The sequence below is a fragment of the Hahella sp. CCB-MM4 genome (assembly GCF_002260525.1).
Taxonomy (GTDB): Bacteria; Pseudomonadota; Gammaproteobacteria; order Pseudomonadales; family Oleiphilaceae; genus Hahella.
On sequence record NZ_MRYI01000007.1, the window covers coordinates 115,344 to 173,014 of the forward strand.

Genomic DNA, 57,671 nt, shown 5'->3' on the forward strand with positions numbered 1-57,671 from the left:
GAAGCCAAAGCTTCCTGATTACAGGGGGAGTCCGGGGATATGAGCAGTCCATATACGGAGACTGGAGCTGCTTTGAGAAGCGTGAAGTCACCCTGGCGGTCGAAGGGTGGTTGGAGAAGGGAGTGTCCGAATGGAATCGTCTATATGACGGTCAACCCAAACGTATTCCTGCACCGGTCTACCCGTTCGCCAGACAGAGTTATCTCCCGAAATCGCTGGTAGAGTCCTCCTACAATAAAGTCGGTTATTTCCTCGACAAGCTGGAAGATCATCGATATCAGATCCTGCTCACGACTCAATACGAGTACGTCCGGGATCATGTGGTGAACGGAGAGAGGATTCTCCCCTCTGCCGCCTATATTTCCTTTATGGAGGATATTGCTTACAGCCAGTTGGGTATCCGGGGAGCGTTATGCGTATCCAATATTGTCTGGTCCCAGCCTGTACGTTTCACTTCGCGTTTTCCCGTTGCGATTAACTTTGAGGTTGAAAGCCTGGATAACGGTGACTGGAACATTATCTGTTACACCTTCCAGGATGAGGCAAGAGTTGAGCATTGCGCCGCGCGGATTAAACGCCACTCTGGTGATCTATCATCAGAGAAGCTCTCCGACGGAACCCGGCAGTTCAAAGCCGCCCGGTCAGAAGACGAGATATACCGCCAGCTCGCTGATATCGGCCTGACGTTTGGAGACAGTTTAAAGACCGTTAAACAAATCTGGTACTCGGAACATGAAGCGCTAAGCCAGATCCGGGTCGAGGCCGATAAGACTGTGGGCCAATCGGAACCTGCGCTGAAAGTTGAGGCAGTGGATGCCATATTCCAAACCGCTATCCTGCACCAGTGTTGTACGTCCAATCAGGGGGAGTTGAGCATCCCATTCTCTGTTAACCGCCTGGTGATTCATGGACGTATGGAGGAGGACATGTATGTCCGCGCCATCAGCCAGAATCAAGGGACCGGGAACACACAGAAGAACAGCAATACACAAAAGTACGACCTGCTGGTATTCGATCCGGCTGGTGTCCTGTTGATGGAAATCAGGGGGTCTATAGGATTACCCACCCGTCCGGAAAAAGGAAGCAAGCGCAATACATCCTCATCGCAGGCAACTCGTTTCATTGAACGCTGGAGATCAGTCGATATACCGGCAACCGGCGAACCGGCATTTTCGGGCCATCTGTGTATCGGGTTTCATCCCGGTATTAAAGAGCAGCGCTTTGCTTCGATGCTGAACGCTGAGCTGATTGATGCCCAACAGCTGGATGCTGATAGCCGGGACGCCTCCGTGACGGTTCTGTCTGAACGTCTTTCTGACCTTCTATCCAGCCATCCGTCTGGATCAGGCGAGGCTGTTAAACCTGTACTTAACATTGTGGTGGATGCAGGAAGTCTTTCTTTTGAACAAGCACTTAGCTGGCACAGGAACGTTTATTTCTGGGTCCAGAAATGGATCAGGTCCCGGGTAACACCAGCGTTGTCCATGAACATTGTCGTGTTGCATGAAACTCCTAATGAAGTCTCCACTTTATTGTCAGCGATGGACGCGTTCGGGAAAGCGGTGACTCATGAGTTTCCCAGAATGCCGGTAAGGACTGTCATTATTCAGTCTGACGCGGAACATGACGCACCAGGAACCACCTATGACCTCCGGCGCGAGATGGAATTTATATCCCGTCAAGCGGCTGCGGGATCGTTCAGGATAACCACTGACAGCCGTCATCTGGAAACCCTGTACCTGGAGACCGTTGGGGACATCAGTGTGGAAAGCGGGGATTGGCAGGTCGACCCTTCCAAAATTTATCTGGTGACTGGAGGCATGGGGCGGGTAGGTCGCTTTGTCGCCTCTTATCTTTCTTCTCTGGGAGCCAAAGTACTGCTGATGGGGAGAAGCCCGATTGCGACATTGTCTGCTGATCATCAGCGTCTGCTCCGCGAGCAGGCAGGGAATTGGGAGTATCAGCAGGTTGATGTATCCGACAGGGATTCGATGATGCAGACAGTGGCTTATGCCAGAAATAAATATGGTGCCATCGGTGGCGTCATTCACTGCGCAGGATCTCCCCCCAATGCTTTGCTGATAAACAAAACCGAAAAGGACTATGAACGCATAACCCTGGGGAAAATTGCCGGTGCCTATTATCTGGATGAAGCGACCAGAACCGACGATCTGAGTGTGTTCCTTGTGTGTTCTTCTCTGGTTTCCATTACCGGTCACGTTGGTTGCACCGACTATGCGTTTGCAAACCGTGCATTGGAGCGCTTCACAGAATTCCGCACATCTCTCTTTAACCAGGGGCGACGTCATGGAAAAAGCGTCTGTGTGGCCTGGCCCGCCTGGAGAGGTGGTATGGATATCTCAGAAAAGGAGCTGGCATTTATCGGGCAGAAAGGCTTTATCCCGTTGGATGACAACCAGGCATTAAACACCATCAAGAGTGTTGTAAAGCATGCCGGTGTCACTAAGCAGGGGGATACCGGAATCAGTTTTATTGCCAGCGGGAATAAGCGCCTGTACGAGCCGTTCTTGCACTCACTATATCTGTCAGACCAAAACATAACATTAAAATCAATAGCTTAGGATAAGAGGGAAGCCCTAAACAATGAATATTTCAGACTTGGCTCGCAATCTGGTGAAGGACGCAATTGTTCGCGAAACCATGATGGACGCGGCTTCACTGCAGGAACAGACGCCCTTCGAGGAATACGGTATTGAATCGGTGATGAGCGTATCGATTATTCGTGTTCTGGAAGATAGCTTCGGCGAATTGAGCAAATCCCTGTTATTTGAGTTTCCGACTATCGGAGATCTGGTAGAACATCTGGTAGACGAACATCAAGCCACCCTCACTGAAAAACTGGCAGAGCAGGGGGCATCGACACCTGCAATCGTCGGCGACCGGGTATTCTCTGATCGCCAGCGTAAAGAACAGATCGGGATTGCTTCCGTCAACACCGATGAGCCGGTCAGGGAGAGCGTCATTCCTGCGCCGAACACGATGGCTGCTGAAGCGCAGAAACCGGTACAACAGTCTTTGCCTGCTGTGAGTCGAACTGAAGAATCGTTGGTACCGCCTGTCTTTGGCACCATGGATTCCTCCGCAGAATCCACAGGCGGTACAGCCGGAACGGCTACTCAATCTGCGAAGTTACAGGGCACAGCGTTGTCCCATCGGGAAGCTACCCATGACCAGCAGTACAGCGATAACGATGTGGCGATCATCGGGATTGCCGGTCGTTTTCCGCAGGCAGATGACATCGAGACCTTCTGGAATAATCTGGTCGATGGCAAGGACAGTATTACCACGATCCCCGAAAGGCTGTGGAAATGGCAGGATTTCTGGGATGAAAGCAAAGGTGTCGCGGGGAAATCCTATCTTAAATGGGGTGGATTCCTGAATGATCACCGCAACTTTGATCCACTGTTCTTCGGTATGAGCAAACTGGAAGCGGAATCAGTCGATCCTCAGGAAAGGGTCTTCCTTGAAACAGTACATCACACCTTTGAAGATGCCGGATATAACCGGAAAAAGATCAGCAATTACCGTGTTGGTTTATACGTGGGCATCATGTGGGGGCAATATCAGCTTTACGGAGCGATGGATGCCTCAGCGGGCTCCTCGTATGCTTCCATTGCCAACCGGGCTTCCTATTTCTTCGATCTGAGAGGACCCAGTATACCGCTGGACACTATGTGCTCCGGTTCCATGACAACGGTTCATCTGGCCTGTGAAAGTATTCGCTCAGGTGAATCGGATATGGCGATTGCCGGTGGCGTTAACCTGACCACCCATCCAAATAAATATTTTGTGTTAAGCAAAACGGGGTTTGCTTCCTCCCATGGTCGTTGTAAGAGTTTCAGCGCGGACGGCGACGGTTATGTGCCCTCGGAGGGTGTTGGTACAGTTCTTCTGAAATCAATGAAAAAGGCGCTGCAGGACGGCGACCGGATACACGGTGTGATCAGGGCAACCGCCATTAACCATGGTGGCAAGGTCAACGGCTTTACGGTTCCCAGTGCCCAGGCGCAGGAAGAGCTGGTGACCATGGCTCTTGAAAAGTCAAAGCTGGATCCTTCAACCATTACCTATGTGGAGGCACATGCACCGGGCACGGCTCTGGGTGATCCGATAGAGGTGAGAGGGCTGACGACCGCCTTCAGAAAGCACACGGACAATAAGCAGTTTTGTTCAATCGGCTCGGTGAAATCCAACATCGGCCACCTGGAGTCCGCCGCGTCGTTTGCCAGCATTGCCAAAGTGGTTAAGCAGCTTGAAGAAAAGACGCTGGTTCCTTCTATTCATCTGGAGAATGAAAACCCCAATATCCAGTTTGATAAGACACCGTTCTATCTGCAAAAAAGCCTGACGCCATGGAAGCTACCACTCAGGGAAAATAACGGACGTCTGGAAGCTTTGCCCAGAAGAGCCGCCATTAACTCCTTCGGTGCCGGAGGGGCGAATGCGCATATGATTGTTGAGGAGTATATCGCGCCGACCTTTGTAGGTAATGGCATGGTTGACGATGAGCAACTGTTTCTGCTGTCAGCACGTGATGACATCACTCTCAACAGCCTGATGAATAAATATATCTCCTATATCGACGAACTGCTTGATATGCGGGCGAAGATTGAAGAAAGCGACACCGTCAGTCGGGTGATGGAAGCGTTGAATCAGGCAACCTCTATCAGCTCATCCCTGCTGAGCAATGACGATCTGCTCATTAACCTGCTGACGGGGGCGGAGAGTTCCTCCAAAGTGATTCGTGCCATTGCGGAAACCTGCAACGTGCTGTTGAGCGAACAGGAGATCGACCATTGCCGTACAGTGTCGGACCTGAAAAGCACGATACTGGCAAAGGTCTGTAGCAAATATGTGGCCGAAGGAGAAGCAGAGCGTCGCCATCTGAGGTCCATGGCCTACACGATGCAGACCGGTAGGGAACATCTCTCCTGCAGGTTGGGCATTGTTGCCGGTAGCCTTGCCGGACTGAAATCCGTATTGCTGGATGTATTGTCTGAGAAACAAAGCGAGAAAATTGCCCGGGGCAAAGTAAAAAATGTGGCACTGCTTCCAAAGACCAGTGAGCAAGATCAGCAATTTATCGGCCGGCTGATGCAGCAACGGAATCTCACACGGATTGCCGAGCTCTGGTGCAAAGGCGTTGATATTGACTGGGAGGGTTTTTATGAGGCCCGGCCGGGTATCGTGTCTTTGCCTCAATACCCATTCGCCAAAATTATTTGTTGGGCTCCGACTGCAACGCTGACCGCATCCGGACAGGTGATTGCCTCCGGTGCTGATTCAGCCGCACAAAGCAGCGCAGCTGGTGGATCGGTTGACGGTTCCAAAGGCACGGCTGATGAATCCTATCTTTTGGGCAAGGCCTATCTCAAACAGGGTTTCCTGGCCGGCAAGCTGCTGGAGGCCTCGTTGGAACAGGCAACAAAAGGCTCGCTGCAATTGGAAGATATTGCTGCCACGGCCCAACTGACAGACCTTGCTTCGGTCACAACGAAGGATGCACGGGAAGAGTCAGGAATCAGGCTCAGCCTGTTCTCGGTTAATGACGAAAAACCGGTTGCTCAAGGGCAGTTCAAACCCTCGGAAATCTTCAAAAGTGAGGTGTTGAGTGTCGATATCGGCTCCCGGATGCAAAAAAATCCTGAGCTTGTCACGCACACGACCGGCCTGCCAGGGCTGGAAGGTGTTGCCACAGCGCCGAGCATAGCCATTGCGCGGTACACCGAGGTGGCGGGAGTATCGCCATCAGTGGTGGCAATGTCCGTACTGCATCAGTTGTTAGCGGATGAGGGCGGCACAGATGAAACGGATGTGAGCTATGCATTCAGTCGCGACCTGCTGGTAATGAGCCGGGTTTCAGAAAAAGGTTGGGTTGTATTGCATAAGCATGATGACGGTAGTTTTGATGCGTTCATCCTTAATGAAAGCCGGGAACCTTCCGTCTATTGCCAGAATATTGTTGATGCCAGAACACTGCAGGCAGACAGCATTGACTGCCGGTTATTCAACCCGGTATTTGAGCCGGTGAGTAAAACCGGTGAAGGTTCTAACGGAGAAAGCACGAGAAAAAATACGGCCTGTCTGGCGGTATTTCCTCAGGGCAGCGAGCCGGATATGGGGAAACTGGTGGATGCCTGTCATTTTGAAAAGGTCTACGCCATGACCTATGGCGCCAAATGTGCCACGGAATTAATGGATTCGACCCATTGGCAGATCAATGTGAATGATCTGGAGGACATCGAGCACTGTTTGAAACATGTGGACAGCATCGGACAGGTCATGTTTTTCGGTGGCTCCTTTAATGAAGGGGATGCCGGCATTGAACCGGTTCAGGAAGTGGCATTCTTCCATAAGCTGATGCAGCAGATCCTGACTTCCGAATGGAGTAAAGACGAAAACTTCTCATTACATGCCTACACCCGTTTCTGTGAGCTTGTGGAACAGAGCGAGCCTGTCTCCAGGTTTGCCGGTGGTCTGTCAGGCTACATCAGAAGCCTGGCCCGGGAGTATCCGAAGCTTCGTCTAAGGCTGGCTGATGTGGACTGGCAGCAGGGTACCCAGGGTAATGCTCTGATTGAGACATATGTACAACTGAGAAACAGTGCCAATCTGGAAGTCTTCCATCGCGGCGAGGAGTTTCTGAATCGCCGGGTGATCGAGTTCAGTCCCGAAACTGCTCAAACCCCGGCGGTCTTCAGGCAGGAAGGAGTCTATCTGCTGGTGGGCGGTGCCGGCACCGTGGGGTACCAGCTCAGTGAATATCTGGCGAAGAATTATCAGGCCAGGATCGTCTGGGTGAATCGGTCGCCTTTGAGTGATGCCCGTAAACATGCAATGGATGCCATCAACCAGTTGGGAGGGGAATGCCATTACTATGCTCTTGATGTTCAGGATGCTGCCCAGTTACAGGAAGCGGTAGACGATATCTGCGGTAAATTCGGCAGAGTGGACGGTGTGGTGCATCTCGCCATGGAGAGAGATATCTGTCGGATCAGTGAGCTATCTGATGATCTGTTAAGGCAACGTATCGGTGCCAAAATAGCCGGCACGGAAAATCTGGCACAGGCATTTAAGGGCAGGGAGCCCGACTTCATGCTCCTGTTTTCGTCTGCTGAGGCCTACGTGGGAAGCACCGGATGGAGTGCCTATACCTCAGGATGTTCCTATCAGACACAGATTGCCCAGCGTATATCGCAGCAGGGCATTCCAACCTTTGCAGTAAATTGGGGCTTCTGGGAAGGCGTTGACGAGAACATCGTGGAAATGCTGAAGAACAAGGGACTCCGTTTCCTGAATATCAGGGACGGCATCAATGTGATCAAGTATGTTCTTGGCAATCAGTGTCATCAGTTGGTGGCGCTCAAGGCGGAAGACCGTGTGGTCGATCAGATGGGCTTTGAAAAGCTTGCCAGGCCACAGGAAGTCATCTCCCCGGCAGTCGATGCTGAGAAAAACGCAGCAGTCCAGGCAGATGCCACACAAACGCAGGCAGTTTCTGCGCCGGTCGCAACTGTGTCTGGCGCAGGCTCACTCTCCGGAGCTGCATTGAATCAGGAAAATCTTCAGAAGGCCCTGATCAGCCTGTTTGCCCAGGTATTGAAGCTTGATGAAAGTGATATGGATGCTAATGAGGACATGCTCAATTATGGCGTCGACTCGCTGATCGTCCTGAATATTCAGACCGAACTGGAAAACCGGGCCGGACAGGTCAGCGTCAACCTGTTGTTGGAAAATCAGACCATCAGCGACATCGCGACGGCCATGTTGGCCGACTATCGCGAACAGGCGGCTGCGTTGCTCGGTACCGTAGCAGGTGACGAAACCACCACTGAAATGACGGGGGATGGCATAGCACCGTCATCAGAACAGGCGTCCCCAGTATCCCAGGCTGAATCGACAGCCATTATCCCGAAAGTACCAGAAAACCTCAGTGTTCTAAGAGCGATGGCATTGGATGAAGGTGAAACCTTCCTGAAGGGCTATCACCAGCTTTATCAGGACAAGGCACTGATGACTGAGCCTTTGGAGGGCTCTGTGGTCGGAGATTATGCTGCCGACGGCGTGCTGCACGGTCTGGTGGACAGCGGTCAGGGCAACATGGAGGTGTTTGTGAGTGGCCAGGGAATTCCTGTGGTACTGATGCCGGCGGTGGCCGTGACTGCACCGACCTGGCTGTACCTGTTGAATTCCAGGTTGCGTGAAAAATATCAGTTCATTGTGGTGCATCCTCCGGGATACGGCATGAGTGAGCCGGTAAAAGAGTGCAATACCAAGGGCATCGTATCGGCAGTGATGGGGACTTTGGACGCGCTCGGGATCAGGCGTCCGTTCCATCTGGTGGGTTCCTGCCTTGGTTGTGCCGCCTCGATCTACCTGGCCAAAACCCATCCGGAAAGGGTGGCTTCACTGACATTGGTTGGAGCGTTCCATGACACCTCTGATCTGAACGTCAATGACCCGGATAACATGTCGGGAGCCCAATTCGAAGAACTGGCTAAGTCTGCGGTGGAATCCCTGCGGGAGGACTTCCAGGCCGTCATTGATAACCTCAAGGAAACGGAGGCGTGGCAGGCAGACATCATCCGGGAACGCCGCGATCTGTTGCTGAACTCCCAATGTGTGAACTTCCTGGTTGCCCTGCGCTACCTGAATGAAATGATGAGCATGTCTCTGCTGCCATGGCTGCCGGAAGTGGGCGTAGCTACCCACTGCATATACGGGGACGTGGATAAGATCATTACTCCCCGTCATTCAAAAGAAATCAGTCAGGGAATCAAAGGGGCACAGTTAACCTGTATTCCCGGATCAGCCCACTTCCCATACCTGACTCACGAAAAAATGTTCGTGCCTGTCCTGGAAGGATTTATTGATGACCAGGAACGCAAGCAGATAAAGACAGTGACTGAAGACGCGGTGGAAACCGTCAATTGATCACTGCTCCTAAAGGATACCCAGGAGGAAAAGAAAAAATGTCTGGAAATGAAAAAATCGAACAATTCGTCAATTCTGCCAACAAGAGCGCGTTGTCCCTGGAGGGGGCAACGGGCGCCTGGACCGGCAGGGACTATCGAGAGAGTCTTCGTGACGGTCGTAGCGTCTGGTATGACGGTGAGGAAATCGACGTTTGCAGTCATCCTCGCTTCACCGGAGTGCTGGAAACACTGCAATCGTTATATGACACGCAGTATCTGGAGGAAAATCTGGATACCACCACTTATGTGTCTGAACTCACCGGTAATCGGGTCAGCTATTCCTATCTGGCACCGACCACCCGAGAGGAGCTGACAACCAAATGGAAGAACTCTCACTTCTGGATGAGCGAAAGCCTGGGTCTTATGCCAAGGCTTCCCGACTTCATGTCCAATGTGGTGGTGGGCCTGTATGACTATAAAGCCCATGCCGGGGCCGTCGATCCGCAGTATGAAAAGAATATCGAAAGATACTTTGAGTATTGTCGTGAGCATGATGTCAGCATTACCCATGCGATTGGTGATCCTCAGATCGATCGCTCTGGGTCACTGGAGGATAACCCGGAATTCGCGCTAAGAGTTGTTGAGATTCAGGCAGAGGGGATTGTCGTTAATGGCGCTAAGCAGCTGGCCACACTCGCTCCCTATTGCCATGAAGCGCTGATTTATCTGTCTCCGTCGTTCGCCAAACGAAAAGACCCCAGTTATGTGGGCTGGTTTGCCGTCCCCATGGCGACTAAGGGCTTGAAGATTCTTTGTCGCGAATCTCACTGCAAGGACTCGGGTGGCCATGAACACCGACTTTCTAATCACTACGACGAACAGGACGCCATGTTGTTCTTCGACAATGTGTTTATCCCGATGGAAAGGGTGTTCCTGTTGAATGACGCCGACACAGCCTTTAAAGGTTTCTTCCGCCTCAATGCCTGGGCGCTGTATATCGGACAGATCCGGTTCTACCACAGGCTGAAAACATTTCTCGGAATTACGTCTCTGGTCAGTAAGGCGATCGGAGTAAATGAGTTTCGCGAAATACAAAACAATCTGGGGGAGCTCGCTGTCTATGCCGAAATGGTCAGGCTTGGCCTGGTCGGTATGGATGCCGAGGCCAAACCGACGGATTCCGGTCTGATGGCACCTAGTTCCACATTCGCCATGGACTCATTTGCCGCCCAGATCGCGTCCCGCATTTCTGAGATTCTGCGTGTGATTTCCGGTTCGGGCATTGTCATGCACCCATCCAGAAAAGATCTGGAGAGCCCCGAACTTCGCCCTTATCTGGATCTCTACATGCGCGGTAAAGGCTGTGATGCCGAGTATAAATCACGCTTGTTCAAACTGGCCTGGGAGTTAATTGCAGACGCCTTTGGCAGCAGGCAGGAAATCTATGAACTCTGGAACCGGGGTGATGTGGTTCGAAACAGAATTCATGTGTATCAAAGCAGCCCGGACAGAGTCGAGATGGAAGAGCGCTTAACCCGCTGGATTAACTCATTCTAGGTTCAGGAATTATCAGGAGGACAAATGGACAACGGACCAAACAACAAAGGCTTACCTTTTACCATCTGGATGCTCAGCATACCGATCTTTATCGATATGCTGCTGTCTTTTTCCATGTTTTTTATCGACTCTTTCTTCCTCAGTCAGATTTCGACCACGGCTGCGGCAGCGGTCGGTACGGTGATTCCGATTTTCGTCATATTTGTACTGCTGTTTATGATGATTGCCCAGGGCGGCGCTAATGTGGCCGGGCATTATCTTGGTGCAAAACAATTTGAGGGTGCCAAGCAGACTTATACCGGGACATTCCTGATCAACAGCCTACTTGGGCTTGTGGTCTGTGTAGCGCTGCTGGCGTTTGCCCCAACGCTGGTAACCCTGTTTGGTATGACCAATGAGGCGGAATTCTTCGCCGGTGAATACCTGCGCTATATCTCCATCGCGCTGTTCCTTCTCGCTCTCAAGTCTGCCATGAGTGCGGTATGCATGTCACAGGGCAAGACCCAGTACAACCTGTACTCGGGCATTATCGTCAATGTATTGAACATCGGACTGAATTCGCTCTTTCTTTTCGGGCTGGACATGGGGCTGTACGGGATCATCCTGGCCACAATCATTTCCCAGGCTGTCACCTGCCTGTATTACCTCTATGTGGTCATCAAGCGTATGAACCACCAGTACGAGTTTGGAAAAGTCCTGCAAAAATTTGGGGAAGTCACCCGTCCCATCCTGGCGATTGGTGTTCCGGCAGCGATTCAGCCTATCTCTGCAGAAGCCGGTATGTTTGTGCTGTCGTTATTTGCCGTCGCCATTGGTGAAGACGCGATGGCCGCCAGAGTTTTTGTCATGAACCTCCTGACTGTCTGCATATGCTGGTCATCGGCCATGTCAGTGGGTAACCAGATCATGGTGTCTCATCTGTACGGCGCCAAGCAGTATCAATTGATCGGTGAAAAAGTGGATGAACACGTGAAATTCTCCATGGCGGGAAGCCTTGTGGCAGCAGCGATACTGTTTATTGCCGGCGATGTGTTGCTGGGCGTATTTACCAGTGACCAGGCCATCATTTCCACCGGCCTGATGCTATTGAGCTTCGGCCTGGTGATCGAGCCGCTACGCAGCCATGCCATGATGGTGTCCTATAGCCTGAAAGCCACAGGTGATGCGCGTTTCCCGGCGATGGTCGGCGTTATCGTGACTTGGCTTGTCGCCATTCCGCTGGGCTACTTCCTGAGTATCAAGCTGGGGATCGGCGTGGCCGGACTTTGGGTTGCGCTGCTGATTGACGAGATCTTCCGCGCGGGAATAAACAACGGCCGCTGGCTGTCAGGCAAGTGGCAGGAAACCGAGGCAATGCATCTGCAGCCTCAGGAAGCGTAATCAGGGAAATTAAAAAAACAGGAGATAGAAGTGAAATACGTACGCATTTTTCTGGGAATATTCATGTTGTTCTTCGGGCTTAACCGGATGTTCCATTTCATGCCGGAACCTCCCTGGCCGGAAGGCGCTGCTGCATTCCTGAGTGCGCTGGATATGACGGGCTATATGACCCAGACCATTTCTTTGGCGGATATTCTTGTCGGTGCCTTGCTCATTGCTAACGTGCTTGTGCCGTTTGCGTTGCTGATCGGCATGTCCGTACTGGGGCATTCAATTTTATTCCATATGTTCCTTGCGCCGGAAACCGCTTTGTTCGCCATTGTCGGCAGCATTCTGAACATCGTATTGATATATCACTATCGTGAAAGCTATATCCCATTGTTGGGAAAAAACCTGCCACAACAACGAGTTTGATTTAATAGGGAGTATTAAATATGTCTGCGCCAAAATTAGAAGTAGTTGAAAACCGGGCGACCAAAAAGGCGGTTGAAAAACAAGCACGAAGCAATGATACCCCGCCGTTGTTGTGGTACGACACCACCAAGGTTGCTGCGGATGACAAGGAAGCCCATGAAGTGATGGACCGGGTGATTACCCATGACTTTACCGGTCTGCTGGTTCAGCCTGAACACCTGAAGGGCTACCTGACAAAAAGATTCCGCCGTCACCAGATTGTGGTCAGGGTGGATAAAGCAGAAGAGTTTGAGAATATCGAAAAACTGGTAGATGACATCAACAGAAAGTCTCTTGTGGTCATCAGCGCCAGTTTTGACATCCTGGACATGGCTATCGAAAAGGGTTTCCAAACCTGTCTGCATATGTATGTGGACGACAAGGTTTCGTTGCATCAGGCGATCCAGCTGGGCGGCAAGCATCCTTATCTACTGATCAGATTCCGGGATCCCACCAATATTCCTCTGGAACTGGTTATTGCTGAGCTGCAGCACACCTCCACGGTGGTCATCAAGGAAATTGAGCATAAAGAAAATATTGATGATGTCATCAACTCCATGAGCACGATGGAGTTCGGTGTCGAGGGACTGATGGTCACGCCGATGCGCCATGAAGTTCTTGACTCCATGTTTCGCCGGATTGAAGAGACCTTTATGGGCAAACTGGCCCTGGAAACGGCTGAAATTATCGAAACCCGTCCGGTGAAGGACGGCATTCGAGGATGCGTTGACGTTTCTACCATTTTTTCCGAAGTGGAAGGCATTGTCGTGGGCTCTACTTCACAGGGCGGTTTTCTGTGCTGTCCTGAAGTCTTTGAAATGCCCTATATGAACAAGCGGGAATTCCGGGTCAACGCCGGTGGCGTACACAGTTATGTTTTCGGTTCCAACAACCGCACCATTTACATGTCGGAAATGCGCGCAGGCGACGATGTCATGATCGTTGGGCTTGACGGCAGTACCAGGACGGTACCACTTGGTCGGGTGAAGCTCGAAAAGCGCCCGTTGCGTCTGCTCAAAGCCCGTTTCTCCAGCGGAGAGGAAATCAGCATCCTGCTGCAGGATGACTGGCATGTCCGGATTTACTCCCACGAAGGCAAACCGGTCAACATCACGGAGTTGAAGGTCGGCTCCAAAGTTGCGGCTTATAAAGCAGTCAGCGGCAGGCATGTTGGTGTTCCGGTGAGCGAATACATCCAGGAACTGTAAGTATTCAGAAGCCTAAGCAAGAAGAGTGAAGAGCCAGGGAGTGACCGGCGTGGATCGCCATGCTGGTCACTCCCTGTCCGGCAATAACCCGAATACCGGCAATAACCCGAATACCGGCAATGACCTGAATACCGGCAATGACCTGAATACCGGCAATAACCTGAATAAAAGTATCAGGATACAAAAAGCACCATTGCCAAGACAGGTTGTCGTTTGTGCGAACCAGGAAATAGCGAGCAAGTAAGTGGTGTTCTGGTGAAGGTAAGCGGTGTTCTTATGAAGGTAGTGGTGAAGACAGTGGTGAAGCAGTTAATGGAAAGCAAATAATGGAAAGAAAAGACGAATCATGGATCGGCCTCCGCAGGAAGGCCCCCCGGAATAAAGCAAGGCTGGTGGTGTTTCCGTTTGCGGGAGGAAGTGCGTCGTCTTTTTATCGATGGGTAAAGGATTTTCCGTTTGCTGACGAAGTATCGCTGGATATCGTGGAGCTACCTGGACGTGGCAGGAGGCCTACGGCCCCTCTTATCCGTGATTTCGCTGACCTGAATCGGCAGTTACTACCTCATACGGCCAGTCTGGTTGATGATGTTCCCTGTATCTTTTTGGGCTATAGCATGGGGGCCATGATTGCCTTTGAGCAGGCTCGCCTGCTAGGGCTTGAAACGGGCAGGTCACCCTCAGCGGTGATTCTGGCGGCAAGAAAGTCTCCCACCTATAACCGCACGGGAATCCGACGACACAAAATGAGCCGCGAGAAGATCGTGGATGATCTCAAAAAGCTGGGAGGAACTCCCGAGCAGGTCATTGAGCAGCCGGAATTGTTCTCGCGATATCTGGATGTTCTCGAAGCAGACTTTCAGGCGCTGGAGAGTTGTACGACTCCTGTCGATTCTGCCATCGATTGTCCTGTGGTGGTGATCGGGGGAGTGGATGATCCGGAAACCAACACCCAGCAACTTCATGACTGGAGCCGTTTTACCAGAAGCAGTTTCAATCTCCATTTCCTGCCAGGTGGCCATTTTTTTCTTCACTCGTCACATAACGCACTCATCGAACTTGTTGCGAAACACGTTCAGAAAATTGTGGGATACCAACTAGAGTCTGAGAGAGAAAGCATATGTTAACCGTAATGTTCCCAGGCCAGGGGGCCCAGCATAAAGGTATGGGGTCCCATCTGTACGATCAGCATGATGATCTTTTTAAGACAGCCAGCGAGGTTGTCGGCTATTCCGTCCGCCAGGTGTGCGAACAGGGCGGCAAGCAGCTTAGTAGAACGAGCATCACTCAAGTGGCGTTATTTACTGTCAATGCCATGTACTTCAGGGAAGCCCGGAATAGTGGTGTAAAACCGGACTTTCTTCTCGGTCACTCATTAGGCGAGTTTAATGCTTTGCACGCCGCCGGTGTTTTTGACTTCAGAACCGGGGTGGAAATCATCCGCAAGCGGGGAGAAGTCATGGAACAGGCAGACTCCAACGGCGGCATGTTTGCGGTGCTCGGCGTTAATCGGGATATCGTTGAAACACTGGTTGGAGACCATGACCGGATATTCATGGCCAACGTCAATTCCTCTGAACAAGTCGTGGTTTCCGGTGACCTGGACCAGTTGAATCTTTTCAAGTCCCGGGTAGAGTCCAAGAATCTGGGGAGTGTGGTCCCGTTGAATGTGTCAGGCGCCTTCCATTCACCGCTCATGCAAAGCGCCGCTGACCAGTTCCGGGATTTTCTGTCTTCCTATGACTTTCAACCACCGAAAATCCCAGTGATATCCAACGTTACAGCAAAAGAGCACCTGGGCAATTCCATTAAAGACAGCCTGGTTCAGCAGATGACAAGCCCTGTTCGTTGGGAAGAAAGCATCAAGCAATTGGCGAACAGAGGGCCGGGAATCTACCTCGAACTGGGGCCCAAGAACGTGTTGACCAAGCTCAACAACTTCATTTTGCCGTCAATTTCATCCACCCGAATTCTATAGAGAAAGCATATGAAAGTCCGAGTTATCAGTCGAAACAGCATTCCCACTATTTCAAAGATCAACGTCGATGGTGAAGAGCACTATATTGGTGAGGTTCAACCATTCTCCGGAAGTGAAACCTTTGCCGACTTTATGAAGAAAGGCTCCACTGGCATCAGCTTTGTGAGGTTGCAGCCCGGCGAAGAACACAAAGTCCACACCCATGACGTGAACAGTCTGTTGATCGTTACTGCCGGTAAAGCAACATTGCTGGGTCCTGACAGCCGGCCGGTGGCGCAAAACGATGTGATCTGCATCGATGCCGGTGCGCAACATGGTTTCCGCTGTGACCTGGGCGAAGGTCTGGAGGGCATTTCCATTCAGTTCGACAGTGAAGCGTTGTTCGAGAATAAACCCAACATTGAGTTCGCCACACGCCCACTCTCGACGGCTGACCGATTGATTGCCTATAACGAAGAAAAGTGCCGGGACATCGAGTCATCTCCGTTTTTCGAGCTGTTCAGAAACGGGACCATGCAGGACGAAGACAATATGACCATGTTCAAAACCCGTCTTCGTCAATGGTCCGGGTTGTTTCAGCACATTATGTACAGCAGGCAATTTTCCACCGTGGATAAATTGTTCAGCGGAATATTCCTGGAACATCTGAAAGAAGAATTGGGGCATGATGAAATGCTCCCGGAGAGCGGTTACTGGGACCCTGAAATTGACGCGTTCGGTAACTGGTTCGTCCTCAAGATGCTTCAACTGGACAACCTGGAGAAGCTTGTAGTCGTTCATCTGGTTCTGGAAAAGTGCGCGGATGTATTCCATTCCTTTGCAAAACGTTATATTTCCGAGTCCGGCGAATATATTGATGCGCATGCGGAACTGGATCACGAACACTCTGAACTTGGGAAAGAGCTATACGACAGCCTGACGGAAGAGCAATACGTGAGTATGGAACGCCTTTGCGAACATTCCTGGCATATGCTTGAATTGCTGCTCAACCGTGTGGCAGTACTGACGCTTCAGGATATTGGCGCTGAGGAGCGTTCAAGAGAAGTGGCCATGGCTTGATGTGGAATCGCTTGATGTGGAATAGGAGAGTTCTACCTGGAGGTAATGTTGAGCAAACTTTATAGAAATATGTCGGTGGAAGAATTTGAGAAAGGTTACTTTTACGCGACTGAGCTGAAAGCCTTTGCCAAAGAGTTGGGTATTGATGTGGGAACCTTGAGGAAAAATGAGGTGGAAGACCATATCAAGGCCCGTCTGTCGGGAAGCAAGGACACGCCACTACCTAAAAGTGTTTCAAACCGGAAGACCGGGGGAAGTCGGGATAGACTGTTGCCCGACTCCTATGTTGTTAACTATGTCAGTGACAAGGCGACCAAAGCATTCCTGAAGGAAGAGATCTCAAAGAGAGATCCGGATCTCAAGGACAAGTCAGGTCAGTGGTACTGGTTGAACGATTGGCGTAAGGAGCAGATCAGAAATAACCGGAAAATCACCTATCGGGAATTGATAGACCGGCTTTATGAGCTGATGACCACCAAGGGAAGGCTGCCGAGAATTCCGTCAACCCGATTCAATAATTTCATCACAGACTTCCTGGCAGATCCCGAGAATGAAGGGGCGACTCGTCAGGAGGCGATGGACGAATGGGAAAGACTGAAAAAAATGCCTGTCCAGAAAAATTATCAGGAATATAAAAAATTTCGCAATGAAACTGCCTGATAATACTCCGTGTGACTGCTGTATGGCATGGAAATAAACAAATCAATTTAAGGAAAACACCATGAATTTGACTGATTGTGAGCATAAACATCTGCTTGGTATTACGATCAGAACCCGGAACGAAAATGAGAAATCCCGGGAGACTGCCCAGATCCCGGGCTTATGGAAAACCTTCTACGAAGAAATTTACCAGAAGGTTCTCAATGGAGAGACCGTTTATGGCGTGTATTCCGGTTATGAATCAGATCATGCGGGTTATTTTGATGTCAGTGCCGCTGTCGAAAAAGGTGGCAATGAAGCGGAGCAAAAGGACGTTAAGCCGATGGAGCTCCAGAGCGGAAAGTACCTGAAGTTCACGCCGAAGACCGAAGGGGCCAATCAGATTTGGCATCTGTGGGAACAGGTCTGGGAGTTTTTCTCCGATGAGAACCAGGAACTGGAGCGGGCTTACACCACGGACTACGAAGTCTTTTACCCCAACAAGGAAGTTGAACTGTATATCGCTATTAAATAGCTCCTGAAAGCGGCCATGTCCGGGGTAAATGTTGGAAACTGAAATCACAATGAAAGAACCTGCTACGGCGACGGTAATGACAGTCGACAGGCTGAGGTCAGCCGGAGCTTTTATTTCAGAAGAATGGTTTTTCAGTGCCCATAATATGGAAAACGTTAAAGTACACATGTGCTTGTTTTCGCCGGACAGCTATGACGATAGCCTTTTCCAAGCGTTTGGGATTGAATCCCCGGAACAGATCTTCAGTGCGGTAAGCAAGAGAAGGATGGAATATCTGGCCGGCCGCTATTCAGCCAGGAAGGCTCTCAGGGAATACTCGGCAGGGGACGGCCAGGTGGGAATTGGACCTGCCCGCTCTCCTGTCTTTCCCGCTCCATTTAAAGGTTCCATATCCCATAGTCGAAATATGGCCTGTAGTGCAGTCACTCAATCCCCCGGCATCAAAGGTTTGGGGATCGATGTAGAACACACCATAGATGGCACACAGATTATCGAAATTGGCGAGAGTGTCGTCAGCGATGATGAAGCCCGACTTCTGATAAACACCTCATCCGCCTATGCCCAGCTGTTTACGGCCGTATTTTCCGCGAAGGAAAGCATATTTAAAGCCCTTTACCCTCGGGTTGGCTACTATTTCGGTTTTGAATATGCTGCGCTGAGACATCTGGAGCCGGATAACAACATTTTGCTGTTTGAACTCACCAGGGCACTTTCAGATGAGTTTCCAAAAGGAAGAGTGATTTCAACCAGATTCCATATCCTGGGCGATAAGGTCTTCACTCTGGCGGTTGTCTAAGACTTTCACTGAAAAGTGTAAAACAATAGGGAGGTTAACAATCCTGGGATAGGTGTATGTCGTTTAACGATAGCTGCTGAAAACTTCTTCCCGCAGCGTATCCAGTTCCTTGTTTTCTGTCATCTCAGCCATTGTCCTGTCCAGCTCTGGCAGAATCACGAGGAAGGGGGATTTATCTCCGATACATAAGTGCCAGTTGGTAACATCCATCATATTCGGTACTTCAACGATTTCGCCTTTGTAACCAAGCAACTTCATCTGATAATTCATCAGTGGACGCTGTTCTATATAAACATCCGCCCGATTAAGCTCCAGCAGCATCAATATCCGCTTTGAATCCTGTTCCACCCACTTATGGGCGACATCGCCGAGATGCACGCCGTGCCAGCCTCCACCCACTATGTAGGCATGGGTGAGTTGCTTCTGCTCTTTGAGTTCCTGCAGTGTATGCAGTCCCTTCAGCAGCTCAAGGTTCGGGTTATTTTTACCCGTATACATATAATAGTCGGAGGTGAAAATCGGCAATTTGCTGGCTTTGGTATAGGTCAGTCTGTCTGCGTTGGGGATGGTGAAAAATGCATCCGCAAGTCCGTCTTTAACCAATTTCTGGCCTCTTGCCCAAGGGTAGATATGAAACTCAACTTTCAGCCCCATCCTGTTTTCAAGGAGTTCGTGTAGAAAGTCTCTCAGGATACCTTTCACTTCGTTGTCGTCAGACTGCCAGCTGAAGGGAGGGTAGTTGTCGGCAAAGGCGATCGACATGGCTCTTCCCGGATAATGGGGAGTGCCATCTTTGGCGTAGGCAGTGGTTGTGGTTTGCAGAGTGATAAGGGCCAGGAAGGCGAAAACGGAAAACAACTGTACTTTCTTTAACATTGTTCTCTTCAACAGTGCTCTCTTCAAGCTACCCCCTCCCGAAGAACCCTGCTTAACCTGTTCTGACCATTGACAATGACAATGTGTATGTTGACTGCCCATAAAGCAATAATAGACCTAAAACTCCGTTAAAAAAATCTAACAAATCAACATAACTGACGACCTGTACTTATGTGGTTTCGGGTCTAGTATTAGAATTTGTGTCGCCAATTTAATGGAGAAGGAAATGGCTGAAGCGCAGATCAAAGCTTGTAACTGGGCTAAAGGTTGGGCCAATAGCACTAAAACCGTGACATGGACAAACCATGAGCCGGCCAGCACATTATGTCAGTGGTACCGGACCAACGTTACCAGCAATGATCCACCCATGCCGGGTTCGCCGGGTGCGAACACCATGATGGTTTGCTTTGAACTTCCTCTATACGCCGCCGTGTGTTCAGGTGCCATTACTGCCGGTCAACTCAAGGAGTTATTTCACAGGCACTGGAACGGCAACGAGTCATGGGACAGCATCCTGAAGAATGATTGGGTGTGGAAGACCCATAAAGTCGGTACTAACGGCGCTATGAGTGCCGGTGATATTGTATTTTTCAATCGTCTTGCGCACGTCGCCATTGCAACAGGAAATGGTGAAGAGCTTGTCAGTGTATGGGGGCTCGATGTCACCGGTATCGCTGCTAACACACCTATTGAAATCACTACGGTTTCTTCATTGTACGCCACTGTGCGCCAGCAGACCGCGCGGGTGCGTTCACCTGAGGGACTTGGTACCCGGGCTCCAGGCGGCAATCAGGTTCAGGAAGTTAAGGTGGAATACACCAGTCCACCCTGGTAGAAACGCACGGTGTTGACCAAATAAAAGAATGGCTTAAATACATCGCGGACCGAAAAAAAGAGCTGTATATCAGCTCTTTTTTTATTCTATTAAAATATATAAAAACAATAGCGATCATCACATCCGGTTATCAAAGAATATTATTAAACTAATGGCAGTTAACTTGTTGACTTGAACGTCTTGGTCTATAAATATAGTCGCAACAACGGAAGTATAAATAACAACACTATCTAATTGGGGTGGAATCCGCATGGAATGCGGCGTTCAGCTTTTTAGTTCCAAAAATACACTCAGCAGGCCTCCATTTGGAGACTTATGTATATTTTTGTGTATTGCTTATGGGTTGCATCACTTTATAAAAGAAGTTGTTTTGAAATGCTGTGCCCTTGTTGAATACAAGCAATCCCGTTCTTGTCTCCAGTCGATGCTGACGTCCAAAGACAGGCATGCCCATCCCAAGCCCTGCGCTTATCAATCCTCTCTCCTTTTAGCTCATTACCCGCAAATCTGGCGCGTTAGTGAGGCTCTAGGTTCTTTTGGACCCTGCGGTGATGCAGGGGAAAGTGACAATCGCGCCACCTTGAATACCACTGTGCTTTCCAAGCATAAAATCTGCCCATCCATGCATAAGACCTGATTCAGGCTTGATGCTGGAAGGAGAATTGTAGATATAACAATATAGTTAAATAATAAAGTTAACTGATTTTATTAAAGCCACGAGTATTATTTATATTCTTTCAAGCCTTTTGTTCCAGAGAGGTTTATTAATAGGCCTTTAACGATATATCGATAGGTCTGTTGGAGAGTATTAATAACTTTGTCGTCAATATGCCTTTATTAGACATATAAGGCAGAGGGTATGTTTTGTCTTAATTAAATAAAAAATTATGTTTCCTGTTGGCAGTCTGGAAGGTAATAAGGAAGTAAAAATAAATTAGCCATAATAATCAGGAGCTTATATATGAGCGACAAGTTAAGTGACACCGAAGCAAAAGCATTTGCGGATGTTAACCAACGGTTGGGCATGGGGGCCAATGAAACTACCTTCTGTCAGGACCATATCATGTCAAAAGGCAGTGGTCCTGTGCATATGTCTTCCGATCCTCTGGCCTCTCACATCCCCCCCAAAATCATACCGGTGGCCTCCATTGCCGATATGAACAAGTTGGTGGGAATTCCCGATACAAACGATGACTCTCATGTGGAATACCCAGAGCCGGCCCGGCAGGAACACCTCAACCTGCTGAAGTCCGCCAATTCCACCGATGAGTTTCATCGTTCGGTCACTCCAGAAATGCATGAAAATATCCGGAAGGCAGCCACTGCCTATGTGCTCGGAAATTCCAGCAAGGTTAAAGATTACGAGCCGCTGATTAATGCCCGTATGTTCCCAGGCAAAGTGGCGGCTTTTGTCGCAGACGATATCGTCATCACAGCCGATAACCCTCTGATCATCAAGCCCGGAGACCCTCAGGTTCATAACTACGGCACCATTACCGTTAAGCCTGGCGGCTACATTCAGGTTTCCGAAAACGCCACCATTAACTGCCAGCAATTCATAATGGAGTAGGCCATGACAGATACAAAAGTAATCCAGGTGATTGTCGCTGATTACGACACCCCGGCTACAGCCGGGCAAGATGGCGGAACCGGTAGTCAGGGGCCTCAGGGGAGCCCGGCAGAGACCCACTACGATTCAGGTGACTGCAAAACAAAATGTGATACGAATCCAACCAATGGCGGTCAGGGAGGTGTCGGTGGCGAAGGCCGGCCAGGCTCTACCGGTGCGAAGGGCAGATCCGGTCCTGTCAGCATATTCAATCTGATGACTATCGAAGGAAATTTATCCATCGAAGTCTCTGGTGGAGATGGCCAGGATGGAGGTAAAGGAGGCGCTGGTGGGCCAGGAGGCCCCGGTGGAAGCGCTGGCAACAATGCCTCTCCCTGCACGGCTGCTTCCAGCGGACCACAGGGTCCCGGTGGTAGAGGCGGCGACGGGGGCAATGCCGGGGACGGTGGCTCCGGACCCAATGTGACCGTGTACTACCAGCACGTATCCGGTGATATCACCCAGAGCCCGAGCACTGGTAAACCCGGACAACCCGGTCAGGGTGGTCCTGGAGGACAAGGCAGTCCGGCAGGCATGGGAGGAAGCAACGGAAGAACAGGTAATCCGGGTACCGCGCCGACCATCACCGTTCAGCAAATCGGATAGGAGGCAGGTGAACCATGACGGAAACTACATTACCTACCATCAGAATCACCGCGACAGAAGGCGGCAATGGTGCCGCCGGGCTGGCAGGCGTTGACGGACAAAACAGCGCCGCCGCCGGTACCGGTCAGGATGGGCAGAACGGCAAGTCACACTGCGGTTGTACCTGTGCCAAGAATGGAACCAATGGCGCCAATGCCGTCAGTGCCGGAGGCAACGGAGGAAATGGAACCGGCGGGGGGAACTGCCCCATGTTCATTCTGACCGTTGGCCAATTCACCTTTAGCGAGCCGGCCCAGGTGCTGAGAATTGTAAGTCAGGGCGGCACCGGCGGTAATGGCGGTGCAGGTGGTATCGGGGGCAAGGGTGCTCCTGGGGGCAATGCCGGATCTAACGCCGGAAGCTGTGTCAGTGATGGCAAGTGTGATCCTGCCAAAGGCGGCCAGGGTGGCAATGGGACTGACGGCGGCAGAGGTGGCGATGGCGGTATCGGCGGTAATGGCGGTGACATCACTGTTTATTACGTTGATGAAAAACACATTGGTCAGGTTTCCAGTCTGAGCTCGCCCGGCAAAGGAGGAGCGCCTGGACCAGGTGGAAACGGTGGAGCAGGTGGGGCCGGCGGTAAAAACGAAACGCCACCGGGAGGCGAACCCTCCAATGCCTTCCCTGGCAATTCCGGAATAAACCCGGGTAGTGGCAGGGCTGGAACCAACGGTGAGGCTGGTCAGACCAAATTTATTCCAAAAGACCAGTAAATCCAAAACCAATAGGGATTAATAGAAGCCAGGGAAGGCAAGCGTTATACGCTGTGGACCACGTCTGAAAAATGGGTGAATGAGAGATAGTCGAGTAGACAATAGAAGAGGGTGGCGTCAGTTGTTATAGACACTCAGCACGGCATACAACTTTTCAGGGAGAGAAAGATGTTAGAAGATTCTAATGCTACAAGAATTGTCCTGGAGCAACTCGCCTCCCAGGCAATCCTGCCGGATATGATAGAGAACAGTCCGAGCCTTCCACCGGGATGGGTACTGTTAAAAACCTTCAGCGCGCGATTCAGTCCCCCTTCTGTGATAGTGCAGGGATTTATCGCCAAAGGCCCCATCAATTCCAACGGCGATATTGCCGCGGCGTTATCTTTGGGCATTACCTGGGAGGATTTTCTCGGAACCAGCATCGCCCCATTTGATCCTACCGCTCAGGCGGAACTGCCTGCTCAAGTGACCGGAACCGGCAATGTCGGCAAGGTACTCAATCTCTTCGCCAGCGCCTATAACAATGTTCGTGGCAATATCTGGGAAGTCGTTACTGACTATTTAAGTGATCTGCCTTTATATATCTGTGGCATGAGCCTGGGTGGGCCTATTGCTCAAATTGCCGCTCTGGACCTGCGTCCAGGCAACACTGGTCCGAGTAAAGGGCAGAAGTCCCCTGACACCCAGCCTGCCGGCTACGTATTTTCTACGGCTAACTACGGCAATACAGAGTTCGCCACTTATTTCAATAACACGGTGTCCGATCAGTTCAACTTCAGAGCCTATAAGTCCACGGAGGCGGTGGATCTCTTTCCCACTGAACCATCTGATTCACTCTATGCTGCAGCTGGAGAAGTGGTACAGCTGAATATTTCCATTCCGGAATATGATGTTCCCTGGCTTGAGCGCAGCGACGTATTTTACCTTGAGGCATTGGGCGGCACCCCGGTTCAGCAACCACCCCAGCCAGGATTCATTTCAAATCCGCCTTCAGATTTTTCACAGACCAGAGCCTATGCATTTTCACAGCTTGTCGCTGCTGCCTACGCTTTTGCACAGCACCCCGGCAGTGTGGTGAATACCTCTCCCTACAATCTGGAAGCGATCATTGAGAGTAATGGTGCTCCGTTTGCCTACATATTTACCAGCGTCACTGACGTGGTGGTCGCTGTTCGTGGCACCACCACCGGGCTGGAATTTCTGTCTATGGAAGCCAACTCCAGTCTGGTCGCCACTGACTTTAACCCCGATAACCAGGCTCAGGTGCATAAGGGAGCCTATTCGGTCTATACCGGGCCGGTCTCCTCAACTGATAGCACTTCATTTTCCGACAAGCTTCTGTCGACTGTCAGTTCGATGATGAGCGGCAGAAAACTGTGGCTGACAGGACATGGTTTCGGAGGCGCCTTAGCCAATATTGCAGCGGCTGACTATGCCATGAATCCCGGCAAAGGGCTCGAAGTCAGTGGAGTGTATACGTTTGGTTCCAACGCGGTTGCCAACAGTATCTTCAAGAGTGACTTTGACCAGTCACTGAGCGGAAAGAGTTTTCAGATACTGAGGCTGAAAGACAGGATTCCCACGTCTATCGGCGTGTTTGGAACGCTGTTTGTGGTAGGTGATCAACTGGTTTTAAACGGACAGTTGGCGGTGGATGAGTCAACCTATCATTCATTGGATGGCTATATACGGTTAACCGCTCCCTAGAGCAATGCCGGAACGCACCAAACCACATTAGCAACCAACATCATAGTGGAACATTCCCATGACTATTATCGAAAAAACTGTTCCTGCAAGGGCAGAAGAGAGCGTTCCTGGTAGTAGTGGTATTACGTTTTCAGGGTTGGATCCCATCCTGGGCAGTTTAGGGGTGTTAGGCAATCTGCTGGTATCTGATGGTCAGGATACCTACACATTGAATAACGATTGGTTTACAGACCCTATCACCAGCATGAAAGAGGGGTTCAGCCGCAATCCTGAACAGTTTCAGGCACTGCTCTCCCAGATATTGGGCGATGTGGAAGGAAATGCGTTAGGGGCACCGGTCAGGGATCCCACAGTTCTTGGAACCTGGTATCCCATAAAAAACGGGGATGTGGAAACCGGTCTGTATCTTGTCAGTTATAACAAGGCAGGTGACACGGTCCTGGGATTCGGTGCCTTGCACGAATGGAAAGTGCCCCAGGCGCCATCGGAAGCCCTGCTTCAGGTGACCGCCTTTGTCCTGGTGCCCTTCGTAAAAGTGGGGAGTGGCAGCTTCGACCTGACGTTCGACTCGGTCGGCTATCCTATTTTGATGGGGGCAGCGGTGGACGGGGCTGCCACCACTCCTTTGGTGGATATTAACGGTGTCCAGTTCAATGGAGTAAAGGCCAGTGTCTCCATCGATTTTGCCGCCAGTAATCCGTTCGGTGTTTCACTTGAGGTGCTGGCATTACAATTGCCCGGCGATGCCCAGCCATCCAATCGTTCCATCGCTGACCTCGAAGCCATATCGGGTGTGCAGCTGACCAATACCGCCAGCGCCCTGTTCGTTGGCGCATTGACCAAAACCTTCCCGGATCAGGAAGACAGGATACGGTACTTTGCGCCGCTATTTGGTCTTTCCTCCATGGTGCCGGGCTCGAGCGTCAGCCTGCCGATACTGGCCTGGTATGACTTGTTTGCCAATTCCAGCAATCCGGCAGAACCGTTCCAGAACTGGTTTACCGCTATCGGGTCGGATCCCCAGCTCCTGAGCACCTGGTTGTCCTGCCTGGGAGGCTTTATCGGCGACAAATCCGTGTCTGTGACGGGAACCGGAGATCGCAATACGCCTTTTGCCGTCGCTATTCTCTCCTTTGAATCTATCGGCACTTTGCAGGTGACTACCGCTTCGGTGGTTGAGGAAAATCACGGACGGTTTTTCTATCCGGGGTTAGCGTTTGCCGGCAAATCCATTGCGCTTGGCACCTCGGATGCCGTCTTTATCCCGAGCGCCAATCTCGAACTGGGGGCGTTTGCCCTCAGCCAGCAGGGAATATCCGCGTCACCGGAACTGAACTTCCTGTTTAAGTTTGCCTTGCAGAACAAAACCGACGGCGACCCGTTGGCAACGTTTCAGGAGTCTGGTGACAGCTACAGCGTCGGTTCGCTTGAAGGGGGCCTGACCCTGGACCTGAGTGGCAAGCCGGTTCCACATTTCTATCTTAACAACGTGGATATACCTTCAAGCAGCTTCCAGACATTGGATCTGCTGTCGCCGACACAACTGGCGGATGCCGGGGCCGCTCTTTTAAGTGATGGACTGAAGACGCTTCTGGGTGTCAGTTCTGACAACCCCAATGCGCTATCAAACAATATTGCCGCTGTATTGGGGCTGATAGCACCGGGAAGTGCAGGGGACAACTGGCCGGAGGATCTGGTTCCACCATTCTCCGCGAGCGGGATGGAGAACTCCATTCTCAACCCTATCAAGGCACTGGCGGATTACTATCTGAGTATTCTGGAATACTCAGGCAAGGTCGCGAATCAATCTGCTTTTTACTACATGGTGGAGAGCTTTGCCCTGTTGCTGGAGAAAGATACCGGCTCCACCAGTATTACGGTCACCGGTGACGGGACACCACAATCCCCCTGGCTGGCGGGAATTTCGATCAGTAATACGGCACTGCCCGCGTACGTCCAGTTTTTCCAGGAACCCATTGAGGGTGGCGGAAGCAGACTGAATCTCGGGGTGTCGATGATACCTGAGATTGTCGTCAGTACTGTTACCGTGAAACCTTCCCTGAATCTTTCCGTGGCCAGCATCGAGTTTCCTTCATCAGGCAATCTGTCTGCCACCTGGCTACCGATTGCCTCCGCGGCTCTGAGTCTGCCTAATCCCATACAGACGCCTGAGGTCGGTGGGTTGTCTGTCAGCATCGGGCCGTCCCAGCTGTCTGCGGCTTGGAGCCGCTTCAGCGGTTGGTCCTGGTCCATGTTTGTGGATGAGCCGGCGCTGGTCGTCAATGGAGATAAAATTTCTCTCGGGCAGAGTCTGAATTTTGATGACCAAAGCTCGCTTCAGGATCTGGTGACCACAGGGCAGGCGACCTTTGCCCCGTTCCTGGTGGCCGCCCTGGGAACATTCCTCATGCGGACAGAAACGCGGCCGGGTCTGTTCTTTACCGGTGCCATGGGATTGGTGCCGGATATCACAAGTTCCCCCATATTCCCTCAGGGACTGGCTTGGAGCGGTTTCGACCAATTTACCATTACCAGTTTCAGCAATCCGTTTCCGGATCTGCGCAAGCAATTGGCCAGCGACTATGCCAGTCAGGCCAAAGCGCAGAGTATGTTATCTCTGCTTGCCTGGACCATTGATACTTCCTTGACCAAGGCTCCTGACATCGGTGGAACCGGAACCTATAACGATCCTTATCCCATGCCGATTCCCTTCGGCTTTGATATCTACAGCTGGTTCACGCCACAGGATCAGGTGCTGGGGCTTGGGGTAGGGCGAGAGGATAACTTTCAGTACCAGACCACTGTCAGTGGTACCGACGTCAAATTCAAGTTTGATCTGCAAAGCCGGCTAAGCCTCATTGAATATTCGCTCGCCAAGGGCGCCCTGGATAATCTGAACAATCTGCCGGCCTTTAATTTCCTGGGGACTCTGTCCAACCCGGATGGAACACTATTGGTCGACCTTCCGGATAATCTCGGCAGTGTGGAAAAAGTGATTCTGGGGTGCAACTTATCGATCAGTTCTTCCGGAGGAATTACCTTTGTTCCGGTGGTCACATTATCCGGTGCGACACTGCCCGGACAGGCTAAGCAGGATATCACGCTGGAGACATACCAGAGCGACAGTTTTACCTCAGCTCTGCAATCCAGTTTCCAGACATTGCTGAATGCTGCCGTCCAGGCTGCCGTGGTGCAGGTGAAAGATGTCGCCGGATTTACCACGGCTTACGATCTGCTTTCAATTCTGGGCCTGACGTTAACCCGGAAGGCGGACAACGATCCCTACGGTATCAACAGTTCCGGATGGCAGGGGCTGCTTTCGGATCCGAACAGCTACATTCGCAATCAGTTGATTTCCCTACTGGAAAACCAGGAATCCCGCACGGAATTTTTCAACTTCCTACAGCAGGTATTCCACATCACCATACCCAGCTTCCCGACCTCCTTCCTGGAGCTCATGGCGGGGCTGGAAATCTGTGGCCCTGCGGATCAAGGGTATCCGCTGCAACCGCTGGCTGTTCTGCAGATTCTGTCTAATCCGGTTGACGGTCTGAAGACCCGCTTTGATAACCTGTTCTCCAATGCACAAACACTTGCCACTCTGACGGGAGAATTGACTCGAAACATACCCGAAGCCAAGTACGGCAGGGTCTCGTTCTCGTCCAATACCAACGGCGTTATTTCTGTGCAGGTTCTCCCCGCCGATGCGTTCGAACTGGGGAGCTTTCTCCAGGTGAGCGGCGGAATCCAGCTGGATTTGGTCAACCGCAAGCTTACCGGTGACATATCCGCCTATAACCCGACTTTGCAACTGTCGTTGGTAGACAGTCTGACGCTCGATCTTGCGACAGGCTCAGTAGAAGTGTCGGTCGGCAGTGAAATTGTCTGGGGCAATGACTCCAAGCCTGCCGCACAGCCTCTGACGTTACTGCCGTTTAACAGTGATTCATTCTTGAATCAGGTGGCTGACCTGGCGCCGGTTTACAGTTTAAATATTCTGCTGAATGCGGGGATTGAAGAACGGCTTCTGAAGCCTTATCCGCTGATACAGAAACTGTTTGTCGGATTTGGGCTGGCAGTAACTGCCGAAGGACAAAACGGCTACCAGATGGCCGCCATTCTGGGGATTCTCCGGGATCCACTGGGCTGGTTGCTTTCGGATGCGGTATTGGGTACTAACGGCCGATTTGACGTGGCCAAATTCGTGGAACTGCTGGGGAATCTCCCGCAGGTTGCATCGTCTACCGGAATCACCTTGACTCCGACGCCGAGTCAGGGGCTGGACATCAGTGGCTTGCCCTACAACTTCGGTATCAGCCTGACCGGGGCCGATGGCATGGCCAGCCTGGGCTTTACCACTCAGGATATTTCCATTGCCGATAACCTAGGCAAACTCGATAAGTTAAATCTCAATATCGGCATCGGCCCCACCTATCAGCCCGCGTTTTCAGGGCAGATGGAAATTTCAGCACCCGAGTTACCGGCGCCCTTCTTTACCACGGTCGGATACAACCGGGGCTTCCTGCTGAAACTGTCCCAGGGAACTGCTTCCGCCCCCACAGGTTTAGGTGTACAGCTGTTCCCATTCCAGGGATGGGGAACTGTGGCGGGAGAGGCGGCCAGTCTCGCTGCTGCAACGGTTATCCAGCAAATCACCCCGAAACTTCTGGATGCTTTGGAAAACTCAGGGGCTCAGGCTTTTGTATCAAGGATGCGGACCTTTGCGACCAGTGTGGATCTGGAGGCTTTGGTTAACGAAATCCTGGCCACATTAACGCCGGAAAACTTCAGTAAATACAGTGCGGATCAATTGCTTCAAATGCTGTTGACGCAGGCATTTGACTGGCTCAAAGAACGTTTCTCCACAACGACAGCTCCTCAAACTGCCGACGCGGTCAAAACGTTGTTGTCCAATGTACTGCCGACTCAGATCACGACCGAAGGTGGTCGGGTGGTGTTTAACCCCGGCGCGGATATTCCCATACAGGTTAAAGCGGGCCTGAATTCGGACGGTTATCTGGGACTGTGGAGCGACCTTAACGTACCGGAGTTGAAAATCGTCCAGGTGGATGTGGCGGAGACCGGTGTCGGCGTCAAAATCGACACTGGTGATATCCAGGTCAGCTTCGGTGTGCGCACCTTAATCCCGGTAGAGAGTCTGAACGGTCCGGCCTTGAGCCTGAATTATGTACAGGGCAGTGGCTTCGTCCTGGCATTCGATCCGTTGGCAGACCCTTCGAATCCCTCACAGGCATCCTCGCTCAGCAGAGAATTACTACCGGTATTTTTCCCCGGCGAAGGCAGTCTTTCCACACGCCTGGAAGACTGGCTGCTGGATGTCATCAAAGATGTATTGCCCCGGTATATCTCTCTGCTGGTGCTGAATCAGAGCACGGTTCACCAGTGGCTTGAAACCCCGATTATCAATGATGAAAAAGCGCCCACTCCAGTACTGATTTTTGAGGCGACATCGCTGGTCATCGTGGCTCCGGATACTAACCCCAAAGTGTATCTGCTCAATAGCTTTGATGCCCTGACGGCAATTACCCCCAAGAGCTTTTTTGGGAACTTCATCAAGACACTGATGGAGAACTCTTTAACGTTGCTGACCTTTGGGGCGAACAAGCAAGGCAAGATTACTATCGGGCCTCAGACCGGAACCCAGGATCACTATGGTATCCAGGTGGCCGCGCCGGATCTCACGCTTGCTTCAATCCCGAGTCTGGTGATTCAACTGGGGGCTTCGGATACCGCTTGGATAAGCGGTAGCGGAGGGCCGTCCGGCGATCCGGGTATCGGCTTCTATGTGCCTGTCACTGACAGCGGCGGCAATGTTGAGGTGGATTTCACGTCGCTGAACATGGCGCTCTATAACGTTGGTTTCGACTATATCGGCACTAACGGTAAGCCTCTGGTGAATCTCAGCCGCTTCACCATGGATGCTGTGCAGCCCCGGGCATTGTTCAGTCTGAGTTTTGACAAGGGGTCACCAACACTGGATTTCGGTGCCGGTATCACCTTGAAGGATATTGCCATCTCGCTATCACCGAATAGTCTGGCATCGGGTGCGGGCGGTAATCCCATTGCCAGCAACCTGCTCGGTTCAGGAGGGGATAGTTCCCAGCAGAATCCGCCCACCAATCCAACGTTCTCCGCATCGGCCGGATATGTCTCCAATATCTACGTCAACCTCAAGAGCAATACCGGTAACGGCGATGAAGTGATTCTTCCCATACAGCGTTCCTTTGGGCCGCTGTATGTGGAAAATCTGGGGTTGGGTTGGGAACAGGCCACCAAGTATCTGGACTTCCTGTTTTCAGGCAGTGTCGAGCTGGCCGGGCTCAAGGCAAGCCTGATTGGTCTGACAGTTGGCGTACCGACGAAAACCCCAACGGAGTTTGATAAATATTCCATAGATCTGCAGGGACTGAACATCACCTATCAGGGCGGTAGTGTGTCGGTGAATGCCGGTCTGTTGAAGTCTGACAATCCCATCGAATATAACGGTGTGGCGATTGTCAGTGCCGGTGATTTTACCCTTGGGGCTCTGGGCTCTTACGCTGAAATTCCGACGCCGGACGGCGATAATGTTCCGTCTCTGTTCGTCTTCGGTGCTTTGGATTTCCCCCTGGGCGGTATTCCAGAGTTCTTTATTACCGGGGTCGCTGCCGGTTTCAGCTATAACCGATCGCTGACGATTCCGCCGATCGATGAGGTCCAGACTTTCCCATTGGTGGAAGGTGTGGCAAAAGGCACCTTCAGCAGCGGCGAGGATCCGAAGTCAGCTCTGGTAAAACTGGGTGAAAGTGTACAGCCGGAAATAGGGCAGTACTGGCTGGCAGCGGGACTGAAGTTCACCACATACAAACTGTTGAACTCAACCGCACTGCTGTTTATCAGTTTCGGGCGCGAGTTTGAGATCAACCTGCTCGGGCTCAGTTATGCCTCGCTGCCGCCTGAGGTCAAACAGAACATGGCGCTGGCTTATTTTGAGCTAGCCCTGAAAGTATCGTTCAGGCCGTCAGATGGGGTTGTGTCAGCAGAAGCCCAGCTGACCCCGAATTCCTTTGTCCTGTCCACGGATTGCAAAGTGACCGGTGGTTTCGCGTTCTACCTCTGGTACAAAACAATTCAGGCAGCAGACGGCGGAACCATTCCTGCGGGACAGTTCGTTATCACCCTGGGCGGATACCACCCGGCCTTCCAGAAACCGTCCTATTATCCGACCGTTCCCCGTTTGGGCATGGTCTGGAAAATGGACATCAGCGTCGGCAAGATCAGCATAGACGGCGGCGCTTATTTTGCGCTATGTCCGACCGCGGTGATGGCCGGAGGTTACCTGGATGTGACCTTCGAACTCGGGCCGCTCAAGGCGTGGTTGAACGCTTACGCCAACTTCCTGATCGAATGGCAGCCGTTCTACTTTAACGTCGGTATCGGGGTGACGGTTGGAGCCTCCTTCGGCACTACCATCGCGGGTGTTTCCATCACCATCAAAGCCGAACTGGGTGCTCAACTTCAGTTGGAAGGGCCTCCCACACACGGCAAGGTGGAAGTGGACTGGTATGTGATTTCCTTCACCATCCCGGTTGGCTCGGGCTCCAATGCGACCGAAGACAATAACCTGGATTGGTCCGCCTTTGAGCAGAACTTCCTGCCTGCACCAGTGCAGTCCGGAAGTGGTGGAAGCAGCCAGGCGAAATTGCTGGCGGCATCAGACGCCAGTGTCCAACAGGTGGTGAAATGGAATGCTCTATCCGGCCTGCTGAACCAGAATACGGACAGTGATATCTGGCTGGTACAACCGGTGCCGTTCTCTGTCTCTTCCGCTTCGGCGATTCCCTGCCGGGAGGTCACTGTGACGGCAGATGACGGCAGCGACAAAAAAGTGGTTTATCAGCAGAATAGCAGCGCTCCACTTGGGGTGCGCCCGATGGGGTATAACGACAATCTCGACTCTCCACTGAATGTTGAAGTGATAGACCAGGGCGGAGGTCTTGTGGATCTGGTCGCTCGCGGACTCACCCTGACGTTGGGCAAAAACGGAGCTCCCAGTGCCTTGTGGTCCCAGGATCCGCTGAACCGGCAACAGGCTCCTGCGGCTGATGATCTGCTGATTCCCGGCGCATTCTTCGGTCTGACACTGGCGGCGGATGCCTATCTCTATACCGGAGATGTACCCGCATTTCCGATATCGAATCTGAAGTATACGTTAGGGGATATTAAAGACCTGCCGTTCTCTTCCGTACCTGATTATCCCGCAGCGCAGACATACTCTCAGTTGAATGCCTATACACAATTGATGACTTCCATCATGTCCAGCGATGTGATTCCGGTACGTAACGCCATCTATGCCACCCTGGAAGCCTATAACATTCTGGCCCCGGCCGATCCTGACCTGTCGGTGACGGCTTCATCGGCGGATCTGGTGCTTCAGGCGCCCCCGGTGATTGCTCGGATTGGCGTTTACCAGAATGGTGGTGTCGTTGAGCCCGGGAATGCTCCTGTATTGACTGCTGCACCAAAAGTAGCCGCATCGCCAAAACAGGCGCAGGTTAAGTCTCCAGAGTTGCTTGGGCTATTCAGGCGCTATCGCTCTACCGCACCGGCAGCAAAAACATTGACCGCCATGCCTTCCTATCGTGGTCAGGCAAAAGGACGCTGGACTGTTACCAGTGGCGTGGTCAAGCGTTCAGCGGCAGCCACCAGCCTCAGCAGCATTCCTGAGCCGGAATTCCGTACTCTCTATAACGGAGGTATCGCGGTCTGGAAGGTCGACAACCAGACAGGCAGCACAATTGATGTGTCCGGCAAACTTCCTGTGGTTGTGGCGACTTTCAACCGTAGCGGTGCACTACTGGTCCTGACAACGCTGGCACCGGATTACGGCACCTACACCTTGCCTGAAGGAACCGCCAGTGTTGCTGTGCAGGTCTTCGGTGGTGAGGCTGGCGATACCATCGGCTGGCAGCGTGACACCGTCCTGTCCAAGGTGAGTTCCTGCTGGACAGCGGCGGATGCGTGCCTGATCCGGGTTCAGAACAGCCAGCGTATCGATGCCATCGGCGGTGCCGAAATAGGTGTCCTGGCGGCAGACAAACTACTACAGCGCAACCGGATAACTGGGGCCAACCAGCGGCAGTACGACGGCTGGATTCAAACTCTGTTCCCGGCCGGTTCCAGCATGATCGGGGTTTTACTGTCCGGTAGTGATGTCTCCGCAGACGCCATCTCGATGACCCTCGCAAGAGGCCGGATACCGACCAAACAGGATCAGGTCAGTGTGTCGAACAGGGAACAGTACAGCGACAGCACATTGCTGCTGTACCAAGTACCTGACGGAGCTGATACCGATTACATCGGAAGCCTGTTAACCATGGAAGACGACAGCACTTCCGTGCTTGGAATCTACGGCCTGAGCAATGTCGATGCGATGGCTAAAACCACACTCTGGAATCGCCTGAGCCTGGACTACCAGGCATTGGATCTGGAACAACCGGAACAGGCGTCAGTACAGGTTAAAGTTCAGACAAAGGGATAAGCCAATGAGCACAAAAGTCACTGTCGGAAGTGGCGCTATCGGCGCTGGTGAAATCAAATTTTACGATTCGATTCAACCGCCGCTGACTGCCGGGTCTTATACCCTGCAGGCCACTCAAACCATTCAGAATCTGCCTGGGCAGAAAGACGATCCAACTTACGTGGCAAGTCAGCAGTTAAGGGTGGACGGTCCACGTTTTACTCTGGACCCGTCACAGATCAGCTCAGTCTTTCCGCCGGCCAATCAATTGGGTAATTTTGATAACGATTTACCTCATATCGTTTTCAACAATTTTGCTTTGCCCTGGTCCCGTGAAATCAATCCGCTATCTCAGGATATTAACCAGATCCCCTGGATGGGACTGCTGACGTTGTATCCGGATGATATGCCGTCAATGACCAACGTTAATCCGAACGTTTCGCCACCCCAGACCATCACTGTCTCCGAACTGATTCATCCATCCAACGCAAAAGTTCTGCCGCCGGATCTGGGAGATACCATTTACGAACCCGACAGTACCAAGGTGACCGTGGTGGATGTGAATCTGGCGTTCTTCCAGGCCATTGCTCCGTCTCTGGATGAGTTGCCGTTTCTTGCCCATGGCAGACAGGTGAATACGGACGGGAAAGTCATGCTCGGCATGGATGCCGACGGCTGCTTTTCTCTGCTGGTAGGCAACCGTCTGCCAATGGCCACGGACGACGGGATTACCAAGAACACGATCTATCTGGTTTCCTATGAAGGCCACCAGGATCATTTGCACGGAAGCACCATTTCCGGCGATTACAATCAGATTCGGCTGGTGTTGCTGGGTTCCTGGGAGTTCAGTGCGGCCCCCGCCAGGGGCAGTTTCATACAACTGATGGAAGACCTTTGCGACAAAGGACGTGGAGGCGTCACCCTGTATCAAATGCCGAAGCAGCAGACCAATCTTCCTCTTACTCCGAATGTAACCGTGGATGAGGCCTTGGACATAGGCTATGTGGCCCTGCAAAACAACATGCGTGTTGGGGAGAACGCCACCTCCTGGTATCGCGGACCACTGGTTCCGGCGCCGACCAAAAGAGATTTTAGCTACGGCCCCTACATCTTCAGCGATCACGCGATGCAATACGATCCGGGTACGGGGATATTCAATCACGCCTATAGCGCTGCCTGGCAGATCGGCAGGCTGCTGGCACTGTCGGATGCGACCTTTGCCCAGCAGTTGTTCCAGTGGCGCATGGACTACATTACCGAGATTAACAACGACGCCAAAAACGAAGAAATTCAATTGAAAGCTTCAGCCATGATGGCACCGGAAGCCAACGGTGCCGCCGTCAACATGGTCAGTGCCACCCAGAGCCTGATGGCGACCAAGCTTTCCAAAGTGAAGTGGCCGAAAGTCACCCCGCGTACCCAGACCACTTTGGGCGATCATCTTCCCGGCATCATGAATAGTGATGAGGTTTCTGCCATTCACCAGAGCGGCGAGGATCCCCTGATCGAACTGTCCAGAAAACTGAAAGGTGGCAGCGGAAAAGTAAAAGGAGCGAAAGCATGAAATCCTGGATGAATCGTAGCTCTCTGCATGAATCCATTGTCAATCGAATGGTGGCGGCTTCCCAAACGCCGGATGAAAAACCGGTACTGACTGACAGTATTGCCCAGTGGTTGGCACAGCTGACATTGCTCTACGGCGTACCGACCTCCTACCTGACGCCGGATGTCCGAATGCTGCCTAACGAGTCCATGCGTTTTTTCTTCCTGGATCGTAACTGGCTCGACCGGATGGTAGACGGTGCTTTGAGCGTCGGTGTGCTCTCCACCCAGACCAGTCTGTTCAATGAAGTTTTCTTCGAGGACATCTATCAACAGATAGATCAGGCCCAGCAGAAGCTGAGAGCCCAGTTGAAAAACCAGGAACCGGTCAGTAGTGGCACTGTCGGTGGACCTATTACCGGTCTATTGTTTCGCTCCCAGGTCGTCTCGGGTTGGCCCGGGCTGGAAGTATACGCGTCTGCGCAAGGGGCTGAGTTGCCCATATTGCGAATGGATCGTCTGGCGCCGAGTGTGCTGCTTTGCCTCTTCGACGGAGTGCCGGATGACGTGGATTTCGTTGAGCCGAGCGAAGCACTCCATTTCGGTATCACCAGAGAAAAAGGTGCCTCGGACTTTAAGGTCAGCCTGCGCGGTCTGGGGCTTCCCACCGTAGAGGAATATCCACCTGGCGAGCAGATTCCGGATCCTCAAACCCCTGGGGCGTTTTTGACCGCCCCGGGGAATCTGCGTACCAACAACTCTCAACCCGGCGTAGTCGATATTCAGGGGCTGGTGTCATCGATCGAATCGAATATGCCTCAGGGCGCTCTGGATAACGGGAAAATCGAACCGGGCGGATTTGCGGTGCAATTGGTTCAGGGGGCCGGCAAACAGAGTTACAAAATCAGTAACGGTACGCCTTATCCCAAATGCGCTTATAGCGGGAACTAGCCGTGGGCTTCAAATGGATCAACCCATCAACGACTAAGAGTGGAAAGTAACATGGCCGCACAGACAAATCTCATGCCGGTATGGCCCGGCCCCCGTGTCCTGGTTCCTATGGCGACGGATATTCTGCTGGTGGGCAAACCGGATCAGAACACCACTTATGCCAGCACCAAGAACAGCTACCTTGACCTGTATCTGAGCCCTGGAGCAGTATTGCCTTCGCCGTTTACCACGTCGACGCTGGGGGTGGGAGCACACATCATGTGGACGCTGCCTTTCAGCCTGCGCAGCGGTTCACAAAGCGCCCAGGAAGAGCAGGTGGGATTCAGGCTGGTGCCCAACCGCTGGCTGGTAACGCGCTTCAAATATTCATCCGGTAGCAATGGAACCATTACGCCGCCACAGGTGACGGCAACGGTTCTGCAAAGCGATACACTCTTCGATATTTCCAGCAACCCGTCTGCCTATAACCAATATCCTTACCCACAGGACGCCAGCTTTCCGCTGCGTGGGATAGGGGTGGCACAGGAACTGGCTACATGGCAGGGCGTGGCCGGACCGGACAAGCCGTTCCTGCAGGCCGTCGGACCCGGAACCTTGTCGTGGTCGGTGGCTTACGACAATATCAAAAATGTATTTTCCCTCTATGACGACTTTGGTCAGGAAGCCGCTGACAGCGCCATATATACCTATTCCATTATCGGCTGGTACGCCAATCCGGACGATGATGTTCTGAGCTCCCTTCCGGTGACCGACAGTGCAGATTGGAAAGCCGCACTGGAACAGGGTTTTGCCTGGTCCCCCGGCCCCTCGGTGGGAGACGTGGACAATGGAGTGGATGCCTGGAAACAATGGCAGCAGTCGCATGGATTGCAGGGCACGTTCAACCCGGATTCCATTCAACTACCTGAGCAGGAAAAAGCCGCCATTATCGCCTGGCATAACTGGCAGCAGGCCAATGGCGTGACCGCCGAACAGCCGGACCTGCCAACCAAACTGTTGTGTCACTCCATGGTGGCTACCGTCAATTGGCAGGGTAACGGCCATGCTTATGGCACCGGCGTGCCGGGCGACTATGCGGACTTTCCTGCGGTGGCCATCGGCAATACTTCGACAGAAGCTATTTCGGTGTATATGGCCAATAAAGTGGTAGAGGAACTGGGGGAAGATCCTTCCTTTATTCCCGAAATAGAGCGGGCACTTTCAGCCTTCCAGAAAGATCTCCTGTTCGATCTTGCCAACAACGAAGTGAACAAAGTTGAAACACGGCTGCATAACGACGAATTCGAACTCGGTTACGGTGGCCAGCAATGGGTTGTGGTTCGGCCGGAAAGCACTACCGAAGACATACAGGCCACCGGAGGCCAGCAGACGATTCCGCTGAATGCCACCGATACCCAGACACTGATTGCGCTGAACAAGCTGCAAAGCGAAGTCAACACACTCTTTGGTTTGATTTCCAGTCAGCGTGGCGAACTCTTCCTGCTGTCGGTGAAAAAGCTTCAGTTGAACCGTCATTCCGATCCGGACATCGTGACCAAGGTCAACGACAGTATCAGCGCCATTACAGGGGCTTTGACTGCCAACCTGACGTCCTATGATCAGAAGACCACTCAGGTGGATAGTGACGCCAAGTCTTTTCAGGACACCTTGGGCGACCAGTTCGTTCTCAAGCCGGTCGACCTGACACCTAACGCAGCACCCAATGATCCTGTGGTGATGCTGGCCGGCGGGAAGCTTGATGCGAAGCTGAACGCTCCAGGACAGTACAAGGAAGATCAGTTGTTGTTCGTCCGCTTTACCGGGCAGACGGTCACGGGCATTGATATTACCTATACCCCGGAAGGAGGCAGTGCCGGCCCCAAAGAAACGATTGGCGCTGCAGAACTGTTGGCTAGCGGAAATGTCGTTCTGCCCACCTGGAACGCCATTCCCAAAGAGGTCATGGACCTCTGGATTGAATTGTTGCTGCTGGATACCAGTAATGCCGGTTTGATTGCCAGCCTCTATTTTCAAAAGGCAGGCATCACTCCCACCGATGACGATCTCACGGCATTGACCGCCCAGATTCAGAAGCAGCAAACCGCTCCTTGGAACAGCGCAGATCAGCTGGGTGTGCATCCCCAGGCATTGGGCGTTGTGGCTGGCATAAACGGCCTGCTGCCCTCAGAGGAATCCGTAGCCTTCAGAACCCAGCAGCCCTGGACGCCAATTTATCTAGACTGGAAAATCTCATGGTTCCCGTCTTCCATGGATTCGGCGGATGCGCTCAACGGCTGGACATTGGGAGATATCGACTTCTCCTACACCGGCACTACCATTCCGACACCGCCGGATAAATTGATCTATGAAGGGCGGACCACGATCAATACCAAGACGGCCCAGAATATCCAACAGAAATTCGCCAGTTTCGAAAGCGATCCGAACTATCAGAACTTACCGGATTTCATTATTTCGAACCTGACCAAGGTGGCCAACGATATCAAGGAGATTGATATCGTGACCCAGTCCATGGGCGGACTGGGTAAGCAATTGGCGACAGAAATCACCTCCATGAACACTTTCACCGAGGAGTACGCCGACCTGCTGGGCAATACCAGTAGCCTGTTCCGTCCTGTGGTGGGATCCGAGACAGAATCCGGCCCGTTCTTCCCCATTAGGTCCGGACACTTCCAGGTGATTGATCTATGGATGGTGGATTCTTTCGGCCAGATCTGGCGGGGCAAGGACCCAAGCTTCGGCGCAGAGTCGCCCATATTGAATATCTATTGGTCTGAAGAGCTGACGACACCTCCCAGCATCGACAAGGCTGAAACCTATGGTCAGTTGCCGCCCAGGCTGGAACAACCGGTGAGGGCCAATCCCAGATTTCTGCAGGCGGATAATGATGCCATATTCAGTAATTCCTCGGATCGGACCAGTCCCATATGCGGGTGGGTCATGGCCAATCATCTGGATAACTCGCTGATGGTGTTTGATGCTGAGGGAAATAACCTGGGCGCTATCATCAAAATTCAGCGGCAAATGACGGGGAGCGAAACCAGTGCGGAGTTTTCCATTCGTTGGGATGCGGTGCCCGGTAGTAATACACCTTTAGGTGCTCCACCGAATCTGCCCAATGAGCATTTGCAGAGCTTTATCCTGAATTTATTGGCGACCGCTTCACAAGGCTCGTCGGCCTATGACGAGTTGATGTCCGCCATTGATGCAACATTGTGGTCCATGGGGAATTTCCCGCTACAGGACGGCAATCTTTCGATATTGCTGGGAAGGCCTTTAGCGGTGGTCAGGGCCGAGCTGAATGTGCCTGTCGCCGGAACGCCCATATACAACCAGAGCTGGCCGGATACCGGCAGGTACTATGAAAGTAATGGGGAGTACCTTCCTACCAATCCTCCCTACATGTCCGTGCCATTTCCTTTCAGGGTGGGGGATAGTCTGTCTCAGCAAAACGGGGTGATGGGGTATTTCCAAGCTGACCAATACGACACTTTCTATGCGGTATACGGGATTCAAAACCAGACTGCGGCCATGAAGAGCCTGTTGACAGGGATAAGCGGCAGCCGGGCGGACAGCAGTGCCATGCTGAAGGCGATCACCACTCCCGCCGGCTTTACCAGTGGCTATGTGAAAGAGAATCATCTGATCTCTATCGCGCCGGGAGATGAACCCGTCAAGCTGACCGTGCTGATCGATCCTTCCGGGGACATGCCAGTGATTTCAGGCGGGTTGCCGACCCGGGAACTGACCTTGCCGACAGGACCCGTCGGCAACGCCATGAAGAATTTTACGGCGACTTTCCGTACCGGTCCGCTGTTGCTGGATCCGGACAAAATCAGGATGCCTACGCCGGCCGAAGTCAGAGGCAACTGGGGATGGGCTGCGCGGAAAGATGTCACTCAGTGGAACCCGAATGTCCAGGTGACCAACTACACACCGGTGGCGACCCTGGAAAGTACTATTCCAACGCTGATAGAAGGCTGGCTGACACTGTCCGGTGCCGAGTCTGAGGAAATCTGACCACGAATGAATTCAATGCCGGAAGCGACCCGGCAGAAAAATAATAGCAAGGGAGTCATGCCAATGAGTAACAGTTCAAGCACCGTTTTTGACTATAGCTTCGCGCCACCCCAGGTATTCGTTGCGACGACCACAGACCTGACCCTGACTGTATCTAATCCCATTGACGGCCCGACAATACAATGGCAGGGCGGGCCGAACGGAGATGAAATCGATGTGACCTTTCCAACCGGAAGCGACATCAGTGACCTGATGAATCAACTCCCGGTACAGACCAGGGTGGTACAACCCCAGGGATTCAGCTGCGTACGCTCAGGTGACTATTTCGCCATTAAATCAGCTGTCGGAACCACGATCGAGCCGGGCGATAAAATTGTGGTGGTGTTTGAAAGTGCGGTCATTAACGGTAAAACCGGCAGCGCCACTGTCGGCATCCAGGAATACATTGGTACCGCCAACAACCGTACCTCGGCCGCGATTTCAAAAATTGCCCAGGAGCTGGCCGTTATTGCCTGGTTAGATCCATATGTGGTGGGCTTATACGAGCAAGCTAACCTGAACTGGCAATCAGCGGCGGGCATCGGTGTCAAAATCTTCGGATTCTCCGGCGGTACCGGGGAAAAGGATTTTCCTGTCAGCGGAGATCCCCCTTATCCGGGCACCACCAAGGTGAATGTGCCTTCCACCACAGAATCCCAGAGAACCTATACCTTACAGGTCTATACCGGCGATAACCGTCACGCCCAGCAGGATGTGACGCTGACGCAACATTCTCCGTTGATTACGTCATTTACCGGCGACAAGACCTCACCCCTTAAAGTGAATTCAAGCGTGACCCTGACCTGGCACAGCTTGTTTGGAGCCGGAACAACCCTGAGTTCCAATTCCGGACTGGACCGCAATAATCCCCAGTCGCCGTTAGACGTAAATCCCGGTCAGGAATTGTTGAAGACCTATTTCAACAACTACAGCAATTTACCTGAAACCGTCACCTATACATTGGCCGTGAACGGATTTCAGGAGCCCGCCTATGCCGATGTGTCGTTCACCCTGGCTCCCGTAGGTTTGGTCTACTTCAAATACACGACGAATAACGAAGGCCAGCTATCCGGCGTGAAAGCGGTACTTGATCCGGAGCAGTGGACTGCCCAGAAAATCGAATTTCCCAGCAGCGATCTCGCGATCCTGACTTTCTACCAGCCCGGTGGAAAAGCGGAAAAATATTATCTGGGAAGCGGCGACACGGAGCATCCACAGATTCAGTACTTCAATGCCCAAAGTAAAGGGGACAACATGTTTGAATTCAGCTGGGTCACCGCCAACCTGGATGCCTCCAAGGGCATGGTTCTGCTACCGGGAAATATTCAGATTACCGGTAACGAGGTCGCTTCCGGCAGCAAGTCGCTGACGGTCACCAGCACCGCTGAATATACCCTCAGCGGGGTGGGAACCAATGGTCAATCGATTGTCAGCAAACTGGTCGTACAAGCTGGCTCCTGATAAGCGGGCTCTAAAAACAGCCTCTGAAAATTAGAAGAAGAAATGGTTTATGAGAAAAAATACTGTTGCAGACCTTGTACTAACCCTGCCTGAAGGCAGGGCTGATGAAATCGCCTTGCGCTTCCTTGATAGCCGTGGACAGGAATCCACATCGTTCACCTTTGCGGGCTTGCGCCGGCATTGCCTGATCGTCGCGGAAAATCTGGACCGGCTGAATATTACAGGCTCCATTACCTTACTGGCGTTGGAAAATCAGGCTGACTTTGTCGTCGGCTTTTTCGGCACGATGTTGGCGGGTATGATTCCCGCCCCCGTGGCACCGCTACGTCACGCGAAAGATAAGGTCGGATATGGACGTCTGGTGTCAATTCTTCGGCAGGGAAAAGCGGGATGCGTTGTTGTGGAAGCATCCCAGTCCGAAGAGGTCAGGGCACATCTCAAGGCTGAAGGGCTACCATCGGTCACCGTCCTGTCGATCGAATCGCTTCGAACCGGGGAGCTGGATAACATTCCGCTACCGAAATCCTATCCTTCCGATATCGCCTACATACAGTACACCTCAGGCTCAACGTCAGAACCCAAAGGGGTGGTGCTAAGGCATTCCAGTGTCATCACCCATATGAGGCAGATGCAGCAGGTGTTTGCGCTGGAGGAACGTGCACGGGTGGTGGGGTGGCTGCCCATGCACCACGACATGGGCCTGGTTGGTGACTTGTTCATTCCTCTGTTTGAAGGCGGTACAGGGGTGTATATGACTCCCCGGACCTTTCTTCAGTCTCCGCAACTATGGCTCAAGGCCGTCACTGAATATCGGGCTAACTTATCGGCAGCACCCACCTTTGCCTTTGAATACTGTTGTCGCAAGGTAGAGCCGGACGCTTCGTTGGATCTCTCTTGTTGGAGCAAAGTGTGTGTCGGTTCTGAAACCGTATCGCTCCAGGTATTGGATCGATTCTGCCGCACATTTGCCTCATCTGGTTTTGAACGTAATGCCTTCCTTCCGGTATACGGTCTCGCCGAAGCCACACTGTTGGTAGCGGGCGGTCGCCACGGTCTGGAAGGGCTTGACTCCAAAGTGGTGAAACGGAAGGAGTCATTCAAAGGCGATGGAAGCCCGCAGCCTAAAAGGGCATTAATCCCCTATGCGCTGAACGACGGGATTCAGGTGGATATTCGCAATCGCGAAAGCGGAATGCCTGAAAGGGAAGGGGTTGAAGGTGACATCTGGGTCAGTGGTCCGGCCACGACAGTCGGTTACCTTGAAGAACTTTCACCGGAGACGTCATTTCCCGAAAGCCCCACAATCAAAACCGGCGACCTTGGATTCATCCAGAACGGATTCCTGTATGTGACCGGACGTGCCAAAGATACGGTGATCGTGAGGGGGGTTAACTATTCCTCCGAAGACCTTGAATATGCGGTTGGCTGCGGGCAGGACCTGCTGCAGAGCAATGATCACTGCGTGTGTGTTTCTCAAATCAGCGATGCCGGGGAAAGTTTTTACCTATTCCAGGAAGTGCAACGGCATCTGCCTGAAGAGAGCCAGGAAAGGCTCATCGAGCAGATAAAAGCCAACCTGATCGACGGCTTTGGTATTACCGCTGACAATATTGTACTTGTTCCCCGGGGGACATTGCCCAGGACAGCCAACTATAAGCTGGCACGCAGGGCTTGCCTCGAGCGCTATCTGCGCGGCGAGATGAAGGTTCTTCAATCTTCGGAAGAGCGTGGCATTTCAACAGAAAGGCATTTGCCAGAAGCATCTTTTCTGAAAACCTCGAAAACCCAGGAAACCGTGGAAGCAGATCCGGTCGTGGTAGTCGGCATGGCCTGCAAGTTTCCCGGGCATGTGACAGATCCTGAATCGTTCTGGGATTTGTTGATCAGCGGAAAGGATGCCATTACTGAAGTTCCACCTGAGCGCTGGGACAATAATGTGTTTTATGATGCCCGGCCGGCTGTCCCCGGAAAGGTCAGTACTAGGTGGGCCGGATTTGTGGATGGAATTGATCAGTTTGATCCCGCCTTATTCGGGGTCTCTGCAGTGGAGGCGCCAGAAATCGATCCACAGCAGAGAATGCTACTGGAAACTTCCTGGCGGCTGATAGAAAACGCCGGATGGCAGAAACAGCAGTTGGCGGGATCCGATACCGGCGTGTTCATCGGCATCTCCACTAACGATTATCTGTATATGAAGATAAAGCTGTCGCCGGGAATGAACAGTTTTAATGCTTATTCCGGCCTGGGCAACGCCAATAGTGTCGCAGCCAATCGACTCTCATTTTTCTATGACCTCAAGGGACCGAGCATGGCGGTCGATACCGCCTGCTCATCGTCGCTGACAGCGTTTCATCTGGGCGCACGGGCCATTTTGAATGGAGATTGTTCTCAGGCCATTGTGGGTGGCGTCAATGCCATATTGTCTCCGGGGCCGACCATCACCTTGTCCCAGTTCAACATGATGTCACCGGAAGGGCGCTGTAAGACGTTTGATGCTTCCGCTGACGGGTACGTCAGAGCTGAAGGATGTGGACTGGTGATGCTCAAGCGCCAGTCGGCCGCTTTACGGGATGGTGACGCAATTCTGGCTGTCGTTGCAGCGTCTGGGGTCGGTCAGGATGGCCTTAGCGCTGGCATGACGTCTCCAAACGGTAGCGCCCAGGATCGTTTATTGCGCCATTGTCTCAAAGAAGCGGGGCTGGCAGCTGCGGATATCAGCTATGTGGAAGCACACGGAACCGGCACCCCCACCGGGGATCCGGTTGAAATGGAACAGATAAGCAAGATTTACGGCAGTAGCAGATCTTATGGAAGCACAAAAGAATTCGAACATTCAGGGAAGGAGGTAATGCCATGCGACGCTCCAACAGATACCTGCGAAGACACATGCTATGTGGGAGCCGTCAAGGCGAACATCGGCCATCTGGAGGCCGGAGCGGGGATCGCCAGTGTTATCAAATCCCTGCTGATGCTGCAGAAGGGAATGATTCCACCCCAGATCCATCTACACCAGTTGAACCCGAAGATTCGTCTTCAGGAGTCAAGACTGAACATTCCTACCGAACCTCATAAGTGGCTGCCCAGGTCCGGTCATCGACATCTGGCGATCAGTTCCTTTGGCTTTGGCGGCTCCCTGGCTCATACGATATTGAAGCAGGCGGACAAAGAGGCAGAACGGCGGCAGCCGCTACCGCCGGACCCGTTTTACTACCATCAGCATCCTTTTGTGCTGTCAGCCGTTTCTCCGGAAGCACTCGGTCGTCAGGCAGCGCATTGGGAAGAGTGGCTGAATACGGCTCCGGACATCGCTGTTCGCGATCTTTGCTACAGCCAGGCCCTCGGTCGCACGCACATGAAATACCGCACCTATTTCCTGGTGGATTCACTGCCGGCGCTAAAAGAAAAACTTCATGGCTATCTACAGACGGACAGATGCTATCTGCAGACTGATAAATACCATGTACAGGCGGACAGATACCCGGCAACAGGCAAGCCGAGTCAGATTTGTTTCCTGTTTACCGGGCAGGGTGAGCACTACCTGCATATGGGAAGGGAGTTATATTCCCGCTTTCCTACATTTCGCCAGGCGTTCGATCGTTGTGCCCGGGTTCTGGATAACCCGGATGAAGGCTTTACTCTAGCTGAAATGGCATTCGAGAACGACGATACACGTCACTGGAATGATATCTACATGCAGCCCATATTGTTCGCCGTTCAGTATGCTTTGGGGATGTTGTGGCAGGCTGCAGGAGTCAGGCCGGATGTATTGCTCGGCCATAGCCTGGGGGAATACGCAGCGGCTTGTCTTGCTGGTTGCTTCGAGCCGGAAGTCGGTATGCATTTACTGAAAAGGCGGGCGGAACTGACCAATTCGATCACGAATAAGGGCTTCATGGCCACGATATTCACTGATCACCAGCAGGTACGGGCGGTAATGGATCCTGATCGGGTACAGATTGCTGCCATTAACAGCCGCCATAAAACCGTGATTTCAGGTGAAATCGAGGAGATGGAACGACTGATCAGTCACTTTGAATCCAAAGGGGTGGAAGTTTATCGATTAAAGACCGATCAGGCTTTTCACAGCCATTTGATTGATCCCATTCTGCAGGATTACCGCCAGTGGGCTGAAAAGTTTGAATTCAAGCGGCCAACGAAACAGTGGTTGTCCAGTGTTCGGGGTGATTTTATGAATTCCCGTCCCGATGCTGACCATTGGTGTGATCACCTGCGCCATACGGTGTTGTTTGAAGACGCAGTGGCGAAACTTGACCAAAACCAGGATTGGGCATTCCTGGAATTGGGTCCTGGAGCCAGTACGCTGGCAGCCGTCAGGGAAAACCTTCCGAATTGCAAAGGCCTGCTGCTGAGATCGCTGAACATCAAGAAAGGCGATCGTACGGAATTGTTTTACTTCCTGGACTCCCTTGGCAAGCTCTATCAATCCGGTATGGACATTCGCTGGGAAAATTTACTTTACGGAAGGTTTTGCCCGGAGCTTATCCCCGGCCAGAAATTTATGCATCAGTCCTATTGGATTAAGGGTTTTAATGCTGAGGCGCTGACTGCGTTTGCCAAAGCTGAAGATGGGCAGCTTTCTTTGGGGCACAAAACGGCCAGCCAGCCGGGACATTACAAGCTCGATTGGGTGGGGGATGACAGTCGTCTTGGCCTGGATGCAGATGTCTTTCTGAAACAAAACCCGGACAACTGGCTGATTGTGGCTGAGCCGGGAAGGCTGACCGATAGGCTTCTTGCGCGGCTGAGGAAATCCCAGAAACGTGTCTATTGGATCGCTGTTTCCACGCAGTCCGGAATAAAGATAGGAAAGCCTGATGCGGTATTGCCTCCGGAGGCAACTGTTCAGGACTGGGCGTCCACCATTGCCGTATTCGAAAACTATCGCAGGCAGGCCGGGCACAGGGAATGGAAAATGATCTACCTGGCCCAGGGGCAAGCGACCTCAGATGCTCTCTCAGCCCGCGAAATTGATACTTCGGTGGCTACTGTAACGGGCTCATTACTGTCGATGCTGAAGGCGGTGAAAAACAACGGCTTGATGCTACAACTGTGGGTTGTTTGTGAAAACTCTCAAAATGTCTTTGGTGACCAGATTTGTGGGAACAAGAGTGGTGGGAACAATAGTGACGGGAACGGTGGCTGTAACAAGATTCCAGAGCTCAATTTACCTCTGTCCACACTTTGGGGATTTTCCAAAACCCTGTTCCTGGAGCATCCGGAATGGCGTGGCGGGCTGATCGATATTGATCGGAACGAATCTCTGGATGAGCGTGTCACCGGAATGCTGCAGAAAATTCTGAAGCCCTCTGGCGAACACAGTGTTGCATTACGCGGTGGCAGGCAGTTTATCCAGCAGATCATTCCCAAAAAGGTGGCCAAGGGAGAGCCTCTTAAATTCCGTGATGACGGTGCTTTTTTGATCACCGGAGGTCTTGGGGGGTTAGGGCTGGAATCCGCTCGCTGGGTCGTGGAGAACGGAGGTCGGCATGTGGTGCTGGTGAGCAGGAGTCCTTTGCCGGATCGAAAAGATTGGCGCTCAATGAGCGAGTCTGAAGCGTATTACGAAAAGGTTCAGAGAGTGCTCGAGCTTGAGCGCAAAGGGGCCAGGGTAGACGTTGTCTCCATGGATATCCGTCAGGAGGACAGCCTGAGCCAACTGTTTGAGCAATATGTCATACGCGGGGTCATCCATGCGGCCGGGGTCAACTGGTTTTCCAAAGTCATGGATACCAACAGGGAAGAATTCCTCAGAACCCTCAAAATCAAGACCTCATCGACCTGGGCACTGCATCGATTGAGCCGGAATTGTGATCTGGACTGCTTTATCCTGTTTTCGTCCGTATCGGCTTTGTGGGGGTCGGTGGAGCTGAGTCATTACACCGCCGCAAATCATTTCATGGATATGCTCAGTCAATATCGAAAGGCCTGTGGCCTGCTGGCAACCTGCATAAATTGGGGGCCATGGGCGGACGTGGGAATGAGTGCGAAGCCTCATGAGGTTGAGGTGTTGCAGCAACTCGGATTCCGTTTGATGCCTCCTCAGGAAGCGCTTAAAGCCATGTCTCTTGAGGTGGTTGACGGCGCTCCATTAAGTCTGGTGACGGAAATGGATTGGGACCGTTTCCAGACATTCACCAACTTCTCGCTGCAGCCTTCACTGTTTGCCAAAGTGGTAACGGACTCACCCTCTATGGTGCGTTCATCCGAGCAGGGATTGGCCCGCATCATGCGAAGTTCTCCGGAAAAGGCCCGCTCGCTGATTGAAGAAGTGGTCAGGATGGAGTTGCGAATGGTCATGCTGATTGATTCGATTAACGATGTGGACTCCGAGCAGCGTTTCAATTTCCTGGGGATGGATTCCCTGATGGCCATTTCTTTCGCCGCAAAGCTGGAGGAGTACTTCGGCTGTAAGCTGCCAAACACGTTGGCTTATAACTATCCCCACATCAAAGCTGTCAGTGATTTTCTCTATTCTCGGGTTTACCTGGGGGAAGATCCGGCCGAGCAGGAAGCGGCCACCGAAGAGCCGGCCTCCGGCAAGTGGTTCAGGACGATGAAGCATGCCGCAACAGAGGTGTCAGTCACCCTCTATTGTTTTCCCTACGCGGGAGCCGGCGCCTCCGTATATGCCGGGTGGTCTGAGGTATTTGGTGACGACATTGAAATCATCGCCGTTAACCCTCCGGGAAGAGAGGATTGGAGTGATACAGCGCCATTGACGAGTCTGGATAGTCTGGTTGAGGTTCTTGAATCGGAATTTTCTCCACCTAACCGTGAATTCATATTTTTCGGACACAGCCTGGGCGCGTTGATGGCTTTTGCGCTATATCAGCGACTGAAAAAAGTGGGTAGAAAACTGCCTGTCAGAATGGTGTTGTCTGGCGCGGCCGTACCGGGTGAAAAAACTCAGGGGAATCTTCATACACTTCCAACGGAGGCATTTGTGGAGGAGGTGGCCAAATACTGCATAAATCCACCAGAGACAATTCGTGCCTTTGAGCCACTTATCCGTGCCGATATCCAGATGTTCGAACAGTTTGATAATCCGGGAGGTCGGGTCGACATCCCTCTGGCAGTCGTTGCAGGTGATCAGGATTCTGTTGTTAAAACCGAGGATGTCAAAGCATGGGAAAACCTGGCCGATGGTGAATTTGATTATGTCTGTCTTCCTGGAGGGCATGATCTGGTAAAACAGTGTCCGCGTGAGCTGGCCGCTATCATCCTGAAAGGCAGGCAGATAACCAGACCTGTACCCGCGACAGAATCGGTGGAGGAGTAAATTATGTTGGATACCAAGGTTCAGCGGTCCAAACCGATTCCCTGGTTCAATGAATTCGGAGGGCGCTATTCCGGCGATCGTCCGGCATTTTATGACCCGGCCAAACTGCCCTGGGTTAAAATCCTTGAGGACAACTGGGTAATCATCAGAGACGAAATGTTTGCCCTCAAGGACTCGAAGCCCCAGCGGCTGCAGCCCTATTTCATCAATAAGTCCATGTCATTTCCGCCCCGGAGCTGGCAGACCATGGGGCTGTATTTCTGGACGTTTACCATGCATCGCAATTGCAGGAGTTGTCCGCAGACGGTGAGTATACTCAAGACGATTCCGCACCTGGTGTCCTGTTCTCTGAGTCTCCTTGAGCCCAATTCCAATATCAATCCCCATCAGGGGGATACCGATGCTGTCATCCGCTGTCATCTGGGGTTGTCTATCCCCGGAACGCTCCCGGAATGTGGTCTACAGGTGGATATGGAAAAGCATTCCTGGCAGGAGGGAAGGGTGCTGCCATTTTGCGATGCCAGGTCTCATACCGCCTGGAACCATACCAAGGGACGGCGCTACGTATTGATACTGGACGTCATGCGACCGGAATTTGCGAGGCAGAAGGATCGGGTGTGTGCCAGGGTGCTGGCCTCGTCAATCCTGCAGATGTTATATCAACGATACCCCGGGTTAGGGAATCGGTCCGGATATGTTAAGAGCCTTATCTATTCGTTGTCCTACGGCATGATTCGCCTGGCTCTGCCGATCCAGCGATGGAAATTCTGGCGACATTTCTGTCGGTGAAGATCTGCCGATAAAGATCTGTCGGTAAAGATTAGAACAGTGCTGCTGTAGTTAAAGATGCTCTTGTGTAAGAGAACACCATCAGCCGAAATCCATTCAGCTGATGGTGCTGGCAAAACGAAATTTCGATGAGTTTATGACTTGGCCTTGCGGCGACGTTTGGCAGCCAGTCCTGCCAGACCAAATCCGAGCAGCCCCAGAGCAGCAGGTTCCGGACAGTCGACGGGCTCCGGGCAATCAACTATGTCATCGATGGTGACCTTCAACAGCTTGAACATGTCGTTTTGTTCCTTGCAGAGATCATCAATGAATCCGAATATGGGGTTATAGACGCCAATGAGCCAGAATTTTGAGGAGATGTTGGTGTTGACTGCGGTCTCGTTTGTCGCGGTATCCGCGTAATTGCCCACCACACTCCAATCATCGGTAAGCAGGCCTTCCCATTCCTTATCAGTAAGGTCATAGGCCGGGTCTGATCCTTCGTAAGCCAGAACGGAAACGTCCGCATCATGGTGATACCAACCATTTTGGAAAGAGGTCACGTTAACTGCTTCCGAGAAACTCAACATAAACATGTCAAAGTCACCGTCTGGCCCCCCTTCGCTGTCTGCAGCATGTTGTGGGGAAGCGCAATGAACCTGGGCATACTCGTCATCGTTGCATATTCCCAGACCATTCCAGCGTCCCAAGGCGCCGCGTTCCAACTTGTTGTCGTTGGCGCCACCCGTGTCGCTCCAGCCGGTCACGGTCAAAAAGAGATCACCTCGTGAATACAGATTGGAAGCGTGATAAGACCCGTAGTTAATTCCCTCGTTAAGGTCCCATGAAATGATGTCTGCATTGGCGGCGGATGAACTTAATCCCAACAACAACATGCTATTTCTTAATATTTTATACATGCCCATTATTTCTCCATTTATATATTGTTAGAAAGGCTAAATAAGCCGATCCATACAAGGCAATAGATGTGCCAAATGTATAAAATCAATAACTTATATATAAATGAATGCTTGGGTTGTAAACAATGGCGACAATAACAATTAACCTATATATATTGGCTGTAATCCACGATATATAGATAAAAAATATAGGGGGCATAGGCCGGAGGGTTGGTCGGTATAGGTAAGCTGTAGTCCCTGTTAGACGGGCCTCAGCCCTGCCTAATCCAAGGTGTAAGTAAAAGGAAAGATGTTGTTTGACTGTCTAAAATAAGTGGGATGTAATTGTTGGTTTTAGATGTATGTAATTGGTTGTGTGTTTTAGGTTGTTTGGTAGAGAATGAGTATATGATGACGTATATATTGATATCGCCTCAAATTGCATAATTGAATTTTGATCGAGTCAATTAAGAAAGTTCTGGCGCTTGTGTATATCGATCCGTCATATTCAAAGAAGCGTTATCCCAACAGGCGTTGAACCTCAGACAGCAGGTCCTCATTGCTGAACGGCTTCGCCAAAGCTCCATCAGCGCCAAGCTTCAGGGCTTCCTCAAGTCGTTCGTCACTTTCTCCGGAAACCACCAGAATTTTGGTAAAGAAGGGAAAGGTTTGTTTTTGCAGGAAGCGCAGGACCCCCATGCCGTCAATGCCTGGCATTCGAATATCCAACGTCAGTAATCTGGGTTTGAATGTGTGGAGGAGAGAACCTGCCAGGAAGCCATCACTGGCGACGACGGTTTCATAGCCGGCGTTACGAAGCACCCGCTCAATGGCTTTTGCCATGGGAGCTTCATCTTCAGCAATCAAAATACGCCGCGGCTGCCCCATCCATTCTTCCGGTTCTGGGATATTGTGTCCGCGCATGAAATCTTTCAGATCGGTCATCGGTACCCGATGATCTCCGCGACCGGGAAGTTTGTAGGCTCCCAGCTCACCCCGCTCAATCCAGCGGATCACCGTCCGAAAACTTACTCCGCAAAACTTGGCAACTTCAGTCGTGGTATAGACATCTTTCATTGACGGACTTCCTTTTTCAATGATTCGGTTCAAGTTAGTTCCGAATGTCAGGATAGTCAATTTAGATTTGGTGAAATGTTGTAAACGAATGGCTCTTCTTTTTAAGAGCCGAAGGCCTTAGACGCATTGAAACAGAAGTCCTTGGCTGAATCGAAAGCTGCAACCAAAAGCCTTGGCTGAACACAGGTTTCAAGGGATGATGGGTTACTGGTTCTGGAAGTTGAGGAGCCGTCGGCGCAGGAAAAAGCTGAGGTAAGCAGGGAGATGCCGATAAAAGTTAAATCACTGAATATTATCTATACTAAAGCCGTATGCGTACCGTAACAGCAGCCGTAATTGCTCTACTCATCACCCTGAATGTTGCCCGGGCGGAAGTTGTACGTATTACAAACGGGGAATGGCCGCCTTATCTGTCTGAAAACTACAATCACTATGGCGTTGCTTCCCACATTGTGACGGAGGCGCTGAAGCTGGAAGGGGTTGAAGTGGAATATGGCTTCTTCCCCTGGGTTCGATCAATGGAGTTTGCCAAGAGTGGATTGTGGGATGCGACCATTGTCTGGACCCGGAGTGCCGAGCGGGAAGCCTATTTTTATTTCAGTGACCCGGTTATCAGGATGGAGGTCGTCTTCTTTCACCGGCGAGACAAGGCGTTTAAATGGAGCTCCCTGGAGGATTTGAGAGGGTATCGAATTGGCGGCACAATAGGTTATTTTTACGGTGCTGAATTCGCCCGGCTTGAGGAAAGCAAAATACTCACTATCTCGCGTCTCCGCTCAGATGAGCAGAATCTGAAATTGCTGCTTGCTGATCGATTGGACTTATTTCCAATCGAACTGGAAGTGGGTTATGAAGTGCTGCGGCGCCACTTTACCCAGCAGCAGATTGATCTACTTACGACCACACGCCCATTCCGGGAAACCAGCTACCACATGCTCGTGTCAAAAGCCTCAGACAAAGCCGAAATGCTTCTAAACTCGTTTAATCGAGGACTGGAAAAGCTCAAGCAGTCAGGAAAATTTGACACCATGCTGAAATCTGCTGCGTTCGGTGCCTACTACCCTGTAGAGCCGTCGAATCCTAAGACGGATTAGACTGGCCAATAACGAATTAGGCTAGTCAAGAGTAGAGCCTAGAGCTTCATCAGATATGCCCGCTCTTCAGAGGCCAATTATCGATCAATCGATCCAGTGCACAGTTGGCGACACTGTCGGCCACGGCCTGTTTCTGCATATGGTCCATCGAAGGTTCCGATAGCCACCAGCCCAAAGGTACGTGAAAATTGTCACCTTCCGAAAGCCGGACGACATACATATTCTTGCTGAGCTCTGGCGCATCACAGGAGGTTTTCGATGATGGCGGCAAATCGTTGACGTCAATGCGCTTCATGTAGTCAATCGTTTGAGCGACACTGTAGACGGTTCCGCCACTTCTGGAGCTCAGTATTCCCTGTAGTGGGCTGGTAATCTCAGTGAAAGGGAGTGGCGCCGAATCCGGTTCCGGATTATGTCTGGTAATGTTGAAGTAGTTTGCGGTGAGTTCCTGGTCGTTTGGAATGGCAATCACTACCGGGACATAAAGGGTGGAATCCTGTTCCAGTTTACCTGTTTGTCTTAAATAACCGATCATGTCTCTGATACTGGATAGCCCGAAATTCTCAACATAGCCTCCGTCAATGATATGACGTCGCTCGACGGGAGCCTGTTCATTGTTGATGGTTCCGGGAGGGGTGACATAAGGGAATCGGGCAGCATTTAACGCCATGGTGCTTAGTCTCAAATCACAGGCGCTGTCGGCGGCCGGATTCGCGTCGGAAGTCATGCAGTGCATCTGTCTGAAAATATCGTACTTGTCGACGAACACAGTACTTTCGATCGGGAATGGCGCGGTAATAAGCACCGATCCTGTTTCCTGATGTGCTCCCATGCTCATAATGATGGGAGTCCAGAAACTTTCTTCTTTCGCCTTCTTGTAAAAGGCATTTACGCCGATGCCAAGACAGTTTTCCCCCCAGGTGTCGTTAAATCCGTTTTCCCAGGATTTTTCCAGTACGGCGGCTCTATCCCGTGAAAGGAAGTTCCAGCTGTTGATAGGGAAAAATCGATACAGCAGATCGTTATAAAGCATTGAAGTGGCAACTGGAGAGAGATAGTCCCTTCCCACGGATTGGTGCAATCCTTCCTTCAGATTCAGTCCCAACTGTATTTCGCGGGATGGATGATTTGTTTCCTGGGATGGGGTGCCTGTTTCTTGAGGTGGTGCACTTGTTTCCTGGGAAGAATCCCTTTGCCGACAGGCGGAATAACCGCCGTTCATCATATAGACAGACGGCGCATAGAAAACACTGCCAACGCTTCCGCCTGATACGCCGGCCGCAATAAAGACGTTGCGGTGAAAGCCCGGAATTCTTCTCTCCAGTTCAGCTAGAACCAGAGTGCTCCAATAGCTGGCTCGAAGTCCGCCCCCTTGATTGGCCACAAAAAATACCGGTACAAATTTGCGACCGGATTGGGAAATAGAGAGAAGGGGGGAATGGCTTTGGTCTTTGAATTGATTCCAGGCGTCATTAAAGGTTGGGTAGGCGAATGTGAATTCCTTTTCTGGAATTCGCCTCACAGCATGATTGTCCGTGTCAATAACCATGCTTACCACGATGGCATAGAGAAAAGTCAGAGTCAGAATGGGATAGGGCGTTTCCAGCAAGGACCAGGCTTTCAAAATTGGGAGCCAGTTTCTGATCGCCTCGATAATTCTGTGTCCAACGGTGTACATAAGGAGGGTGAGCGTAACCGTAATACTGCCAATCCCCACCAATATTGAAGCCAGGGTCCCAAACAGGCGACCCAGTGAGGCCGGGTCAGCGAGTGCGACAATTAACACGATGAGGTATATAAAACCTCCGATCAACAGCCAGGTCCGGCTCCTTAAAATCCAGTGTTTGCTTTGCTCGGAATCCAGGTGATCGCAGGTTGCCGATTGGTTTGTCCGTTTGACGATCAGCCACATCAGATAAGGGCGATAGATGACAAACAGCGTTACCAGTATCCCCGCCACCAGACTGATTGCCATGGCATAGTATTGTGAGCGGAGATAAGCCGATATCGCCAGCAGCAGTGGCAGCAATGAGGCATAGATTCGTGGGAGCCACTCTGCGACAAAAGGTGATATGCCGGGAGAGGGCGCATCCACGGCTCGAATTTTTCCGCCAGCTTTGAGAGGCGCTCTATGGTAGTTCAGGCTATCACTTCTGATGGACGCCATTCGGTAGAAAATATAACGTGCCGACCACCACAAAAGTAGCGAGCACCATGAGAGAGCGAAGCAGTAAGCGATTTGATATTTCAGCGGCCCTTCGTCATCTATCTGATACACCAGGTCAATGAACTGATCGTTGGTAAAGACCAGTAATCCCACCAGGGATATCATAAAGAAGGGAAAAAAGGTGGCACTGATACCGGCAAAAAAGCTGGAAAAAAACGATAGTCGCTGATGTTCGGTCACAAAATCCCCTCCGACGCCTCACTTGAAACAATCAGTGGAGGAAACATCTCTGCAATTCAGCTTGGGTGATCATGGGCTACCGTCAGACATGTGAGGCGGTAGTATCGACCAGGCGGTGCACAGAATTTTCATCCATTGAATTCCGTCCCTTACCACCTATGAGGGAGTGTTTTACTTCAACGTTGCCTAAATTAAAAAAGCACAACAAATGTTCTCAGATTGCCTAAACACTAGACAACTATCAGACAGTTATCAACTCTGGATGTTTAAGCGTATCCCCTCCAGATAGTCCTGCTATTCAATCCATGGCAAATGGCCGATCAAATCAGTGATGAGAATATCGTCAATAGTTACCTCGTAGTCTTAAACGACTATCTTAAGCAGTTTTCTTAAAAAGCGAGCACCCCGTCAATAATTTACGGGGTGGTTTTTGACTTGTTGTATTCGGTTTCCAGAGCCATCTCAAGATATTCGCTGATGGTCATCCCCGATTGAATCGCCAGGGTGGAAACCATTTTGTGCGCCATAAGAGTAAGATCGACACGCTTCACACCTGACACCTTGCCGGACTTTCGGCGGCTTCTCAATCGTGCCTGTTTGATGGAGTTTTTCATGGCGGCCCAGTCAGCAGCGCTGAACCACCTTTCGCACCAGGTGTTCAACTCGCCGGATAGCTCGCTGGCAGGTTCATATTCCTCAAGTGCGCATTCCCTTCTCGCAAATACGAGTTGGTCATCCACATAAGATAACCAGTCCAAATCTTTGATTTTATGATCAATCCAGCTCTTTGCGAACGGCATATCTGAGATGGTGATGGTGTATTTTTTCTTGGCCACTAAACGAATTACCCCGTAACTACAAATAAAGGTCTGCGCGCATTATAAAGAGATGAACGGGGTAACTCCACCGACTTTTGATGTCGGGTAACGGGGTAATCCTAACCGTTTAAACTAACGAGTAGCGGGGTAACTTTTTCGATGGGCGTCGTACGGTTACGGGGTAGTGAGTGTGATAAACAGGGCGCGTTAGGGTGTGATTTTAGTCGGGGAGACATAACGAGAATTCTGCTCTGTCAGGGGGCGCTCTGTTGGAGGAAGATCAGGTTGGAGGAGAATCAGGCAGGCAGGAGTTGCCCGACTAAGGTTTGTCACTCGCATAAAAGTCATCGATATACTGTTTGATCTTGTGATCGCGTTTCAGCTTTTTGAGCCCCCGGTTAAAGACCTCCATGAGTTTCGCGTTTGCGCTATTGGTTTTCGATAGCAGGAGGTGTAGGGACCGCTCATTTTCAGCAATGAGGCTTTTTGGGTGATGAGTAACCAGCTTTCGTTCCTCCGGCTTGAATTTTTGCTTCAGAATGAAATATCCAACCTCTGTGGTGATGGGGAAAATATCGATATGACCTGCCAGAAGCATGCGAAAGTTGGTCTCATCGGATTTTGCACGACTGATATTAAACTCCTGGGATTTTTCAGCGTTGCTGTAATCATCGTTGTACCCATAACCGATAGTGCCACCGATATGAAGTGATTTCAGGTCGCTGAATTTTTGCCAGTCGAACTTGAAAGATTTCAGGTGAAAGAAAACGGTCTGGCTCTCGATGATGGGGTCGCTATAGTAAAAGTCTTTGGCAAATTTTGCCTTGTAGCGCCAGACGCCGGTGCCGTCCA

Annotated in this window: 32 protein-coding genes (2 of these 32 cut by a window edge); 26 read left to right on the forward strand and 6 right to left on the reverse strand. The window is 51.7% G+C overall.

Going from position 1 to position 57,671, the window contains the following annotated elements:
• The 13 genes from BTA51_RS14415 to BTA51_RS14475 all read left to right on the forward strand — a co-directional run.
• Nucleotides 1-2,582, forward strand: the 3' portion of a protein-coding gene (locus BTA51_RS14415) for an SDR family NAD(P)-dependent oxidoreductase (protein ID WP_094708360.1). It extends 1,960 nt beyond the left edge of the window; 2,582 of the gene's 4,542 nt are visible here — the last part of the coding sequence; its start codon lies beyond the left edge, outside the window; the stop codon is at nucleotides 2,580-2,582.
• A 22-nt stretch (nucleotides 2,583-2,604) separates the two neighbouring features.
• The gene (locus BTA51_RS14420; protein WP_094708362.1) at nucleotides 2,605-8,955 is read left to right on the forward strand and encodes an alpha/beta fold hydrolase; all 6,351 of its coding nucleotides are present in this window, start codon (nucleotides 2,605-2,607) and stop codon (nucleotides 8,953-8,955) included.
• Nucleotides 8,956-8,993: 38 nt separating this feature from the next.
• Nucleotides 8,994-10,493, forward strand: coding sequence for a 4-hydroxyphenylacetate 3-hydroxylase family protein (locus tag BTA51_RS14425; protein WP_094708364.1), 1,500 nt, complete (start codon nucleotides 8,994-8,996; stop codon nucleotides 10,491-10,493).
• A 24-nt stretch (nucleotides 10,494-10,517) separates the two neighbouring features.
• The gene (locus BTA51_RS14430; protein WP_094708366.1) at nucleotides 10,518-11,873 is read left to right on the forward strand and encodes an MATE family efflux transporter; all 1,356 of its coding nucleotides are present in this window, start codon (nucleotides 10,518-10,520) and stop codon (nucleotides 11,871-11,873) included.
• A 30-nt stretch (nucleotides 11,874-11,903) separates the two neighbouring features.
• Nucleotides 11,904-12,287: a hypothetical protein gene (locus tag BTA51_RS14435; RefSeq protein ID WP_094708368.1), complete on the forward strand. Its 384-nt coding sequence runs from the start codon at nucleotides 11,904-11,906 to the stop codon at nucleotides 12,285-12,287.
• Nucleotides 12,288-12,307: 20 nt separating this feature from the next.
• Entirely contained in the window at nucleotides 12,308-13,534 is a 1,227-nt protein-coding gene (locus BTA51_RS14440) for a 3-dehydroquinate synthase II (protein WP_094708370.1), read from the forward strand.
• Nucleotides 13,535-13,559: 25 nt separating this feature from the next.
• On the forward strand, nucleotides 13,560-13,778 hold the full coding sequence (locus BTA51_RS29935) for a hypothetical protein (protein WP_141215601.1): 219 nt from the start codon (nucleotides 13,560-13,562) through the stop codon (nucleotides 13,776-13,778).
• Nucleotides 13,779-13,860: 82 nt separating this feature from the next.
• Complete coding sequence (locus BTA51_RS14450; RefSeq protein ID WP_094708374.1) at nucleotides 13,861-14,658, forward strand: thioesterase II family protein; 798 nt, start codon at nucleotides 13,861-13,863, stop codon at nucleotides 14,656-14,658.
• Nucleotides 14,652-15,509 (forward strand): ACP S-malonyltransferase, encoded by an 858-nt coding sequence (gene fabD / locus BTA51_RS14455; RefSeq protein WP_094708376.1) that lies wholly within the window; start codon nucleotides 14,652-14,654, stop codon nucleotides 15,507-15,509. The genes BTA51_RS14450 and fabD overlap by 7 nt, the downstream gene beginning before the upstream one ends.
• Before the next feature lie 9 nt (nucleotides 15,510-15,518).
• Nucleotides 15,519-16,568: a cupin domain-containing protein gene (locus BTA51_RS14460; protein WP_094708378.1), complete on the forward strand. Its 1,050-nt coding sequence runs from the start codon at nucleotides 15,519-15,521 to the stop codon at nucleotides 16,566-16,568.
• Between the two features lie 45 nt (nucleotides 16,569-16,613).
• Complete coding sequence (locus BTA51_RS14465; protein WP_210404838.1) at nucleotides 16,614-17,228, forward strand: hypothetical protein; 615 nt, start codon at nucleotides 16,614-16,616, stop codon at nucleotides 17,226-17,228.
• A 61-nt stretch (nucleotides 17,229-17,289) separates the two neighbouring features.
• Nucleotides 17,290-17,742 carry a GyrI-like domain-containing protein gene (locus BTA51_RS14470; RefSeq protein WP_094708380.1) on the forward strand — a complete coding sequence of 151 codons (453 nt, stop codon included), beginning with the start codon at nucleotides 17,290-17,292 and terminating at the stop codon, nucleotides 17,740-17,742.
• Nucleotides 17,743-17,791: 49 nt separating this feature from the next.
• A complete protein-coding gene (locus BTA51_RS14475; protein ID WP_168188177.1) occupies nucleotides 17,792-18,538 on the forward strand; it encodes a 4'-phosphopantetheinyl transferase in 747 nt (248 codons plus the stop codon).
• Between the two features lie 63 nt (nucleotides 18,539-18,601).
• Here the strand turns inward: BTA51_RS14475 and BTA51_RS14480 are convergent, their stop codons facing one another.
• Nucleotides 18,602-19,414, reverse strand: coding sequence for an ABC transporter substrate-binding protein (locus BTA51_RS14480; RefSeq protein WP_168188178.1), 813 nt, complete (start codon nucleotides 19,412-19,414; stop codon nucleotides 18,602-18,604).
• Between the two features lie 226 nt (nucleotides 19,415-19,640).
• Between BTA51_RS14480 and BTA51_RS14485 the strand changes: the two genes are divergently transcribed.
• The 12 genes from BTA51_RS14485 to BTA51_RS14540 all read left to right on the forward strand — a co-directional run bounded on the left by BTA51_RS14485 (nucleotide 19,641) and on the right by BTA51_RS14540 (nucleotide 50,545).
• On the forward strand, nucleotides 19,641-20,249 hold the full coding sequence (locus tag BTA51_RS14485) for a hypothetical protein (protein WP_094708386.1): 609 nt from the start codon (nucleotides 19,641-19,643) through the stop codon (nucleotides 20,247-20,249).
• 961 nt (nucleotides 20,250-21,210) lie between these two features.
• Nucleotides 21,211-21,819 (forward strand): hypothetical protein, encoded by a 609-nt coding sequence (locus BTA51_RS14490; RefSeq protein WP_094708388.1) that lies wholly within the window; start codon nucleotides 21,211-21,213, stop codon nucleotides 21,817-21,819.
• Between the two features lie 3 nt (nucleotides 21,820-21,822).
• Complete coding sequence (locus BTA51_RS14495; protein ID WP_094708390.1) at nucleotides 21,823-22,464, forward strand: hypothetical protein; 642 nt, start codon at nucleotides 21,823-21,825, stop codon at nucleotides 22,462-22,464.
• A gap of 14 nt (nucleotides 22,465-22,478) precedes the next feature.
• Nucleotides 22,479-23,219: a hypothetical protein gene (locus BTA51_RS30190; protein WP_168188179.1), complete on the forward strand. Its 741-nt coding sequence runs from the start codon at nucleotides 22,479-22,481 to the stop codon at nucleotides 23,217-23,219.
• Nucleotides 23,220-23,387: 168 nt separating this feature from the next.
• A complete protein-coding gene (locus BTA51_RS14505) occupies nucleotides 23,388-24,926 on the forward strand; it encodes a hypothetical protein (protein ID WP_094708392.1) in 1,539 nt (512 codons plus the stop codon).
• Nucleotides 24,927-24,984: 58 nt separating this feature from the next.
• Complete coding sequence (locus tag BTA51_RS14510) at nucleotides 24,985-34,467, forward strand: DUF6603 domain-containing protein (RefSeq protein ID WP_094708394.1); 9,483 nt, start codon at nucleotides 24,985-24,987, stop codon at nucleotides 34,465-34,467.
• Between the two features lie 4 nt (nucleotides 34,468-34,471).
• Nucleotides 34,472-36,010: a hypothetical protein gene (locus tag BTA51_RS14515; protein ID WP_094708396.1), complete on the forward strand. Its 1,539-nt coding sequence runs from the start codon at nucleotides 34,472-34,474 to the stop codon at nucleotides 36,008-36,010.
• A complete protein-coding gene (locus BTA51_RS14520) occupies nucleotides 36,007-36,939 on the forward strand; it encodes a hypothetical protein (protein WP_094708398.1) in 933 nt (310 codons plus the stop codon). The genes BTA51_RS14515 and BTA51_RS14520 overlap by 4 nt, the downstream gene beginning before the upstream one ends.
• A gap of 51 nt (nucleotides 36,940-36,990) precedes the next feature.
• Complete coding sequence (locus BTA51_RS14525; RefSeq protein ID WP_094708400.1) at nucleotides 36,991-40,956, forward strand: hypothetical protein; 3,966 nt, start codon at nucleotides 36,991-36,993, stop codon at nucleotides 40,954-40,956.
• Nucleotides 40,957-41,019: 63 nt separating this feature from the next.
• Entirely contained in the window at nucleotides 41,020-42,456 is a 1,437-nt protein-coding gene (locus BTA51_RS14530) for a hypothetical protein (RefSeq protein WP_141215602.1), read from the forward strand.
• Nucleotides 42,457-42,505: 49 nt separating this feature from the next.
• Nucleotides 42,506-49,756, forward strand: coding sequence for a type I polyketide synthase (locus BTA51_RS14535; RefSeq protein ID WP_094708404.1), 7,251 nt, complete (start codon nucleotides 42,506-42,508; stop codon nucleotides 49,754-49,756).
• Between the two features lie 3 nt (nucleotides 49,757-49,759).
• Nucleotides 49,760-50,545, forward strand: a complete 786-nt coding sequence (locus tag BTA51_RS14540) for an aspartyl/asparaginyl beta-hydroxylase domain-containing protein (RefSeq protein WP_094708406.1) — start codon at nucleotides 49,760-49,762, stop codon at nucleotides 50,543-50,545.
• Nucleotides 50,546-50,679: 134 nt separating this feature from the next.
• Here the strand turns inward: BTA51_RS14540 and xdp1 are convergent, their stop codons facing one another.
• Nucleotides 50,680-51,444 carry an exosortase-dependent surface protein XDP1 gene (gene xdp1, locus BTA51_RS14545; protein WP_094708526.1) on the reverse strand — a complete coding sequence of 255 codons (765 nt, stop codon included), beginning with the start codon at nucleotides 51,442-51,444 and terminating at the stop codon, nucleotides 50,680-50,682.
• A 498-nt stretch (nucleotides 51,445-51,942) separates the two neighbouring features.
• Nucleotides 51,943-52,500 (reverse strand): response regulator, encoded by a 558-nt coding sequence (locus BTA51_RS14550; protein ID WP_094708407.1) that lies wholly within the window; start codon nucleotides 52,498-52,500, stop codon nucleotides 51,943-51,945.
• A 311-nt stretch (nucleotides 52,501-52,811) separates the two neighbouring features.
• Between BTA51_RS14550 and BTA51_RS14555 the strand changes: the two genes are divergently transcribed.
• A complete protein-coding gene (locus BTA51_RS14555) occupies nucleotides 52,812-53,594 on the forward strand; it encodes an ABC transporter substrate-binding protein (protein ID WP_094708409.1) in 783 nt (260 codons plus the stop codon).
• A gap of 49 nt (nucleotides 53,595-53,643) precedes the next feature.
• On the opposite strand, the gene BTA51_RS14560 is transcribed toward BTA51_RS14555, so the two are convergent.
• The 3 genes from BTA51_RS14560 to BTA51_RS14570 all read right to left on the reverse strand — a co-directional run.
• Nucleotides 53,644-56,001, reverse strand: a complete 2,358-nt coding sequence (locus tag BTA51_RS14560; protein ID WP_094708411.1) for a patatin-like phospholipase family protein — start codon at nucleotides 55,999-56,001, stop codon at nucleotides 53,644-53,646.
• A gap of 416 nt (nucleotides 56,002-56,417) precedes the next feature.
• The gene (locus BTA51_RS14565; RefSeq protein ID WP_094708413.1) at nucleotides 56,418-56,837 is read right to left on the reverse strand and encodes a hypothetical protein; all 420 of its coding nucleotides are present in this window, start codon (nucleotides 56,835-56,837) and stop codon (nucleotides 56,418-56,420) included.
• A gap of 301 nt (nucleotides 56,838-57,138) precedes the next feature.
• Nucleotides 57,139-57,671: the 3' portion of an ABC transporter substrate-binding protein gene (locus BTA51_RS14570; RefSeq protein ID WP_246841043.1), read on the reverse strand. It continues 241 nt past the right edge of the window; 533 of the gene's 774 nt are visible here — the last part of the coding sequence; its start codon lies off the right edge, out of view — the gene reads right to left on this strand; its stop codon occupies nucleotides 57,139-57,141.

Excerpts from the sequence above, each read along its gene's own strand:
- BTA51_RS14420 (WP_094708362.1), top strand. The coding sequence starts at position 2,605 with ATGAATATTTCAGACTTGGCTCGCAATCTGGTGAAGGACGCAATTGTT.
- BTA51_RS14425 (WP_094708364.1), top strand. The coding sequence starts at position 8,994 with ATGTCTGGAAATGAAAAAATCGAACAATTCGTCAATTCTGCCAACAAG.
- BTA51_RS14430 (WP_094708366.1), top strand. The coding sequence starts at position 10,518 with ATGGACAACGGACCAAACAACAAAGGCTTACCTTTTACCATCTGGATG.
- BTA51_RS14440 (WP_094708370.1), top strand. The coding sequence starts at position 12,308 with ATGTCTGCGCCAAAATTAGAAGTAGTTGAAAACCGGGCGACCAAAAAG.
- BTA51_RS14450 (WP_094708374.1), top strand. The coding sequence starts at position 13,861 with ATGGAAAGAAAAGACGAATCATGGATCGGCCTCCGCAGGAAGGCCCCC.
- fabD (WP_094708376.1), top strand. The coding sequence starts at position 14,652 with ATGTTAACCGTAATGTTCCCAGGCCAGGGGGCCCAGCATAAAGGTATG.
- BTA51_RS14460 (WP_094708378.1), top strand. The coding sequence starts at position 15,519 with ATGAAAGTCCGAGTTATCAGTCGAAACAGCATTCCCACTATTTCAAAG.
- BTA51_RS14465 (WP_210404838.1), top strand. The coding sequence starts at position 16,614 with ATGTTGAGCAAACTTTATAGAAATATGTCGGTGGAAGAATTTGAGAAA.
- BTA51_RS14470 (WP_094708380.1), top strand. The coding sequence starts at position 17,290 with ATGAATTTGACTGATTGTGAGCATAAACATCTGCTTGGTATTACGATC.
- BTA51_RS14475 (WP_168188177.1), top strand. The coding sequence starts at position 17,792 with ATGAAAGAACCTGCTACGGCGACGGTAATGACAGTCGACAGGCTGAGG.
- BTA51_RS14480 (WP_168188178.1), bottom strand. The coding sequence starts at position 19,414 with ATGTTAAAGAAAGTACAGTTGTTTTCCGTTTTCGCCTTCCTGGCCCTT.
- BTA51_RS14485 (WP_094708386.1), top strand. The coding sequence starts at position 19,641 with ATGGCTGAAGCGCAGATCAAAGCTTGTAACTGGGCTAAAGGTTGGGCC.
- BTA51_RS14490 (WP_094708388.1), top strand. The coding sequence starts at position 21,211 with ATGAGCGACAAGTTAAGTGACACCGAAGCAAAAGCATTTGCGGATGTT.
- BTA51_RS14495 (WP_094708390.1), top strand. The coding sequence starts at position 21,823 with ATGACAGATACAAAAGTAATCCAGGTGATTGTCGCTGATTACGACACC.
- BTA51_RS30190 (WP_168188179.1), top strand. The coding sequence starts at position 22,479 with ATGACGGAAACTACATTACCTACCATCAGAATCACCGCGACAGAAGGC.
- BTA51_RS14505 (WP_094708392.1), top strand. The coding sequence starts at position 23,388 with ATGTTAGAAGATTCTAATGCTACAAGAATTGTCCTGGAGCAACTCGCC.
- BTA51_RS14510 (WP_094708394.1), top strand. The coding sequence starts at position 24,985 with ATGACTATTATCGAAAAAACTGTTCCTGCAAGGGCAGAAGAGAGCGTT.
- BTA51_RS14515 (WP_094708396.1), top strand. The coding sequence starts at position 34,472 with ATGAGCACAAAAGTCACTGTCGGAAGTGGCGCTATCGGCGCTGGTGAA.
- BTA51_RS14520 (WP_094708398.1), top strand. The coding sequence starts at position 36,007 with ATGAAATCCTGGATGAATCGTAGCTCTCTGCATGAATCCATTGTCAAT.
- BTA51_RS14525 (WP_094708400.1), top strand. The coding sequence starts at position 36,991 with ATGGCCGCACAGACAAATCTCATGCCGGTATGGCCCGGCCCCCGTGTC.
- BTA51_RS14530 (WP_141215602.1), top strand. The coding sequence starts at position 41,020 with ATGAGTAACAGTTCAAGCACCGTTTTTGACTATAGCTTCGCGCCACCC.
- BTA51_RS14535 (WP_094708404.1), top strand. The coding sequence starts at position 42,506 with ATGAGAAAAAATACTGTTGCAGACCTTGTACTAACCCTGCCTGAAGGC.
- BTA51_RS14540 (WP_094708406.1), top strand. The coding sequence starts at position 49,760 with ATGTTGGATACCAAGGTTCAGCGGTCCAAACCGATTCCCTGGTTCAAT.
- xdp1 (WP_094708526.1), bottom strand. The coding sequence starts at position 51,444 with ATGTATAAAATATTAAGAAATAGCATGTTGTTGTTGGGATTAAGTTCA.
- BTA51_RS14550 (WP_094708407.1), bottom strand. The coding sequence starts at position 52,500 with ATGAAAGATGTCTATACCACGACTGAAGTTGCCAAGTTTTGCGGAGTA.
- BTA51_RS14555 (WP_094708409.1), top strand. The coding sequence starts at position 52,812 with ATGCGTACCGTAACAGCAGCCGTAATTGCTCTACTCATCACCCTGAAT.